Here is a 55,530-nt window from a genome sequence, read left to right as displayed (position 1 = left end):
CAGGACCCGTACCTGTCGCTCGACCCGCGCATCACCGCGGGCAAGGCGATCGAAGACGCCATGCGGCTGCACCGCCGCCTCTCGACGACGGATGCCCGGGAGCGCGTCGTCGAGCTGCTCGAGCAGGTCGGACTCGGTGATGTGCACGCCCAGGCGCGACCGCGCACCCTCTCGGGCGGACAGCGGCAGCGCGTCGCGATCGCCCGGGCGCTCGCGATCGAACCCGATGTGCTCGTCATGGACGAGGCGACGAGCGCGCTCGACGTCTCAGTGCAGGCGCAGGTGCTCTCGCTCGTCGAGGAGATCCGCCGCGAGCGCGGGCTCACCGTGCTCTTCATCAGCCACGACCTCGCGGTGGTGCGCCGACTCTGCGACGAGACCGTGGTCATGAAGACCGGCGAGATCGTCGAGCGCGGCCGCACGGTCGAGCTGCTCGGCAATCCGCAGCATCCCTACACGCGACTGCTCATCGACTCGGTACCGCGACCCGAGTGGAACCTCGAGGCCGTCGCCGCAGAGGCGAGCGAGCTCGAGGACCCCGTCGCGCAGAACTGAGCGCGACGCCGTCGGCCCGAACCATCGAACTGGAGAACCACACCATGAACGTCCTCATCGCGGGCGCCGGCATCGGCGGCCTGACGACGGCGCTCTCGCTGCACGCGGCGGGCATCGACGACGTGACACTGTACGAGTCCGTGCCCGAGATCCGGCCGCTCGGCGTCGGCATCAACCTGCTGCCGCATGCCGTGCGCGAGCTCACCGAGCTCGGGCTCGGCGACGAGCTCGCCGAGCTCGGCGTGGCCACGAGCACCCTCTCGTACTTCAACCGCCACGGTCAGCAGATCTGGTCGGAGCCGCGCGGGCGCGCGGCCGGCTACCACTGGCCGCAGTACTCCGTGCATCGTGGGCGTCTGCAGCTCCTGCTGCGCGACGCCGTGCTCGAGCGTCTCGGCGCCGGCGCCATCCGCCTCGGCAGCCCGGTCGGCGACGCCCGCAGCGAGGGTGCGCGCACGAGCGTCGCCATCGTCGGCGGGCCCGACGCCGGCACCCGGGTGACGGCCGACGCCGTGATCGCCGCCGACGGCATCCACAGTGCGCTGCGCCGCCAGCAGTACCCCGACGAGGGTGCGCCGGTGTGGAACGGCCTGATCCTCTGGCGCGGCACCGCGCGGGTGCGGCCGTACCTCGACGGGCTCACCATGATCATGGCCGGCGACGCGATGCAGAAGTTCGTCGCCTACCCGCTCTCGGCGGTCGGCGACGACGGGCTGCAGACGGTGAACTTCATCGCCGAGTACCGTTCCGATGACCCCGAGCCGGGTGCGAGCGACTGGAACCGAGGCGCAGACCCGAGCGCGGTGCTCGGCCGCTTCGCCGACTGGGACTTCGGATGGCTCGACGTTCCGGCCGTCATCTCCGCCGCCGACGAGATCCTCGAGTACCCGATGGTGGATCGCGACCCGGTCGAACGCTGGACCTTCGGTTCGCAGACGCTGCTCGGCGACGCCGCGCACGCCATGTACCCGATCGGTTCGAACGGTGCATCGCAGGCGATCATCGACGCCCGCACCCTCGCCTTCCAGCTCGGCACGGTCGACCCGATCGAGGATGCGCTCGGCGCCTACGAGGCCGAGCGTCGCCCGCGCACCACGGCGCTCACGCTCAGCAACCGCTCGATGGGGCCGGAGCAGGTCATGCAGCTCGCGTACGAGCGAGCGCCCGGCGGCTTCGGCGACATCGAACTCGTCGTGCCCTACGCCGAGCGCGCCGAGATCGCGAACCGCTACAAGCAGGCGGCGGGCTTCGTGCCCGAGCTGCTGAACGAGCGGGCGAGCCTCACTGTGCCGGTGCCCGCCGACGACTGACGCGAGTTCGGGCCCGCGACCTCAGATCGGGCCGAGTTCGGGGCCGTGCGTGTCCATCAGATGGGTGCGCAGGGCCTCGGCGAAGCCGGCGGGGTCGTCGGCGCGCAGCCGTTCGATGAGGGCGCGATGCTCGTCGATGACCTGGTCGGACCGCTCGAAGAGCGAATCCCGGTGGGCGCTCAGCAGCAGTCGCTGCCGCGCGGTGAGCCGGTCGCCGATCTCGGCGAGGGTGCGATTGCCGCCGGCCTCGACGAACGAGCGGTGGAAGGCGATCGTCAGGGTCACGAAGCCGTCGAGGTCGCGGGCCTCGAGGGCGGCGCGCTGGGCGACGAGTGTCGGCTCGAGCCGGTCGGCGAGTGCCTTCCGGGCTGTCGTGGTCGCGCGCTGCACCCCGGCGGCCTCGAGGATCAGCCGGGCGTCTGCGAGGTCGGCGATCTCGGGGTCGCTGAGCGATCTCACGAGTGCGCCGCGCTTCGGGTAGATCGTGATCCAGCCCTCGTCCTGCAGCCGGGTGAGCGCGGCCCGCACGGGCGTGCGGCTCATGCCGAGCTCTGCGGCGAGCTCGTTCTCGCTGAGCATCGTGTCGGGCCGGTGGGTGCCGTCGAGGATCCCGGCGCGGATCGCGGTGCGGGCGCGCTCTGCGGCGCTGTCGACGGTCGGCATTCCACCATCATGGCCGGGCCGCGGCCCCGGTGCATCCGCTGAGTGAGTCGCGCGGGTCGCGGGGGTCACGAGGGTTCGCCTTCACGGGCGACCCCGGATGCCTCGGGGGAGACGGCGGCTGAGGCATCCGCTCGCCGTGCCGCGCCGCTCCGCCACCGGTGGATGCCCCAGGCGCCCGCCAGCGCGGCGATCGCGACCGCGGCGAAGACGACGTCGGGCACGGCGGCGGTGCGCTCGAGCACCCAGCTCTCGACCGCGAACTGCTGCGAGGCGCCGAGCACGCCGCCGAGCGAGGCGGTGCCCTCCGTGACGATGAGCAGCACGCCGATGCCGATGCCGAGGAGGCCGCCGACGATCTGCGTCCAGGTGTTGGTCCAGCGTCCGATGCGTACCGTGCGGGGGCGCAGCATGCCGCGGAGGCGCGGCGATCGCGACCAGGCGACGGCGAGCACGAAGAGGGGCACGGTCATGCCGAGGGCGAAGACCGCGAGCACGAGGCCGCCGTACAGCGGCTGACCGCCGAGCGCGGCGAGCGCCAGCACCGAGCCGAGCAGGGGGCCGGCGCAGACCCCGGCGAGCCCGTAGACGGTGCCGAGCAGGTAGACGGATGCCACGCCGGTGCCTTCTGCCGCCCCGCTGCGGGTGAATGCGGGGAGCGGGATGCCGACGAGTTGCACGGCGCCGAGCACGATGATCACGATCGCGGCGACCGTCACGAGGGTCGTGCGGTTCGTGCTGACGAACGCACCGACCGTGCCGGCGAGCACCCCGATCGGCACGAGGGTCGTGATAAGGCCGAGGTAGAACACCCCGGTGCGGGCGATCAGCCGGCTCGGGCTCGTGAACGCGTAGGCGAAGAACGCCGGCAGGAGCATCACCGAGCAGGGGCTCAGCAGGGTGAGGACGCCCCCGACGAGAGCGCCCGCGAGCCCGAGGTCGATCACTCGCCTGCCGCGGCCAGCTGCTCGTCGATGAGGGCGCGGAAGTTCTCGATCGGTTGCGCACCGGCGATGGCCTGGTCGCCCGCGACGAAGAACGGCACGCTCGTCACGCCGAGCTTCTGGGCCTCCGCGGTGCTCGCGAGCACCGCGTCGCGGAGGTCGGCGCGATCGAGGTCCTGCTCGAACTTCGCGAGGTCGGGCACGCCCGCCTCGGTCGCGAAGCCGATGAGCTTCTCGCGCGGCATGTCGGGGTGGCCCTTCTCGGGCGCGGCGGCGAACACGGCCTCGAGGTACTCGGGGAACTTGCCCTGTTCGCCCGCGGCGCGGGCGGCGACGGCGGCGTCGATCGACTCCTCGCCGAAGAACGCGACATCGCGGAACTCGTAGCGCACGAGGCCCTTGTCGACGTACTCCTCGAAGATCGTCGGGAGCGTCTCGTTGGTCACGACGGCGCAGAAGGGGCAGCGGAAGTCGGCCCACTCGACGAGCACGACGGGAGCGTCGACGTCGCCGATCGCGAGGGGGTCATCGGGGTCGCGGGTGGCGATCTCCGAGTCGGAGCCGGAGCCGCCGGCGCCCTCGCCGGCGGCATCCGCCGACGGGGTCTGCGGCGCACCGGCCGCGGGAGCCTGACCGGCGCTCGGCACCGACAGCGCGATCACGACGACGAGCAGGAACGCGGCGACCGCGCCGAGTACGACGTTCAGGATGCGGGCGAAGCGGAGCTTGCGCGCGAGCGGGTGGACGGGCTTCGGAGCAGGAGCTTTCGTGGACATCGCGGCCTAGGATACATGTTGAATCCAACACGATCCTGAACACGGGAATCGTCCAGCGAGGGCGCCGGATGAAGCGTCGTGGCCAGCCTCGTCAGTCGCGGACGCGCCCGCTCGACCACGCCGTCAGCGCGCCGGCGAGCGAGCGCAGCTGGTCCGCGGCGAAGTGGTCGGCCTCCCAGGCGGCGTAGATCGGCATCATGACCCGCTGCCGATCGGAGGTGAAGGTGCGTCCGATGAGTCCGAACTGGGGTCCGACGACGTCGATGCAGATGCCGGCCCCCGTCGACGCGAGCGCCATCGCGAGGTCGGACGACGACGGTTCGGCGACGATCGTGATCCGATCCCGCACCGGCCACAGTGCGCGATCGACCACCTGCCGGAGGCCCGAGCCCGAGGCGAGCACGATGATCGATGCGTCGACGAGGTCACTCGCGTCGATCGACTCCAGCTCGGCGAGCGGATGCCCCGGCGTCACGTGCACCTGGACGGGTGCCGAGTCGATGAGCTCGGACTCGAGGCCGAGCGGCGGCGGCAGCGTGTTCACCGCCAGGTCGGCGCTCCGACCGATGACGTGGTCGTAGACGCGCACCGCGAGGTCGATCTCGGTGCCCGTGATCGGGGCGGACGTCTCGGCGACGAACGGCGCGATCACACCGCGCACGGTGGCCTCGGGGCAGGCTGCCCGGAACCGCACGGGGGCGTCGACGGTGAGCTGTTCGACCGCGCGCTGCACGCCTTCCGCGCGATCGATGAGGCCGCGCACGAGCGGCACCAGCGTGAGTCCGGCGGAGCTCGGTCTCACGCCCGTCGTCGTGCGGTCGAACAATCGCGTGCCGAGGCGCTGCTCGAGCTGCTGCATCTGACGTGACAGGGCCGGCTGCGTGATGCGCAGCATCGACGCGGCTCTCGTCACCGAGCCGGCTTCGACGACCGTGAGGAAGTGCGACAGCACGCGGAGGTCGGGAAGGTTATGCGCGTTCAACATGGATATCCAAAGAAAGTATCATTCGACAGCATAGGCCTCGACTGGTGTGATGGTGGGACCCGGGCCGCAGGTGCCCCGTTCCCAGGAGACACCATGTCATCGTCGACACGGTCGACCGAGATCAAGACCGCCGCCGCCACCTTCGTCGGAACGACGATCGAGTGGTACGACTTCTTTCTGTTCGGCACCGCCGCTGCGCTCGTGTTCGGGCCGGTCTTCTTCCCAGAGGCATCCCCGACCGTCGGCCTGCTCGCCGCATTCGCCACCTTCTGGGTCGGCTTCATCGCCCGCCCCATCGGCGGACTCATCTTCGGCCACCTCGGCGATCGCTTCGGCCGACGCGGCACCCTCGTCGCGACCCTGCTGCTGACGGGCATCGCCACGACCCTGATCGGCGTGCTGCCGGGCTACGCGACCATCGGCGTCTGGGCGCCGGTGCTGCTCGTCGTGCTGCGGGCGCTGCAGGGGCTCGGCCTCGGCGGCGAGTGGGGCGGTGCGGTGACCCTCGCGACCGAGAACAGCCCCGAACGCCGGCGCGGTCTGGCCGGCATGTGGGTCCAGCAGGGCTCGCCTGCGGGGTCGATCCTCGCCACGCTCGCCTTCCTCCTCGTGAGCCGGCTGCCCGACGAGCAGTTCATGGCATGGGGATGGCGCGTGCCGTTCCTCTTCTCGGCAGTGCTCGTGCTCGTCGCGCTCCTCGTGCGCTTGAACCTCGAGGAGACCGCCGCGTTCACCGAGCTCAAGAAGTCCCACACCGTGGCGAGGGCCCCGATCGTCGAGGTCTTCAAGGTCGCCCCGGCCTCGATTTTCCTCGGAATGGGTGCGAGCGCCATCGGCATCGCCATCGCGTACTTCAACAACACCTTCACGCTGTCGTGGACGACCGGGATCCTCGAAGTGCCGCGGCCCACCGTGCTCAACATCCTGCTCGTGATCGCGATCCTGCAGTTCTTCGTGCAGCCGGTGGCCGCGATCGTCGCGCACCGCATCGGCATCAGCAGGCTCATGCTCATCACCCTGACCGGCAGTCTCCTGGTCACGATCCCGACCTACCTGCTGATCAACACCGGCGACCCGGCCGCGATCACGTTCGGCCTCGCGCTGACCACCGTGATGACCGCCTCGTACTTCGCGGTGCTCGCGGGATTCCTCGCGGGCGCGTTCCCGCCCGCCGTCCGCTACACCGGTCTCTCGATCGCCTACCAGCTGTGCGCCACCATCGTCGGCGGAGCGACACCGCTCGTCGCCCAGTCGCTCCTGACCGGCTTCGGCAACGAGATCTGGGGCGTCGCCGGCTACCAGATCCTGCTCATCGCCATCAGCCTCGTCTGCACTGCGGCCCTGGCCAAGCGCCTGCGCAGGAAGCCCCAGGCGACGGCGCCTTCGGTGCCGGCCACTGCGGATGACGCGGTCGCGCCGGCCGTGACGGCACCCGCCTGAATGGCGGGAAGTGAATCGATGGAGGTCGACATGCGACAGAGCCCGGTGCTGTACCGAGCCGGAACGATCATCAGCCAGGACGGCACCCGGCCCGAGGCGTTCGCCGTGGCCGGGGACCGCATCAGCGCGAGCGGTTCGTTCCGCGAGCTGAGCGACCGCCACCCGGACGCCGAGGTCGTCGACCTCGGGGATGCGGTCGTCGTGCCGGGATTCAACGATGCCCACGCCCACCTCGCCGACACCGTCCAATCCCGTCTCGACCTGGATGTCTCGCCCGCGAGCGTCGTCGGCGTCGAAGGCCTGCTCGACGCGGTCCGCAACCGCACGGCAACACGTCGGGGATGGGTGCTCGCCGGCAACTACGACGACTCGGTGACGGGGCGCATCGATCGGGCCATGCTCGATGCCGCGGCCCCGACGACGCCCGTGATCGTGCGGCACGTGTCCGCCCACTGGGCCGTGCTCAACAGTCGTGCGCTCGAGGAGCTCGGGGTCGGCGAAGACGCCCCAGACATCGCGGGGGGAAGCTATGGGCGCGACCCGCACGGGCGACTCGACGGGCGCGTCTACGAGCGCGCGCTCCTCGGCCGGTACGTCAGCCGGCCCGGTGACGCGCTCGCGCCGTTGCCGGCGCCGGAGCCGGCCGACGTCATCGCCGAGTATGCGCGGGTCACAGCCGAATGGAACGCAGTCGGCATCACCTCGACGTGCGACGCGTTCGTCGGGCCCCAGCAGCTCGAGATCCACTCGATGGCCAAGGCGCAGGGCGGCCGCGGCATCCGCGTCGCCATGCTCCTCGCCGCCGAGCGGTACGAGGAGTACCGAGCACTCGGGCTCGGCACCGACTTCGGCGACGAGTGGCTGCGCGTCGCGGGCGTCAAGGCGTTCGTCGACGGTGCGATCGGCGGGCGGACGTGCCGCGTCTCCGAGCCGTTCGTCGGCACGCACGACCACGGCATGCTGATCACCACGCAGGAGGAACTCGACGCACTGGTCGGGCGCGTGCACGCCGACGGCAACCGGCTCGCGATCCATGCCAACGGCGATGTCGCGATCCGGATGCTGCTGCAGGCCTACGAGACCGCAGCGGCCACCGTGCAGACCGGCGTGCGCCACCGCATCGAGCACTGCAGCATCGTCGACGCCGAGATCATCACGAGGATCGCCGCGCTCGGACTGACGGTCGTGCCGTTCTCGGCCTACGCGCGCTTCTACGGCGGGCGACTGGAGCAGTGGTACGGCGCCGACCGGGTCGAGCGGCTGTTCGCGCACCGGGCGTTCCTCGATGCCGGAGTCGCGGTCGCGGCCTCGACCGATCATCCCGCGAGTCCGATCCCGCCGCTCGGCGCGATCCAGTCGATGGTGACGCGCAGGGGAGTCGACGGGATGCGGGTCGGGGAGACCCAGGCGATCAGCGTCGAGGAGGCGATCGGGGTCTACACGATCGGTTCGGCGACGGCGACGGGTGAAGAGGGGCGCAAGGGGCGCCTGGCACCCGGATACCTCGCGGACTTCGTCGCACTCGGCGCCGACCCGCGTCGTGCCGACCCCGAAGGGATCTCCGAGATCCCGGTGCGGGCGACGTTCACCGGCGGGAAGCTCGTGCACGGCGGGGCGTGACACGGGCGCCGCTCCGGGGCGGCGTCGGGGGACGCCCGCCCCGGAGCATCCGTGCTCAGGCCGAGCGCACCGCAGCGAGGCTCTCGCGCACGATCGCGAGACCGCGACGCAGCTCGTCGTCGGTGATCGTGAGCGCGGGCAGGAACTTCAGCACCTCGTCGAAGGCGCCCGAGGTCTCGATGACGAGGCCTCGCGTGAACGCCTCCTTCGAGACGCAGCCGGCGAGCGCGCGGTCGGCGTCGCACGCCAGGCCGTACATCAGCCCGCGACCGCGCACCACGAAGCCGAGCTCGGGGTACTCGGCGGCGATCGCCTCGAGCTCGCCGCGCAGCAGTGCCGACTTCGCGGCCACGGCGTCGGTGAACTCGGCGTCGGCCCAGTAGGTCTCGAGCGCGACGCGAGCCGAGATGAAGGCGAGGTTGTTGCCGCGGAACGTGCCGGTGTGGGCGCCGGGCTTCCACACGTCGACCTCGGGGCGCAGCAGCACGAGCGACATCGGCAGGCCCGAGCCCGAGATCGACTTCGACACGGTGACGATGTCGGGCACGATGCCGGCGGCCTCGAACGCGAAGAACGAACCGGTGCGGCCGACGCCCGACTGGATCTCGTCGAGGATGAGCAGGATGCCGCGCTCCGCGGTCAGCGCGCGCAGGCGCTGCAGCCATGGCACGCTCGCCACGTTGATGCCGCCCTCGCCCTGCACCGCTTCGACGATGACGGCGGCGGGCAGGTCGAGGCCGGATCCCGGGTCGCCGAGCATCTTCTCGAACAGGTCGAGCGTGTCGACGTCGGCGCCGAGGTAGCCGTCGTAGGGCAGGCGCGTGACGTTGCCGAGCGGCATGCCCGCCGCCTCGCGGTAGGTGGCGTTGCCGGTCGCGGCGAGGGCGCCGACGCTGAGGCCGTGGAACGCGTTCGTGAACGCGACGACGTTGGAGCGGCCAGTCGCCTGTCGGGCGACCTTCAAGGCCGCCTCGACGGCGTTCGCGCCGGTCGGGCCGGTGAACTGCAGCTTGTGGTCGAGGCCGCGCGGCGCGAGCACGTACTGCTCGAACGCCTCGATGAACGCGCGCTTGGCCGAGGTCGCCATGTCGAGGCCGTGGATGATGCCGTCTCGCTCGAGGTACTCGATGAGCGCGCGGGTGAACACGGGGTTGTTGTGCCCGTAGTTCAGCACGCCGGCTCCGGCGAAGAAGTCGAGGTACTCGCGGCCGTCGACGTCGACGAGGGTCGAGCCGCTCGCACGGTCGAAGACCGTGGGGAACGCGCGGACGTACCCGCGCACCTCCGACTCGCGGCGGTCGAAGACGTCGAGGTTCGCGGCGTCGCTCATGGCGGCATGCTCCTTCTGCAGTTCGGTGACGGTGCTTCGAGCCTAGATCGTGCGGCTGGGTGGCCGGTGCATCGGCAGGGAACGGCAGAAGGGCGGGCCGACCGGAGACCGGTCGGCCCGCCCTCATGCGGGGTCGGTGGCGTGTCAGCCGATCGCGACCGAGAACACCCGCATCGAACCGTTCGCCGGCAGGGTGATCGTGTAGACCTCCTTGGCCGGGTCGAGCTCGACCGAGTCGTAGAACACGCGGTAGAAGTACCCGTGGTTCGCCGGGCCCGATGGCGTGTTGCGGTAGCGCGACGACACCACCGCGTCTTCGGCCTCCTCGCCCGCCCAGTTGTTGAACGCGATCTCGAACGGCTGGGTGGAGCCGTCGCGGTACGTGATCGTGCCGCTGCCCACCTGCGGGCCGACCGCGCTGCCGAGCAGGCCGAGCTTGGTGCCGTCGCCGCTCACCTCGAATGTCGCGGAGCCCGCCACGCTGTTCGGCGCGCCGACGGCCGACGGCCAGGTGAACGACAGGCCATCGTGCTCGAACTCCGCACCGGCGACGAGGCCGGCGGCCGCGAGGGCCTGCGCCGAGTAGCTGTTGCCCGAGCCGTCGAAGTTGGCCGTGCGGGGCGCCGCGTCGTCCGAGATCGACACGCGGTTGTACGCCGCGGCGATGTCCGCGAGCGGGAGCTCGAGCGTCGCCTCGCGGGTCAGCTCGTTGTCCTTCGACCCCGGGGCGTCGAAGAGCACTCGGGTCTTCACGGAGACCGTGCGCGACGCGTCATCCTGCTCGGTGAGCTGCAGCTCGACCGTGACGGCCTCGCCCGCATCGAGCTTCTTGACGGTCTCGAGCTCGGGCGAGATCGCCCAGCCGTTGCCGGCCGAGGCCTCGATGCGCACGTTCTTCATCGCGTGCGTTCCCGCGTTCGTCACCGTCACCGTGGCCGGGGCGCTCGGCTCGAGCGGCATCTCGAGCTCGACGTCGGCCCGCGGTGTGAACGGACGCACCTGCAGCGTGAACTCCTTCGAGGAGTCCGCGATGCCGGCGCTGCCGCGTGCCGTGACGGTGAAGCGGCTCGAGCCGGGCTTCTCGGCGATGCCGATGATGCCGCCGGTGTCGGCGTTCAGCTCGAGGCCCTTCGGGAGCGATCCCGCGGTGACCTCGTAGCGGATGGTCGCCGGCGAGTTCGATGCGACGACCTGGCCGTAGAGCGTGCCCGCTTCGGCGTCGGTCAGCGACTCGGTGATGATCGCCGGCTCGGGGACCGAGACCGTCTGCGGATCGCCGATCGGTGCGCCCGAGGCATCCAGCTGCTGCAGCGACCACTCGCGCTCGGCCGACACCATGGTGAGGTGCCAGTTCGTCGACCGGTCGCGGAGCGCCTCGCGCTGCTCGGCCGTGAAGGCGCCGAGGTTGCGCGCGGTCTCCCACTGCTTGATCGCGTCGAGCACCAGCGTCGTCTGCGCGCCGCCGCCGTTCAGGCTCCCGACCGAGGTCTGGAGGCCGGTGCCGGCGTCGAGGCCCGCGGCGCGGGCGAGCTTGCTCTCGATGCTCAGCAGGCTCTCGTTTCCGGCGAGGTGGATCCAGCCCATCATCGGCGGGAGGTAGTTCGCGTGGTAGAAGGCGTTGTTCAGGAAGACCTGGTCCATGCTCGTCGAGGCGACCTCTCCCCAGCTCGCTCGCGACAGGCCGTCCCAGGCGTTCGAGGTCATACGGCTCGTCTCGGAGATGAAGCCGTCGTGGTCGTCGATCTGCGCGAAGGTGCCGTTGACCATGCGAGCGATGCCGTACCCGCCGTAGCCGGCCTGCGAGGCCGACTCGAGGCCGTCGAACGACATGGCGCGGATGCCCGTGTCGTTCCACATGTCGGCGAACCGGGTCGAGATCTCGTCGATGATGCCGAGGTCGCCGAGCGCGCCGCCGTACTGGTTCTGCAGCAGACGGGCGGCGGATGCACCGGAGTCGTGCGAGGCGGGGGTCGATCCCCAGCGGCCGCGCGAGAGGCCGGTCACCTCCCACTCCTCGCCGACCTGACGGAACGAGCCGTAGTCGATGAACTCGTCGCCGATGCGGAGCTTCTTGCCCTGCGCACCCGCGGCGAGCAGCGTGTCGTCGTCGAGGTAGAGCACGTTGGCGCTCGCTGAGAGCGGACGGGTGAGCTCGGCACGGCCGCCGAGGGCGAGACGCTCGTCGGCAGGAGCCGGCTGCACGTATGCGTCGTTGGAGGCGACGAAGTCGGAGAGCGTATGCACTCCCACCTTGACGCCGAGCTCGTCGGCGCGGTCGACGAAGTCGGCGACGGCCGCGTCGCTGCCGCCGAGCGAGGAGTCGAACTCGTAGTGGCCGGTGGCCTTCCACGGACCGGCGGCGTTCGGCAGCGAGTAGAGGTACTCGAGGCCTGCTGCCTTGGCGTACTTCGCGGCGGCGTCGAGGTTCGAGGTGCGCAGGTCGCCGAGCACGAGGAAGGACTGCGACGTCGCCTGGGCGACCTTCTGCCACTGACCGTCGATCGTCGGGTAGGGCAGCGACTCGCCCTTCGAGATGGTCGACAGCACGGTCGGCACCATCGACGGCGTGCTGCCGAAGACGGCGAGCTTCGAGCCGACGACGGTCGAGTCGGACAGCGGGCCGACGGGGACCTGATAGCCGTTCGGCTGCGAACGCAGGCGCTCGGACGAGTAGTCGAACGAGAACGCGCGCAGCACGGTGCCCCACGGGGTGACGCCGGCGACGCTCCACTCCTCGAGCGGCTCGGAGACCGGAGCGACTTCGAGGCTCGAGGGGTTCGCCTCCACCTCGCTCTGCCAGCCGGTGTCCTGGTACTCCTGAGGCCACCCGCCCTCGGTGTGGTCGTTCAGCGGCCGCACGCCGATCGCGAAGTCACCGTCACGGACGACGCCGACGGTCTCGCCGACGGTCTCGGTGATCGAGGTGGGCAGCGGGCCCCACAGGAGCGACTCGACGTCGGCGCCCTCGGGCGCGCGCACGTCGACGACCTCGAGGGTGGTGTAGCTCGCCGAGGCGTCGATCGCGACGTCGATCTCGTAGCCGGCGGAGTCGTCGGAGAAGACGAGCGTGTCGCCGTCCTGCGTCACCTCGGTCGGCACCTCCTGCTCCCCGTCGATGACGAGGCTCACGAGGGGGGCCTGCTTGTCGGCGGCGAGGTGGTTCTCGCCGAGGCGCTGGTCGACGAGGCTCGTGACCGTGCCGGCGGCGTCGAGGCCGATCGACAGGGTGCCGGCGGTCACCGTGATGCCGTCGGTGGCGGCCGGTGCCGCCGTCTCGGCGGCGGAGGCCGAGTTCACGGCTCCTGCGGTCGCCACCGCGACGACCGATGCGATGGTCAGCGCTTGGAGCGCTGGATGTCTCTTCATTGAAACTCCCGAGGAAGATACTTGGACAAGTGAACTGCCGGCGTGCCGCGACTGCGTCCGCCGTCTCCCAGATTAATTATTCAGTTAGTATTAATAATTACGGTGGGAGTCAAGCAGCTCAGTAGATGCCTGTCAATCCCCGACGGACGAGGAAGACCGATGATTGCTGGGAGCAGCCCGCTCGTGAAGCGCCAGAACGGTGTGGCGGTGCTCCGCCGACTTCGCGGAGCGGAATCGATGAGCTTCACGGAGCTCAGTGAGTCGACGCGCCTGTCACGGCCGACGATCGAAGACGCCGTCGCCGAGCTGATCGCCGACGGTCTCGTGGTCGCGATCGCGCCCGAGGCGGTCTCCAATCGGCCCGTCGGTCGACCGGCCAAGCGATTCGCGTTCCGGGCGGATGCCGGACTCGTCGTCGCCTGCGAACTCGGCGTGCACGAGCTGCGGTTGATGCTCGCCGACCTCGACGGGGTGGTGCTCGCTCGCAGCGGGCAGGCCATCGACGCCGACCTGTCCGCCGCCGACCGGCTCGCGGCGATGACGAACGCGGTCTCGGCGCTGCTCGCGGAGCACGGGCGCACGCCGGCCGAGGTCTGGGCGATCGCCGTCTCGACGACGGGCATCGTCGACGCGAACGGCACCGTCGTGCGGAGTTCCCGCCTGGCCGACTGGGCGGGCACCGACATCGCCGGCGCATTCGAGCGGATGTCTCCGCACGCTGCTGTCGCAGTCGGCAACGACGCCCGATGCGCGGCCCTCGCCGAGCACTGGCTCGGGGCGGGCACCGACCTCGACGCGTCGGTCACGGTGCTCGCGGGCACGACGATGGCCGCGGCGATCACGATCGACGGCAAGCCCTACCTCGGACGCCACGGCGCCTCCGGCGAGATCGGCGGACTCCCGGAGCTCGGCTGGCCGCGAGCCGCGGCAGCGCTGACCGAGTTCACGAGCGCCGGGGGCGTGCTCGACGGGGGAGACGACGAGCGCGGCAGCGCCGCGCTCGCCGAGTTCATCGAGCACTTCGCGCTCGGCCTCATCACCCTCGTGACGGTGCTCGACACCCCGCGACTCATCATCGCGGGCGAGCTCGCGGGGGTCGGCGATCGTCTCATCGAACCGCTCCAGGCGCGTCTCGACGCCGCGTGCCTCTTCCCGGTCGAGATCGTGGCCTCGACGCTCGGCGCCGACGTCAGCGTGCTCGGTGCGCTGCGGCTCGCGCTCAACGACGTCGACGCATGGCTCTTCGACACCGAGCGCGAGCGACGGCCGCTCGCCTCCTGACGAGCTCGGTGGTCAGCCCAGTCGAATGGGCGAGATCTCGACGTCGACGGCGCCGAACGTGAACGGGAGCGGGAAGTACGACCCGCCGTCCCACTGGTCGATCGGGATCATCCAGAACGAGACGTGGGTGATCACGAGCCAGATCGCTGTGACGGCGACGAGCAGGATCGCGGCACGGTCCAGCATCCGGAATGCGGCGGCCTCGCTGTCGGCCCTCCGCAGCACTCGAGTGATCGCGACGAGCACGATGATGGCGATCGCGAGGTAGACGATGGTGCTCGGCCGCATCGTCACGTCGACGCAATACGGAGCGACCTCGGTGGGTCGGCCGTCGGCGTCGATGAATCCGCCGTCGCCGGTCACGCCGCCGGAGCATCCGCCCTTCGACGCGACGCTGAGCACGCTGTAGACGAAGCCGGTTCCGAGCGCGCAGTACAGCAGGCTGCGGGTGCGTCGGAGGATCGCAGCGCCGGGAAGGGTGGACAGCTCGGCTCCAGGCTGTCGATCGAGGGTCTCGGACATCGGGCTCCAGTCGTCGGGTGCCTGCCATGCTGGCAGCGGCACGGCCGTCGTCGCAAGGCCGGACTCTGGATGCGGAGCCATGGGATTGGGCGGATGCTGGAGTCATGGCTGATTCCCGTCGAGCCCAGGGGCCGCCACGGTGGGCGGTGCGCGCGAGCGAACCGCTCGCGCGAGCGCTGGCCGGGCGCCGGTGGGTGCCGCTCTGGGGCATGATCCACCACCGGGGCCGTCGCAGCGAAAACGCCTACGCGACGCCGATCGCCCTCGTGCCGACGACGTCGCGCGACGTGTTCCTCATCGGCCTGCCGTGGGGGTCGAAGACGAACTGGGCTCGCAACGTGCTCGCCGCGGGCGAAGCGACGATCACGTGGAAAGGTCGCGACCATCGGGCGACCGCTCCTCGACTGATCGAGCCCGCGGAGGCAGCGGCGTTGTCGAAGCCGGCGTTCCGCGCCGTCGTCGGGCGGTTTCCCGCGGCGATCGTGCTGACGCGGTCGGCCGAGGCCGACGGGTCGAGCGACGTCACCGGGTCTGGCGAGGGTGCGCCCGACCGATGACCGAGAGCCGAGGCATCCGTCGTCTCAGGCGTTCTCGAGTTCGGCGATCACGACCTTCTTCTGGCCCATCATCACCCTGATCTGCTCCGGCCGCCGGGTCAGCTCACCCATGTTCGCCGGGATGATCTGCCAGCTGACGCCGAAGCGGTCCTTGCACCAGCCGCACTGCTCCGATTCGGGCACGTGCGAGAGCTTCGACCAGTACTCGTCGATCTCCGTCTGGTCGGCGCACTCGACGACGAAGGAGATCGACTCGTTGAAGGTGAAGAGCGGCCCGCCGTCGAGGCAGACGAAGTCCACGCCGTTCAGGGTGAACTGGCCGTTCAGCACCTTGCCCGACATGCCCGTGAAGTGCTCGTCGAGCGACTCGTCGGGGTACTCGTCGATGTGCCGGATGCGCGAGTTCGGGAAGACGTCGACGTAGTACGTCATCGCCTCGCGCGCCTGGTCGTCGAACCACAGGCACGGCTGGATCGGTGAGAGCTCGGCCATCGGGAACCTCCTCGTTCGGGCTGTCGCTTCGACGGCCACGGTACGCCGGCCGGCCGACGGCGTCGAGGGTCAGCGGCAGCGGCAGCCCCTCAGATCGGCAGCGGCCGATCGTCGACGATCGTCTTCATGACGATGGTGGACGCGACTCGGCGAACGCCGGGCAGCGCCGAGAGCCGCTCGTCCCACAGCCGTTGATACGCGGGCAGGTCGCGTACGGCGACGCGCAGCAGGTAGTCGGGGTCGCCGAAGAGGCGTAGCGCCTGGATCACCTCGGGGATCTCGGCGACGGCCGCGTCGAAGGCGGGGATGGTCGTGCGGTTCGCCTGGTCCATCGTCACGAAGACGAGCGCGCCGAAGCCGAGCCCGACCACCTCTGGGTCGATGACGGCGCGATAGCCCGAGATGGCTCCGGATGCCTCGAGCGCATGGAGTCGGCGGTGGGTCGGCGACATGCTCAGCTGCACGCGAGCCGCGAGGTCGGTGAGGCTCAGTCGGCCGTCCTGCTGCAGTTCGGCAAGTATCTTCCGGTCGATGGCGTCCATGAGGTGAATTCTTCCACGGAGCGGCGGGTTCCGGGGTGAATACGCCAGCGGCTGCTCGCGCACCCCGCCTACATTCGTCGTATCCGCCGAGGGGGGAGGCCACCGTGAACACCCAACTGCTGCTCGCCTGCTGGGCGATGATGACCTTCATGGTGCTCGTGCCGGGCCCCGACTGGGCGTACATCATCGCCTCCGGGCTACGCGACCGCAGCATCCTGCCCGCCCTCTCCGGAATCCTCATCGGCTACCTCGCCGCCGTGGCCGCGGTCGCGGTGGGCGTCGGCGCCGCCGTGGCGGCGATGCCGTGGGTGCTGAGCGGACTCACGTTCGCCGCTGCGGCGTACCTGGTGTACCTCGGCATGCGCGTGCTCATCGAGCCGCCCGGGCTGGTCGCGGGCGCAGGGCCCGGCGGGGGAGCCGAGACGCGGCCGTGGCTGCGCCTCGTGCAGGGCGCCGGCGTCAGCGGCCTGAACCCGAAGGGCCTGCTCGTGCTCGTCGTGCTGCTGCCGCAGTTCACGGATGCCGCGGGCGCCTGGCCGATCCCGGTGCAGCTGGCCGTGCTCGGCCTCATCTTCGTCGGCAGTTGCGCACTCGTCTACTTCGTCGTCGGCATGGGCGCCCGCACGGTGCTGCGTGCTCGGCCGTCGGCCATGCGTCTCGTCTCCCGCATCTCGGGCGCCGCGATGGTCGTGCTCGCCGTGGTGCTCGTCGTCGAGCAGCTGTCGCACCTGCTCGGCTGAGCGTCGCTCGCCCGGGGAGGGATCAGGCGAGGTCGGGGTCGACGTCGATGAGCACCTTGCCGACGGTGCCCGCCTCGACGGCGTCGTGCGCCGCGGCCGTGCGCTCGAGCGGGAAGCGGGTGATCGGCAGGCCCGCGTCCTCGCCGACGGGCAGGGCTCCGTCGGCGAGTGCACGGCCGATGTCCTCGGCGGCAGCCGAGAGGGCGTCCTGGCCGACGGTGTAGAGCAGCAGGAACTGGTAGCGCACGTTGAGCGCGAAGTGCCGGCGCACGTCGAGGATCATCTCGGCGCCGCCGTCCGTCGCGTACACGGCGATCGACCCGTGATTCGCGACGACGCTCGCGTTGAGCCCGGCATTGCGGGCGGGCGAGACCTCGACGACCTGGTCGACGCCGTGCGGGGCGATGGCGCGGATCGCGGCCGCGGCGTCGTCGGCGCGATAGTTCACGACGTGGTGGGCTCCGGCCGCGGTCGCGAGCGCGGCCTTCTCGGGCGAGCTCACCGTCGTGATGACCGTGGCTCCCGACCAGCGGGCGAGCTGGATGGCCGCGTGCCCGACGGCGCCGGCGCCACCGGCGACGAGCACCGTGCGGCCGTCGAGCGCGCCGGGGCCGAGTCGGGACGGACCCGCCTCGGAGACGGTGAGCGCGCGGTGCGCGGTCATGGCGGGCACGCCGAGGGAGGCGCCGAGGTCGAAGCTCGCGGCATCCGGCAGGGGCACCACGTGCTCGGCAGAGAGCACCGCGAACTCCTGCGCGGTGCCGGACGGTCGTTCGTGCGCGGCGAGGTAGGCCCAGACCCGGTCGCCGACCGCGAACCCGGTCACGCCGGGGCCGACGGCGTCGACCACGCCGGCGCCGTCCTGGTTCGGCACGACCTCCGCGAACGGCGCCGCCCCGCCCGGACGTGAACCGGCCCTCGCCTTCCAGTCGGTCGGGTTGACGCCCGACACGGCGATGCGCACGCGCACCTCTCCGGCGCCCGGTTCGGGCGTCTCCCGCTCGACGAGGTGCAGCCCTGACGAGTCCCCGGTCTTGGCGTACGCGATCGCTCTCATGCAGTGACCAACGCGGCGGGCGCCGAGAACCTTCCGACCCTGGGCTCGGCGGCTGTTCGACGCCGGCTACACGAGTTGTTCGGCGTAGCGGTGCTGCCTGCGGACCGTGCCCGCGAGGTCGTACTGCAGCCACTTGCCGACCTCGGTGAAGAACGTGTGCGAGAACCACGCATCCGCGTTGGCCCAGTGCAGCACGACCGGGTGGTGCGGCAGCAGGTTCTGGTCGAATCGCTGCGAACTCCCGTTGACGAGTCCGTCGGCGAGCACGACGTGGTCGAGCCGGGTGCGCATCACGACGGTGCGCCCCACGCGCGCCCGGATCGCAGCCCACTGCTCATCCGACCGCGGGAGGGCAGGGGTGTGCATGAGCACGAGCATGCGGATGCGCTCGCCGTCGGCCGCCGCAGTCAGTGCGACGTTGCCGCCGTGGCTGTGGGCGAAGACGGTGTCGAACGGGGGCAGGGCGAGCGCGTCCCTCCAGATCGGCAGCTCGGCCGAGCCGGCATCTCGGGCGGCCTGCGTGTACTCGCCGCTCCACGTGTAGTAGGTGTCCTCGTCGTAGAGGTTCGGGGTCGAGGCGACCTGGATGTGGCTGTGCAGTGGCTCGCCCGGCGCGTACCAGGGGTCTGCGGTGACCTGGGCCCACGTGCCGTGGATGGCGAGGCTGACCTCTGCGTGGGCGAAGGTCGTGGGGGCGCCGCCGCCCGTCGGAGAGCGCGTCGGCCTCGCCGGTTCCGAACCGCCGCCGTCGCTTCGGCGCAACGCGGTGTTCGCGATCGCGGCCACGTGCTCGTCGGTCGAGGCGGTCGCGGCGGCGAGCACCTCGTCGGCCGCAGCCAGCGCACCGCTGCTGAAGGTGCGGAGCGCGGTCGCGGCGGCGACGCGCTGGAGTTCGTGCTCGCTGCCCCGCGAGTGGTTCAGCAGGGCCAGCAGCGACGGCACCGAGTGCGTGAGCTCGACGTTCTGCCAGAGCGCGAGTTCGTCGTCGGGGCGAGGCGGCGACCCGCCGCTCCAGTCGCGGGCGTCGGATGCCCCGTGGTCCTGCAGTGCGAGGCGAGTGAGCGTGTCGAGGTTCGACTGCTCGCTCCAGAGCAGATCGTCTTCGGTCGCGGGTGCGACGAACGGTACGCCGAGCGCCTCGGCGTCATCGCGCACATCGGCGGTCTGCTCCCGCGACCCGAAGGCCGCGGTGCCCATCGCGAGGAAGTGGCCGGCCCGGCTGCTGATGGCGCCCGGGGATTCGCTCTCGAACGCCGCGGCGCCGAAGACGGGCGCGAATCGTTCGTCGGGTGCAGGTGGCGGTGGTTGCACGTCGCCCATGGTTCCTCCCGGCGGTCTCGCCTGCGAGTCTGCTCCTCGTGCGGACGGCGCACCAGCCCTCGGAATGATCCCGGTCGCTCCGGTGGCATCGGTGGAGCCGGTCTCGGCGGTGAGCGCCTCGCCGTCACGCGCAGCTGCGGGCCCGGCCTCAGCCCTCCCGGCGGCGGGCGAGTTCGATCGGCTCGGCGTCGGGGCGGGCCTCGCGGCAGACCTCGAGCGGCGCGTCGACGAGCAGGGCCATGTGGTCGCCGAGGTGTTCGATCGCCTCCTCCCACCCGTCGGCCCGGTCCGAGATCTCGAAGAACTCGCCCGAGACGTGGTCGAACACGACGGCGCGGTGCACCTCGCCCATGATCTCCGTCACGTCCACTGCGACCGAGTCGATCTCGTCCCACGGCACCAGCACCTCGGGCGAGCCGCTCGTGGTGACGGCGAGGCCCTCGTCCGAGAGGGCGATGCTGCCGAGGTCGTTGGGTTCCCGATACGCCATGCACCGATCGTCGCATGCGGCTGGGTTGCCGCGCAGGCGGCGTCGGTAGAGTGGGCGCGCGGCTCGAGGCATCCGTCTCGCCGAACTCTCCACTCTTCACCGCAAGGACACCCGTGAGCCTGATCCGCCTGAACGACGTCAGCATCGAGTTCGACGGACGCCCGGTGCTGAAGGAGGCGTTCCTGAAGCTGAAGCAGGGCGACCGGGTCGGCCTCATCGGCAAGAACGGCACCGGCAAGACGAGCCTGCTCGAGGTCGTGCTCGGGCGGCGCGAGCCGAGCGGCGGCACCCGTGACGTCACGCTCGGCACCACGATCGGGTACTTCTCGCAGTTCTCTGAGCTCGACGGCGAGCAGAGCATCCAGCAGATCCTGAGCGGCCACTTCGCGCAGGTGCACGAGACGCAGGCGCGCCTCGACGAGATCGGCATGGCCCTCGCCGAGCCGATGGCGGATGACGCGATGACGCGCCTCCTGACCGAGCAGGGCGAGCTCTTCGAGCGCATGGACCACATCGGCGGCTGGACCTACGAGACCACGATCGACACGGTGCTCACCCGCCTCGGCTTCGACGAGGAGCGGCGGAGCCTTGCGGTCGGGCGCCTGTCGGGCGGATGGCGCAACCGCGCTGCGCTCGCGCAGATCCTCGTGCAGTCGCCCGACGTGCTGCTGCTCGACGAGCCGACGAACTTCCTCGACCTCGACGGCGTGAAGTGGATCGAGAACTGGCTCTCGGGCTTCGCGGGCGCGGTGCTCGTCGTCTCGCACGACCGGCAGTTCCTCGACGGGGTGGTCACGCGCATCATCGAGCTCGAGAACTACCGCCTGCAGGAGTACGAGGGCGACTACTCGGCGTACGTGCACGCGAAGCAGTCGCGACTCAAGATGCTCGAGAAGCAGTTCGCGCACGAAGAGGAACTGCTCGCCTACGAGCAGGCCGCGTCGGCTGCGCGCCGCGAGGCCGCCCGCAACCCGTCGAACGCGGTCGCGCGCCGTCTCGCCGACATCAAGAAGCGGCAGGCGCCGCGCCCGATCGACCAGATCATCACGGGAATCTACGAGGGGCTGCGGGTCTCGAACGACCTGCTCACCGTGACGGGGCTGACGAAGAGCTTCGGCGGAGCGCCGCTGTTCGAGGGCCTCTCGTTCGACCTGCGCCGTGGCGACCGCGTCGCGGTGCTCGGCTCGAACGGCTCGGGCAAGTCGACGCTGCTCGACGTGCTGACCGGCGAGACCGAGGCCGACTTCGGCACGGTGCGCTGGGCCAAGGGCGCCAGGTACGTCTCGTACAACCGGGTCTACGCCGAGCTCGACCTCGAAGACACCGTCGGCCATGCAGTGAACGCCTACCCCGACTCGCTCGCGTTCACCGCGACGAAGAAGAGCGTCGGCCGGTTCCTCGCGATGCTGCAGTTCTCGGAGGCCGACCTCAAGCAGAAGATCGGCACGCTCTCGGGCGGTCAGCGTGCCCGTGTCGCGATCGCGCAGTGCCTGCTCTCGGGGGCGGCGGTGATCGTGCTCGACGAGCCGACGAACCACCTCGACATCACCTCGACGCAGGTCATGGAGCGGGCGCTGACGCACTTCCCGGGCGCCGTGATCGTGGTCAGCCACGACCGGTTCTTCGTCGACAAGCTCGCCGACCGGCTGCTCGTCTTCGACGGCACGGCTCGCGTGCGTGAGACGGCGGCCACCGGGGCGCTCTGAGCGACTGGTGTACTACACCCCTCGGTGAGCCGGCGCGTCAGCCGAGCGGTCGACGGATGCCGCGGCTGCACGCCTGAGGCGTCGGGCGCCCACCCGGCCCCACGGCTTGAACACCGAGAGGGTCATGGCCACGATCACGGCCGTCGACGAGACGATCGGCGGGAACACCATGGTCGACGTCACCTCGAGCGAGGCGCCGGTCGCGAGCGTGTCGAGCGCCGCGCCGGCGAGTTCCTCGGTGCCCGGCGCGAGCACCAGCACCACGAGGGTGACGAGCACGAGGTTCAGCGCGAGCTTCGCGAGCACCCACCAGTACCGCACGAGTCCGAACTTCGAGCCGAGGCCGAGCACAGTGCCGGTCGCGAGGGTGAGCAGCCCGATCGTGATGAGCGGCCAGGTCGCGAAGGTGGCGATGCTCGCGGCCGCGGCGGCCGCCGGCTGCGCCTCGGCGGTGAACGCGGTGACGACCAGGATGCCGAGTACGAGGTCGAGCCCGAGCCACGATCCCGCGGAGGCGATGTGGGTGACGAGCACGAGCTTTCTCGTGCGCGGCGACAGCCGGAATCGACTCCGAGTCGGCGGCGCGTCCGAACGGAGGGTGATCGTCGACATGGTCGTTCCTCTCATGATGAGCGTGATGTCGTCGTCGTGCTCGCACCAGCATCACCGCGGCGCGCCCCATCGGCATCCGCCCGGGGGAGGCATCCGCTGTACACCCGCTGCAGTACTGGCGCCAGATGCGGTCAGGGTCGAGCCGTGACGGTGGACGAATCTGCGGGGCGCCGGGGGTCAGGCAGCCGCCCCGCCGGTCGAGGAGCGACGACGGAGCGTATCGAGACCCCCGGGCTCAGGTGGGCTGCGCCGCCCGGCGCAGCTCGAGGCCCTCGAGCAGCAGGTCGAGCCCGAACTCGAACTCGGTCTGGTCGTCGCACCAGCCGAGGGTGGACTCGGGGTCGTCGTGCACGACCTCGGCGAGCATCGCGGCCAGGTGCGGGGCGAGTGCGGCGAGCTGCTCGAGCTCTCGCGGTGCCGGAGCCGGGCCGTCGTCGCTGAGCTCCTGCACGTAGCCGTACATGCGGCTGCCGACGGCATGCAGCGAGTGGTGGATGAGGTCGTGCGACATGCCGCCGGCCCGCATGATGCCGACGACGCCGTCGACGTGGCGCATCGCGTTCGGCCCCGAGGCACCGCGCGCATTCATGACGTTCGGCAGCCACGGATGCCGCAGCAGCACGCGCCTTGCACCGAGGATGCGCGCGCGGAGGGCGGGCGCCCAGCTCGAGGCATCCGTTGCGGGGGGAGGTGCGAAGCCGCCGACCTCGTGCTCGATCTCGGCGAAGACGACCTCGACGAGACCGTCGAGGATCGCGTCCTTGTTGGGCAGGTGGTAGTAGATCGACATCGCCTCGACGCCGAGCTGCTCGGCGAGGGCGCGCATCGTGAGCGCCTCGATGCCGTCACGGTCGGCCAGTTGCAGGGCGGCCTGCAGCACGCTCTCGCGAGTGAGCTGGGGGCGCACGACGGACCGTTGCGGCATGACCTCACCTTACAACGTCAGGCAATCGTCCCCGAGTACTGGACGCGGCGTGGTCGACGGCGTATCTTACGCCGTAAGTCTTACAACGTAAGGGAGCTGTCATGTCCACCGAATCACGTCTGCCGGCGACATCCGCCATCACCCGAACCACGATGCGCGCCGCCGTCGCAACGCGCTTCGGCGGGCCCGAGGTCGTGCACGTCGCCGAGGTGTCGAGGCCCGAGCCGGGGCCCGGCGAACTCCTCGTGCGGGTGCGCGCCTCGACGGTGAGCATCGCCGACCACCGCCTGCGGAGCCGCAGCGTGCCGCGGGGCCTGGGGGCGGTCGTCGGGCCGGTCATCGGGTTCTTCCGGCCGAAGAAGCCGGTGCTCGGCATGGAAGCGTCGGGCGTCGTCGAATCCGCAGGGCCGGGCGTCACGACGTTCGCACCCGGTGACGAGGTCATCGTGATGCGCGGCGCGCGCATGGGCTGCCACGCGGAGTTCGTCATCGTCGACGCCGACGGCGAGGTCGCGCCGAAGCCCGCGAACCTCTCGTTCGAGGAGGCCGCCGCGATCGTGTTCGGCGGCCACACCGCCCTGCGCTACCTCGACGGGGTGACGATCGGGCCCGGCAGTCGGGTGCTCGTGAACGGCGCCTCGGGTGCGGTCGGGTCCGCGGTCGTGCAGCTCGCAGCGGCCAGGGGTGCGCACGTGACCGCCGTGACGAGCGGGCGCAACGCCGAGCTCGTGCGCTCCCTCGGTGCGAACGAGGTCGTCGACTACACCCGCGAGGACTTCGCGGCTCGCGATCGGTCGGACGAGGCTCCCGCCGAAGGTGACCCCTCCGGTGATCCCCGCTATGACGTGATCGTGGAATGCGTGGGCAACGCGCCGTTCGGCCGGGTCGCCCATCTGCTCCGGCCGGGCGGCGCGCTGCTGCTCGTCATCGCCGACCTGCCCGGCATGCTGGCCGCCGGTATGCAGTCCCGCCGGAGCGGCCTCGTGGTCGACCATCGCGGTGGTCGCATGGGGCGCGAAGGCATGGAGCGGCTCACGGCGCTCGCCGAATCAAGGGAGCTGCGGCCCGTCATCGATCGCACCTTCGACCTCGACGAGATCGTCGAGGCGCACCGCTACGTCGACACCGGCCGGAAGCGGGGGAGCGTGGTGCTCCGCGTCGGGTGAAACGTCGGCAGCGGCAGCGGCAGAGGCCGCGACCACTGCTCGCAGCATTCGGCCGCGCACGACGGCGGATCAGTGGTCGCAGCACCCCGCCGCGCACGACGGCGGTGTCATGCGGCCCGGTCACGCGGCGGTGCCGGGTCTTCGTTCGAGTCGGTCGGCCAGTCTCGTCGGTGACTTCGTCGCGGGATGCCAGTGGCCGTCGGGGTCGAGCCATGCGGGTGGACGGATCTGCGGTGCGCCGCGGATCATGCGGATGCCCCACCCCGAGCTCTCGATCGTGCGGTGGTGGAACCAGCAGAGCAGCACCCCGTTGTCAGGATGAGTGGGGCCGCCATCGACGTCGGGGATCACGTGGTGGATCTCGCACCACGACGCCGGCACGCTGCAGCCCGGGATGACGCAGCCGCCGTCGCGGAGGATGATCGCACGGCGCTGGTGCGGGGTGAAGCAGCGCTCGGCTGAGCCGAGTCGTATGATGCGGCCGTGGTCGTCGAAGGCGACCCGCTGCATGCCGCCGGTGCAGATCAGCTGCCGTGCCGCACGGAGCGAAACGGGGATCTCGATGCCGTCGGCGTGTGCGACGCCGCGTCCGGTCTCGAGGTCAGTGGCGCGAACACTGACGAGCACCGTGGGCGGGGTGCCGCCGATGCTCGGGTGTTCGCCCGAGCGGGCGGCGGCCTGGATGATCGCCGCGACCACGTCGTGGCGCTGCTGCTCGGCGGTTCGCTGCTCACCGTTGCGATCGAGGTCAGCACGGGCTTCGGCGGTCATGAAGCCGCCGCCCGATCGAGGTGCGAGGTGCGCGTCGAACAGGCGCCGCAGCCCGCCCGCGACTTCGGGCAGGAGCTCGCCGCTGACGGGGATGAGTCCGTCGCGTGCCCGGCCGAGCCGGAAGCCCCGTCGTCGCATCGTACGTTCGTCGTCGGGCTCCGCGCCGTCTTGATCGAGGAACGCCGCCCACACCTGCGCCTGGACTCGGAGTTCGTCTGCGCTGCAGCGCACCGGGCCGGCGGCACCTGATGCGATGGCCGCCGCGACCAGTTCGTGCTCGGCGCTCGCGAGGTCGGATGGGTCGGCGACCCGCCGGGTGGCGTCGAGTTCGCGGACGATCGTGCCCGCGGCATCCGCCCCGAGCGCGCCGTCGGCCAGCGCCGCCGCGACCTGGGGAAAGCGTGCCGGCAGCGGGTCGCCGGTCAGGCTGCGGCGCGACCGTGTGGCGGCGCCGAGCGCGATGCGCCGCCGCGCCTCGACGCCGGCGACCTGCGTCACTCGCTCGACCAGCTCGGCGACGGTGCGGCAGCCGCGCCGGGTCGACAACCGTTCGCCGCCGAGCTCGACCCGCGAGCGTTCGCCGATCTCGGCGGCGCACGCCGCACGATGGGCGTCGACCACCCGGCCGACCGCCTCGATCGCAGTGGTCGCGGCGAGCAGCTCGTCATCGGACCAGCCGGCGGGGTCGCCGACGTGCACGACGTCGAGGAGCGAGGATCGCACCTCTTCGAGTGCATCGGCGAGTGGGTTCATGGCTCAATCCTGCCGCCACCCACCGACATTCGCGTCGGCATGAAACCGCTGGTCAGGCTGTGAATAACTCGGCAGCTCGGCCGCTTGTGGAGGAGGAGTCGTTACGCGAGCGTCCGCCCGAACACGAGCGTGCGCAGCAGCACCTCGAGGGAGGCCTGCACGCGCGCATCGGTCCACGCGGTCGGGTCCTCGACGGCCTTGACCTCGTAGCCGCGGCAGTAGAGGTAGAGGATGTCGGCGAGGTGCGCGGCCGTCTCGAGATCGACGGATGCCCCGTCGCGTTCGACGTGCTCGGCGCCCGCGAGGAACTTGTCGTACGTGGCATCCGTCACCCGCCGCACGACCCGGTAGGCCTGCTCGTTCGCTCCGCGCACGTCGGCGATGACCTCGATCCAGAGGCTGCGCAGCACGTTCTCCTCAGGGTCGGAGGTGCACATCCACCGGGCGAGCGCGGCGAGGCGCTCGACGCCGACGAGATCACCGAGGTGCTCGCGACGCTCGACGTCCCATTGCGTGCGGGCGTGATCGAGGGCGTTCGCCATGAGGTGGGCCCGCGAGGGCACGAAGTTCGTGATGTAGGCGGTCGAGCGACCGAGGCGCTCGGCGACGGCGCGAAGGGTCACGGCGCGGGTGCCGCGCTCGCGGGCCACCTCGACGGTCGCCCTGGCGATGTCGGCGAGGCGTTCGTCGGTGTCGACGTCGATCGGCACGGGCCCTCCCTCTCTCCTGATGACGCGCTGTCGGCTGTTGACAGCCTGCCAGCTTCGGCGCTACGTTTCAAAACATTGTTGTAAAACACGTCGATATTTCGGCATCGCACCCGAACTTCACCGGAGAGGATCACGCATGACCGCGAACGGCGGAGTCTCGTTCTGGCTGCAACAGGTCGGCCTGCCGGCACCCCGCCCCGCCCTGCCCGGCGACCTCGACGTCGACGTCGCGATCGTCGGCGCCGGCTACACCGGCCTCTGGACGGCGTACTACCTGAAGCGCGACCAGCCCGACCTGCGCGTCGCCGTGCTCGAACGCCGCTTCGCCGGGTACGGCGCCTCGGGCCGCAACGGCGGATGGCTCACCAACTCGGTCACCGGCGGTCGCGAGCAGTACGTGAAGACGCACGGCCGCGACGCCGCGATCGCGCAGCAGGTCGCCCTCAACGCGACGGTCGACGAGGTCATCGCCGTCACGGCCGCCGAGGGCATCGACGCCGACCTGCACAAGGGCGGCGAACTCGAGGTCGCCTACACGCCGGCGCAGCTCGCCCGGCTGAAGTCCTACGCCGCGGCCGAGCAGTCGTGGCCGGCCACGGATGTCGAACTCCTCGACGCGAAGCAGGCGGCCGCCCGGGTGAACGTCGCGGGCCTCCTCGGCGCGGCCTGGCACCCGCACTGCGCGCGAGTGCACCCCGCGAAGCTCGCGCTCGGCCTCGCCGCCGCAGTCGAACGCCTCGGCGTGACGATCTACGAGAACACCACGGTCACCGAGATCCGCCCGGGCGAGGCGCGCACCGACCACGGCACCGTGCGCGCGGCCCACGTGCTGCGCGCCACCGAGGGCTTCACGCCCGACCTCCGCGGCGAGCACCGAACGTGGCTGCCGATGAACTCGTCGCTCATCGTGACCGAGCCGCTCGCGGCATCCGTGTGGAACGAGATCGGCTGGAACGGCCGCGAGGTGCTCGGCGACCTGGCGCACGTCTACATGTACGCGCAGCGCACCGCCGACGACCGCATCGCGTTCGGCGGCCGCGGCGTGCCCTACCGCTACGGTTCGCGCGTCGACCAGGACGGCCGCACCCAGCAGGCCACGATCGACAGCCTCGGCGCACTGCTCGCACGCTTCTTCCCTGCAGCAGCGGATGCCGCGATCGACCACGCCTGGTCGGGGGTGCTCGGCGTGCCGCGCGACTGGGCGGCCACCGTCGGTCACGATCCAACGACCGGGCTCGGCTGGGCCGGCGGCTACGTCGGCACCGGTGTGACCGCCACGAACCTCGCCGGGCGCACCCTGCGCGACCTCGTGCTCGGCCGCGACACCGAGCTCACCCGCCTGCCGTGGGTGGGTCACCGCGCACGCAAGTGGGAGATCGAGCCGCTGCGCTGGCTCGCGGTGCAGGCCATCTACGGCGCGTACCACGCCGCCGATCGCGCCGAGCTGCGCGGCCGCGCGACCACGTCGCCGATCGCCCACGTCGCCGACCTCGTCGCCGGTCGCTGACTCGCAGACGCAGACGCAGACGCAGACGCAGACGCGGACGCAGGCGCACGCGCAGGCGCTGACGAACGACGACGATGACCGGAGGAACCATGGACCAGCACCACGCCGCCCCGACCGTCGCCGGGCTCCGCCCGCTCGGGCGCGACCTCGGCGAGCGCTCGCCGAAGCCGACCGCCGCGACCGACGGCATGCTCGAGGCATCGGACTCGCTCTGGGGTCGCGCGGGCCTCGACGTCGGCTACTGGGAGTGCACGCCCGGCCGCTTCACCGCCACCCGCGACGGCTACGCCGAGATCTGCCAGATCCTCGCGGGGCGCGTCACCATCGAGGTCGAGGGGGAGGAACCCGTCACCCTCGAGCCCGGCGACACCCTCGTCATGCCGAGCGGATGGCGCGGGGTGTGGGCGGTGCACGAGACGGTGCGCAAGCTCTACGTGATCGTCGACGACGCCTGATCCCGCGCAGGGCCCTCGAGTTCGTCGAGCAGTGCGCTGCCCGCGACATCCCTCGCAATCGCCTCACCGAGCTTCGCCGCAGCCTGCCGGTAGCGGTCGTCGCCGAGCACCTCGCCGACCGCCCGAGCGATGCGCTGCGTCGAGGAGCGGCGCGAGATCGCGACCCCGGCCCCTCGCTCCGTGACGCGTACGGCATTGTCGGCCTGGTCGCGGCCGTGATGCAGGATCACGAGCGGAAGCCCAGCGGCGAGCGTCTTGATCACGGTGCCGTGGCCGCCATGCGTCACGACGAGGCTCGCCTCGCGCAGCACGAGACGATGCGGGGCGGATGCCACCACGCTCACGTTCGCCGGAGCGCGGATCGCACCGGGCAGCACGGCCGGCCCCGTGGTGACGACGCCGCGCACGGGCAGCTCGCCGAGCGCGTCGGTGATGCGCTGCAGGCACTCGACGTGGTTCTGGAAGGTCGACGACATGGCCACGAGCACGAGCGGGTCGTCGCCGTCGGGCGGTGTCCACGTCTCGTCGGCGGCCCACTCCGGGTCGTCGAGGATCGGCCCGACGTAGCGTGCGTTCGCGGGCAGCTCGGCGGGGAAGTCGAACGCCGCCGAGGTGAGCACGAGCTGCCGATGCGCGTGCTGCATCTGGTTCCACATCGTCGCGACCGCGTCGAGGTCGTGGTCGGTGCGCACGGCGTTGAGCGGTGCCAGCGCGTAGTGGTCGAAGAGCCGCCTGCCCGCCGCTCCGAACGCCCGGTCGCGCAATGCCCCCAACGCGCCGTGCCCCGGGGCGAGCCCGACACCGAACGGCGGCATGCCCTTCGCCGGCAGCGCGTAGGTGTTCGGCATCAGCAGGTCGAACGGCACACCGCGCGACTCGGCCGCGATCATCGCGCCGACCGCGAATGACGAGACCACGACGAGATCGGGCCGGAGCTCGTCGATCGCCGCCGCCGTGTCGGCGGCCTGCACGGGGGCGGGGCCGACGATCATCTCCTCGGCCATTCCGCGCGCGATGCCGGGCGGGGTGCGGATCGCCCAGTCGTGGAACGGCTCCATCACCCGCCCCGTCGTCGGCCGGAACCTCGCGCCGGCCAGCAGCGCCGGCCGCTCCAACGCGTCGTCGGCGAGCACGGTGACGTGGTGGCCGCGTTCGGCGAGTCGGCGTGCGACCCCGATCTCGGGAGGCACCGTGCCGCCGGCGTCGCTGAGCACGAACAGGTAGGTGCGTGCAGCCGGTCGATCCGCCTCGTCGTCGCTCATGCGCGGCACGCTACTCCCCGGGCTGGGTGGCGGCATCCGTGGTGGCGCTGAACGCCGGTCGCGGCACGGTGACCGTCACTCCGGGCGGTTGCCCGCGTCGCCGTTGATGGTGAACGGCGTCGTGACGCCCTCGTACATGACGTGGGCGACGAGGCCGTCGACCGCGTGGGGGAGGGTGTGGCAGTGGTCGCTCCAGATGCCGGGGTTGTCGGCGACGAATGCGATGTCGTAGGACTCGCCCGGGTGCACGTCGAGCGAGTCGACGACCCACGGGCTGCCGGAGGCCGCGACGCCGTCGCGGGAGAGCACCACGACGTGGTGGCCGTGCAAGTGCATGGGGTGCACGTCGCCCGAGTCGTTGCGCAGGTGCATCACGACGACATCGCCCTCGGCGACGTCGAACATGGGCACGTCGGGGAACATGCGGCCGTTGATGGTCCAGAAGTTGCCGGGGCGGCCGTCGATGATGCCGAAGCGGCGGGCGATCACGTAGTCGTACGAGCGGTCGGGCGCCGAGGGGTCGAACGACAGCGGCGCCGGACTGCCGTAGGCGAGCAGGTCGAGCGTCTGCGAGGGCTGCCGCACGGGCGGGGCGGATGCCTCGGGCGCCGCAGGGTCCCCGATCAGCATGCTCCGGGCGCCGCCCACGTGCAGGCGCACGGCTTCACCGGCCGCGGGCGCCTGCACCGCGACATCCGCTCGCCCGCCGGCGGGGATGAGCACCCGTTGCTCCTCGACGTCCGTCGGCCGGTTCACCTCTTGCCCGTCGATCGCGACGACGCGGAACGGCTCGGCCGACCACACCGAGGCGGTGCCCTGGTCGGTGTTGATGACGCGCACCCGCACGATCGCGCCGGGCTCGGCCTCGACGCGCTCGTCGCCGACCCGGCCGTTCAGGGTGTGCTGGCCGCCGTAGACGTGCAGCAGTGCGGTGACGTCGCGCGATGCGGCATTGCTCGACGCCGCAGCGCTCGACGGGTCGGATGCCGCGGCGGGCTCGATCACGATCGCGCCGAGCAGCCCGCGTTCGACCTGCACGTGCGACACCTGGTGCGAGTGGTACCAGTACGTGCCGGCATCCGTCGCCTCGAAGCGGTAGACGTGACGGCCGCCGACCGGCACGGCGTCCTGCGTGATGCCGGCGACGCCGTCGGCCGCGTTCGGCACGTCGATGCCGTGCCAGTGCAGCGTCGCGCCGTCGGTCACCGACTCGTTGACGAGCTCGACCTCGACGAGGTCGCCCTGCCGGGCGCGGATCTCGGGCCCGGGCGACGTGCCATTGACCGTGTACCCCTCGATCGACCGCCCGCCCGGCACGTCGACGGTGCCCTCGCGGGCGACGAGTTCGACCTGCACGTCGGCGGGGCGGTCGGGGTCGGCGACGAGCGAGGTCACGCTCACCGCGTCGGCGGCTCCGCCGGTTCCGGATGCCTCGGCCGCACCCTGCCCGCCGGCCGCGTGCCCGCCGTGGCCGTCGGCTCCTGCCCCGACGTCGCCGTTGCCGCCGTGCCCGCCGCCCATCGTCATGACCGAGTACTCGCCGAGCAGCGTCGAACTCCAAGCCAGTGCTCCGGCGCCGAGCGCGGTCGTGACCGCGACGCCGACGACGGCGCACCGGAAGAGCTCACGCCGAGACGGCATTCGAGGTCGCCTCCTCAGAGGCGGCACCTGCGTCGGCACCGGGGCCGGAGTCGGCGGCCGCCCGGGGCATCCGTCGCACCCGCATCGCCGCGATGACCGCTGCGGCCACCACGGCGAGCGCGTTCGCGCCGTGGATCAGCCCGAGGTAGGGCAGGTCGGTCAGCGAGAACCCGAGCACGACCTGCAGCACGATGAGCGCGAGGGTGAGCGTCGCCCAGAGGCGCGCGCCCTTCACCCGCACGAAGAACGAGACGACGAGCAGCACGACCGCGAGCAGCGGCAGCAACCCGGCGCCGCCGATCGCGTGGATCCAGAAGCCGAGTTCGCCGACGCCGCCGGCTCCGCCGCTCTCGAGCAGCGCCTTGTCGATGACGTCGCCCTCGGACACGCGGTTGAGCACGCCGCCGAACGCGAACGCGATCGCCGCCGCCTGCACGACGACGCCCGCGGCGATGGCCCAGGCCAGTCCGGAGTAGAACCTGCGCATGATGTGCCTCCCTGTTCGTGCGGGCCGTCGGACGCGGCATCCGCTCGTCTCCCACCGTCGCGGCCGGGCAGCGCCGCCGGAACGCGGGTGACCCGACACCGCATGGCGGCCTGCTGCACAGCGGGTGGGGGCCGGCTGCTAAGGGGTGGTCGTGGCAGACCCCCTCCCGCGAAGCGCCCGACAGGAGGACGATGGAATCGTGGTCCGCAGGTGGGTGTGCCTTGCGACGCTCGGCCCGATCGGGGTCGCGTCACTGGTCTACATCGTCGTCATGCGCGGCTTCCTCGACCCCGACGTCAACTCGGACCACGGGCTCGCCTGGCCGCTGCTCGGGGCGCTGCCGCTGTTCGTGTTCGGCATGTGGCTGCTCACGGTGTCGGCCTCGCGCATCGCCCTGCTCATCGGGCTCGGGGCGACCGCGATGCTCGTGGGCTCGGCGTACGAGACGTACGTGCATCTCAACCTGGACATCCTCGCGGAACCGTGGTTCCCGCTCGTCAACATGCTCGGCCTCACCGCTGATGCGGTCGCGACGTCGACGCTGCTGGTGGTGTTCGCGACCTTCCCCGACGGTGTTCCCGAGCATCGCTGGCAGCGGATCGCGGCGCTCTTCCTCTGGACCCCGGTGCTCGTGGGCCCGCTCACCCTGCTCACGACCCCGCACGTCGTGATGTCGCAGTTCATCGGCATCAGCGGCGAGTCGATCCCCAACCCCTACGTGGTGCCGTGGCTCGAGTGGGCCGCCCCCGCCGTGCACTACCTCGTCGAACAGTCGTGGGCGGCCGTTGCACTCGGCGTCACGGTGCTCGGCTCCCGAGCGCTCTTCGGCGAACCCGAGGTGCGTGCTCGCACCCGGGTGATGGGCCTGGCGGTCGTCTCGGCGATGGTGGCGTTCGTGCTGTGGACGTTCGTGCCGGGCGTCTGGGGCATCGAATTCCTCGTCTACGCGTCGATGATCGCCATTCCGGTCGCGGCGATCCACGGCATCCTCCGTTACGGGGCGTTCGACATCGGGCCGGGCGATCGCGGTGTACTCGTCGAACGCTCGTCGAACCTGCTCATCACGGTCGTCTACGCGGCCGGGGTCGCGACGCCCGCCCTGCTGCTGACGCCCCCGCTCAGGACTGTGCCCGCGATCCTGATCACGACGCTGCTCGCGGTCGTGCTGCTGCCCGTCCGCAGCTGGATGCAACGGCGACTCCACCGCGCCCTGTTCGGCGACCGCGAGCGGCAGTTCACCATGCTGAGTGAGCTCGGCGCGCAACTCGAACGGGCCGGCGACCCGCGAGAGCTGCTCACGAGACTGGCTGAAGCGGTCCGCGTCGGGCTCGACGCCTCGTGGGTGCGGATCCGCCTGGTGTCGACGGACGGCACCCTCGCCGCAGTGCCCCTGGGCGTCGCCGGCGACGAGGTCGGCGAGTCGGTCGAGTCGTGCGACCTCGTGCACGGCGACGAGACGCTCGGCCGCATCGAGCTCGGGCCCCGGCACCGGGGCGAGTACTCCGACGACGAGCGCACGATGCTGCGCACGGTCGCGGGTCAGGCCGCGGCATCCGTCGCCAATGTGCTGCTGACCGCGCAGCTCGCCGCGCAGCTCGACGAACTGACCGCCTCGCGCGAGCGCCTCGTCGCGGTGCAGGACGACGAGCGCCGGCGCCTCGAGCGCGACCTGCACGACGGCATCCAGCAGGACGTCGTGGCCCAGATCGCCGGGCTGCGTCTGGCCCGCAACCGGCTGCAGCGGGGCGAGCTCACGGCGGCGGAACTCGAGGAGCTGCAGGACCAGGCCCGGATGACCCTCACCGACCTGCGCGAGCTCGCCCGGGGCATCCACCCGCCCGTGCTGAGCGACAACGGGCTCGTGGCCGCCGTCGAGTCGGGGGTGGCGCGGTTCCCCATCCCGCTCACGGTCGAGGCGGGGGAGCAGGTGCGGGCCGAGCGATTCCCCGACGAGGTCGAGACGACCGCCTACTACGTCGTGCGCGAGGCGCTCGCGAACACCGCGAAGCACGCGAACGCGACGCACGCGTCGGTGGGACTCGCGCGCAGCGACGGGCACCTCCGCATCGCGATCAGCGACGACGGATGCGGCATCGGCCCTGCCGCCTCGGCCTCGCACGGCGGCCTCGCGAACATCCGCGACCGGGTCGCCGCACTGCGGGGCACGGTGCGCGTGTCGCCGAACGAGCCGTCGGGCACGGTCGTGCTCGTCGAGTTGCCACTCGACGGCGTCGCGCCCGCGGCATCCGCTCGGGAGGAGGCTCCGGTTGGATGACCCGGGCGTGCTGCGCGTCGTGATCGCCGAGGACAACTACCTCGTGCGGGAGGGCGTGCGGCGCCTCCTCGAGGACTCCGGCGAGGTCGACGTGGTCGCCGCGGTCGGCAACGGCACCGAGTTGCTCGACGCCGTTCGCCGCCTCGCGCCGCACGCGGTGCTCACCGACATCCGCATGCCGCCGGGCCATCACATGGAGGGCATCGAGGCCGCGCACGCCATCCGCGCCTCGTCGCCGTCGACCGGGGTGGTCGTGCTCTCGCAGCACGCCGACGAAAGCTATGCGCTCGCCCTCTTCGCCGACGGGTCGGCGGGTCTCGGCTACCTGCTGAAGGACCGCATCGGCGACCTCGAGGACCTCGTGCACGCGCTGCACGAGGTGCACGCCGGTGGCTCGGTGATCGATCCGCAGATCGTCGACACCCTCGTGCGACGCCGCAGCGCCTCGGGGGCGTCGAGCCCGCTCTCCACCCTGTCGCCGCGCGAGCTCGAGGTGCTCCGCGAGATGGCCGCGGGCAAGACCAACGCGGGCATCGAGCAGGCGCTCTTCCTGTCGACATCGACGGTCGAGAAGCACGTGAACGCGATCTTCACGAAGCTGCGGCTGCCCGAGACGGGGGTGCACCGTCGGGTGGCTGCGGTGCTGGCCTTCCTGCAGAACGACGGAACGGAGGCGATGTCATGAGCTTCGATACGCGGAACGGCACTCGAGGCGCCCGCCAGCCGGGTCGTGGCCGGCTCGAGCGCTGGGGCAACCAGCGCATGGCGGAGCGCATCCGCAGAAGGGGCGCACGGAGCGGCGACAAGCTCGTGCTGATCACGATCGGCAAGAAGACCGGCGTCGAGCGGATGACTCCGGTGCGATGGTTCCCCGCCGATGGCGGCACGAGGTTCATCGTGGCGTCGGCGAACGGTGCCGCCCGCAACCCGTCCTGGTACTACAACCTCGCCGCCCATCCCGATCGGGTGCGCATCGAGTACGCCGGGCGGCGCGTCGAGGTGACGGCCGAGCAGCTCCACGGCGCCGAGCGCGACGCCGCGTGGCGGCGGATCACCGCGCAGGCGTCGGGATTCGCCAGGTACGAGCGCCTCACCGACCGGCAGATCCCGGTGATCCGCCTCACGCCCGTCGCCCGCTGACGCTGCGGGAGGTCTGCGACGTGCAGTCGACCCCGATCCCGGCGAGAATGGGAGGCGACGCAAAAGGGGTACGGCATGGGTGAGCAGACAGCAGATTCGACGACGGATGCATCGGCGGCGACCTCGACGGCCACCGCTGCGCAGGCACCGCACGGTCCGGGCCATCACGCCCTCGGCTGCCCCGAGTGCTTCGAGGAGCTGCAGCGCAACCAGGACTGGTGGAAGGCGCGCCCCGAGGGTGCGCGTCTCGTCGGTCTCGTCGTCGCGCGCGATGACATGCCCTCGGTCGTCGAGCAGCGCAACGACCTCGCAGACTTCGGCGTCGCCATCCTCGACTTCAAGCATCCCGCGGCCGAGGCGCCCGAGACCTGGGAGCAGCGGCTCGGCCGCCTGTTCGGCACCCTGCGGGCGGGCGACGTGCTCGTCGTGGCGAACGAACGCGCGCTCGGCCAGAACCGCGACGAGGTCACGCGCACGATCCGCACGCTTGCCCGTCACAACCTCGTGGTCAAGGTGCTGAGCCACGGCGCCCCGCACCTCGAAGACGCGCGCGGCTGACGCCCCACCGACGCCCCGGCGCGACCGACCCGACCGACCTGCCCGCGTGACCGCCCCCTGCGTCCGTCGCCCGATCGCCGATAGTCTCCCGACATGAGCGCGACGGACGTCGAGACGGTGGGCCTCACGAACGCCGAGGTGGCCGAGCGCGTCGCCGACGGTCGATCGAACGCGTTCTCGCAGCAGTCGAGCCGCAGCGTCTCGAGCATCATCCGCGCGAACGTGCTCACGTTGTTCAACGGCATCATCGCCACCTGCTTCCTCGTGCTGCTGCTGCTCGGCCGCTGGCAGGACGCCCTGTTCGGCATCAGCGCCATCGCGAACACCGTCATCGGCTCGGTGCAGGAGTTCCGTGCGAAGGCTGCGCTCGACAAGCTGGCGCTGCTGCACGCCCCCCACGCGCGGGTGCGGCGCGACGGCGCGGTGACCGAGGTCGCCGTCGGCGACGTCGTGCTCGACGACCGGCTCGTGCTGCGGGCGGGCGACCAGGTTCCGGCCGACGCGCGCGTCGCGGCATCCGCTCGACTGCAGCTCGACGAGTCGATGCTCACGGGGGAGTCCGATGCCGTCGACAAGGCGCCGGGCGACGACGTGCTCTCGGGCTCGGTGGTGATCGCCGGCGAGGGTGAGGCCATCGTGGTGCGCGCGGGCGCCGACTCGTTCGCGAACAAGCTCGCCTCCGAGGCGAAGAAGTTCTCGCTCGTCTCGAGCGAGCTGCGATCGTCGATCGACAAGGTGCTGCGCGTCGTCGCGTGGATCGTCGGCCCGATCGCGCTGCTCGTCTTCAACGCGCAGATGTACGTGTTCGGCGGGTGGGAGCAGGCGATCGAGTCGGGCGACTGGCGCCAGGCGGCCGTCAACACGATCGCGGCGATCGTCGCGATGATCCCGCTCGGCCTGGTGCTCATGACGAGCATCACCTTCGCGGTCGGTGCGGTGAAGCTCGCACGGCAGCAGGTGCTCGTACAGGAGCTCGCCGCGGTCGAGGGCCTCGCCCGGGTCGACCTGATCTGCCTCGACAAGACCGGCACCCTCACCGAGGGCAGCATCGTCTTCGACGCCGAGCACCCGCTCGGTACGGCCGCCGATGACGTCGCCGGCGACCCCGCAGGATGGCGGCGCGTGCTCGCCTGGTACGGCGGGGAGCCCGACGCGAACGCCACGGCCCGCTGCCTCGCCGAGCCCTACGACGACGTGCCGGCGGTCGCCCCCGTCGCGCGCATCCCGTTCTCGTCGGCGCGCAAATGGAGCGCGGTCGCCTTCGCACCGGGCGCAGCGGGTGCAGCGGGCACGGATGTCGCGGGCAGCTGGGTGCTCGGCGGCCCCGAGATGGTCTTCCCCGACAACCGGCTCGCCGGCGAGTCGCGTGAGCTCGCGTCATCCGGTCTGCGCACGCTCGTGCTCGCCCGCAGCGCCGAGCCGCTCGACGAATCGGCGGAGTCGCTGCCTGCCGGGCTCGAACCGGTCGCCCTGCTGACCTTCCGCGAGCGCATCCGGCCGGATGCCGCGGAGACCCTCGCGTACTTCGCCGAACAGGGCGTGGACGTGCGCATCATCTCGGGCGACAACCCCGCCACGGTCGCGGCGATCGCCCGCAGCGTCGGGCTCGATGCGGAGGGCGGCTTCGACGCCCGGCAGCTGCCCGAAGACCCGGCCGAGCTCGCGGCCGTGCTCGCGCAGCACCTCGTGTTCGGGCGCGTCACGCCCGACCAGAAGAAGGCGATCGTGATCGCGCTGAAGCAGGCCGGGCACACCGTGGCGATGACGGGCGACGGCGTCAACGACGCGCTCGCGATCAAGGAGGCCGACATCGGCATCGCGATGGAGTCGGGGTCGGCGGCGACCAAGGCGGTCGCGCGGATCGTGCTGCTCGACGGCAGGTTCTCGCACCTGCCGCGCGTGGTCGCCGAAGGGCGTCAGGTGATCGCGAACATCGAGCGCGTCTCGATGCTGTTCCTCACCAAGACGGTCTGGGCCACCGGGCTCGCCCTGCTCTTCGGGGTGTTCGTGCTCGCGTTCCCGTTCCTGCCGCGCCAGCTCTCGGTGGTCGACGGCCTCACGATCGGCATTCCCGCGTTCTTCCTCGCCCTCATGCCGAATGCGCGGCGCTACGTGCCCGGGTTCCTGCGGCGGTCGCTGAGCTTCGCGATCCCGGCCGGCATCGTGGTGGCGCTCGCCGTGTTCTTCTACAGCTGGGCCGCGACGCAGGCGGGCATCGGCGAGGACGAGCTGCGCACGGGCTCGACCCTGCTGCTCACGATCATCGGGCTCTGGGTGCTCATCGTGCTCTCACGGCCGATCGACGGGTGGAAGATCCTCATCATCGGCTCGATGATGGTGGGCCTCATCCTCGTCTACTCCGTGCCGCTCGCCACGGAGTTCCTGGTGTTCGTCGACCCGTCGCTGGTGACGGCGACGCTCGTGCTCCTCGTGTCGGCCGTGAGCATCGGTGCGATCGAGGTCATCCGGTTCGTGCATCGCCGGTACGTGCGAAGAACCGCGCAGTTCGACCCGTCCACAACACCGTGATCGAGGCCGCTGCGAGCACGAGGTCGACGATCACGAACCAGCGACCCGGCGAGGCGATCAGGATCACCACGTCGAGCGCGATGGTGATGTCGAGCAGCACGGTGACGAGCACCCGGGCGTCGTTGCGGGCACGTGTGAGGCCCGAGGCGATCGCGATCACGAAGAGGCCGAGCAGCACGATGCAGGCGCCGACGATCGTGACGACCGCGCGCTCGCCTTCAGTCAGTTCGGGAATGTAGCGGGCGAAGATGAGCGCGATGCCCACGAGCACCGCGACGAACCCGTTGAGGTAGCCGAGCACGACGGCGACGACGAGCTCGGGCGGTGGCCGGTGGATCATATCGGCGACCCTAGTCGAGCGGCCGTCGTCACGCCGTGCCGTCGCGCGGCCGGGTGCGGTCGACGAGCAGGCGGATGCCGGCACGCGCGAGCATGAGCACGACGATGAGCAGCGTGACGGAGAAGAACCCGCCGAGCTGCACGGCGTCGCCGAACACGAGATCGGTGAGCCACAGGATGACGAACTTGCTGCCGGCGCCGAGCAGCATCAGGAGCGCCGCATTCAGCGTCTTGCCCGCGGGCGTGCGCGCGGCGCGCACCCGATCGAGGATCCGCGTCTTCAGCACCGCGATGACCTCGAGCGCCAGCTTGAACAGTACGGCGGTCAGGAGCGACACGAGGAACGACTCGGTGATGACGTTCGGCAGGAACTGCGTGAACAGCCCGAGCACTACGAGGTAGACGAACACGTCGACCAGGTCGACGGCGCGGATCCGCACGCTGGCTCCCTCGGTCGTCACGGTCGTTCGTGCCGGGGCGACGGCCGCGACAGCGTTCGCAGGCTACACCCGCACACGGATGCGGCCGGCAAGGAACGGCAGTGCCGGTGCCCGGTACACGAGCGCGGGCGCGTGGTGCGGTTCGAGCGCGATGTCGGCGCGTCCGAAGCGCCACAGGCGGTTGAACAGGTACACGCCGATCACCGCGGTCTCGTCGGCCGGCAGTTGCCAGGTGCCGACTCCCCACTGCGCGGGTTGGCCGAGGCCCCCGATCACGAGCGTGGGCCTGACCCGGCCGTAGAGCGCGAACCACGGCTTGTGCAGGGTCAGTTCGATGCGCCGGGTCGGCGATGCGGGCTGAGCGGATGTCACGCGCCCACCCAGCTCGCATCGCCCATGAGCGCTTCGAGGTCGCCCAGCAGCTGTGCCGTGTGGAACCCGTCGGCGGCGGCATGGTGGATCTGCACGGCGACCGGCAGCAGCGTGCGGCCGTCGCGCTCGACGTACCGTCCGAGCGTGAAGATCGGCAGCAGGTGGCCCGTGCCGCCGTCGATCTGCAGCGTGAATCCGGTGAAGCTCGTCCACGGCAGGCTCGACACGTCGAACGCGTTCGGCGGCAGCCCGCCCTGCGGGAACATGGTGGTCGCGCTCGACGCGGTGGCGAGCAGCTCGGCGGCCTGCTCGTGGAAGCGGCCGAAGTCGGGGTCGTACGGCGCCCAGACCGCGGCGAACGTCTCGCGCTCGGCGTTGAACACCGTGAATGCGGGGTGCACGACGGGCCAGCTCGCCGGCTCGCCGGCGTCGGTCAGCGCCATGCGGAACTCCCGGTACCGGTTCACGACGGTCGCGATCGCCCAGATCTGCGCGACGTACGTCTTGCGTGACGAGGCGCGCAGCGCCGCCGCGAACGCCGTCGCATCGATCTCGACGGTCATGGCGTAGGTGCACGGCACACGGTCGCGGTAGTGCTCGAACGCCTCACGCCGGGTCCAGGTGGTGAGATCGATCAGGTCAGGGCTGGTCATCCCTCGATCGTCGCAGGTCGCGCTCGTTCGCACTGCATGAGCCGCGACATCCGTCAGCGTTCATCAGCGCTCGTCGCATTCGTGGCGGGCATCGTCGAGAGGATGTCCCGTGCCTGCTCCGCGGCCCGGCTGATGCTCTCGGCGACGAAGTCCACGAAGCGGGCCATGTTCTGGAGTCGGTTGCCGGCGGGCGTGTCGCGTCCGAAGACGTTGACGCCGCGCCTGGCGGCCTCGGCGAGCTCGGCGTTGGAGCGTGCCGCGGCGATCATCGACTGGTACCAGGCGTCGTTGTCGGCCGAGTAGCGTTCGCGTCGGCCGGCCTCGACCTCCCGGCGCACGAGTCCCACGTTCTCGAGCAGCGCGACCGCCTTGGAGACCGATGCCGGGCTGACCCGGAGGCGCTGCACCAGCTCGGCCGAGGTCAGGCTGCCGGCGTCGGAGGTGTAGAGGCAGGTCAGCACCGAGGCCGCCATGCGGGGGAGTCCCGACTGCATGAGGATCGTGATGAACGCCTCCTCGTACTCGTGCACCGCGTCGGCATCGCGGCCATGGGCCGGTGCGGGCGCGTGCTGCCCGCGCGGTGCCACCGGCTTGCGCTGATGGGTGCGGCGCTCCGTGGCCCGTTGCGCGAGATCGGCACGGTAGGCCGCCGGGCCGCCGTTGCGCATCACCTCGCGGGTGATCGTCGAGGTCGGGCGATCGAGGCGCCTGGCGATCTCGGCGTAGGCGAGGTCGTCGGCCAGGCCCATCGCGATCTGCTGGCGTTCGTGCTGGGTGAGTCTGCCTCCCGGCATGTCGGCCTCCTTCGTCGACGGATGCCTCCAGTATGACCTTCGTTCCCTATCCATTGCAACGCGCGCTCGGTCGCTTCATTGCGTTAGCTTCAGCCCGCTGCAACGATTATGCCGCTCTCATCAGGAGTTTTCGAGAGGTGGTGCAATTCTCTTGTTGTGCAATGTGTGAACGCAACGTAGCGTTACCAACATAAGAAACATCAACTGAATGCAACACCGACTGAGAAGGAATCATCATGCTGCAGAAGTTCGACACCACCGCCCCCATCGCCGCCGTGCTCGACATCTCGGCGGGCCGCGTGCAGGTCATCGCCGCCGACCGGGCCGACACCGTGGTCGAGGTTCGCCCCGCCAACGCGGCGAAGAGCCGCGACGTGAAGATGGCCGAAGAGACGACGGTCGAGTACCGCGACGGCGTGCTGCGCGTCGCGACGCCCGCCGGCAACCAGATCCTCGGCCCGTCGGGATCGGTCGAGGTCACGGTGCAGCTGCCCGCCGGATCGCGCGTCGAGGCGAAGGCCGCCGCCGCGGAGTTCCGCGGCGTCGGGCGCCTCGGCGACGTCGCCTTCGACGGAGCCAACGGCACGATCAAGATCGACGAGGCAGCGAGCCTGCGGCTCTCGGCCCTCGCCGGCGACGTCGTGGTCGGCCGACTCAACGGCCCGGCGGAGATCAGCACCCAGAAGGGCGACATCCGCATCGTCGAGGCCGTGCGCGGCTCGGTCGTGCTGAGCGCGCAGGCCGGCAACCTGTCGGTCGGCGTCGTGCCCGGGGCATCCGCCACGCTCGACGCCGGCACCACCTACGGCCGCGTGCAGAACTCGCTCAACAACACCAAGGGCGCCGACGCCGAACTCGCCATCACGGCGACCACCGCGTACGGCGACATCGAGGCCCGGAGCCTCTGACTCTCGAGATCACCCCGTCGCGCCGAGCCGCCGACGCCCGCACCGGGCGCCGGCGGCTTCGGCTGTGAACGGTGCCGCCCGCCGACGCTTCTCGTCGTCGATGCGGGTGCGTCAGTCGCCGGGTTCGAAGAAGAGCGCCTGGAGTTCGTCGGGCCAGTCCGTGGCGCGCCGCGTGCGGCCGTCGACGTGGGCCACGACCATGAGGCACGTCGAGACCGTCGTGCCCGCGGCATCCGTCATCGTGCACTCGATCATCGCGTCGGGGCCTCGGAACTCGCGCACGAAGGAGGTGATCGAGACCTCCTGGTCCGCGGTCACCGGCCTGATGAAGTCGATCTCCATGCGCCGCACCCACGTCATGAAACCCAGTGAGCCGAGGGTGGGCAGATCCCAGCCGGCGTACGTCGCCAGCCCCTCCATGCGGTGGTCGGCGAAGTACCTGGCGTAGTTGCCGGTGCTCACGTGCTGGAACGGATCGAGCTCCGAGAAGGCGATGCGGTGCACGGTCTCGTAGACGATCGGCGTCGTCGTCATCGAACCCTCCTCGGAGCTCGCGGGCACGTCGCGGCACAGGCTACGCCGATGCGGCGGATCCGGCCACCACGGCCGATTCCGCGGCGTGCGCTCTGGTACTCGGTGCCTGGCGCAAATACCCTGCAGGGGTGATCACCGATCGAGACCTCGCCCGCTGGCGACTGCACTCGCAACTGCTCGCCGCACCCGTCGCGACCGCCGAAGACGTGGTGCGTACCCTGACTGCGGTGCAGGCCGAGAACGCCGCGCAGTCGGCGTGGGCGGTCGCCACGCGGACGGCCTCGCCCGACCAGGCTGATCTGGCCGGCGCGCTCGCCGACGGGCGAGTGCTGCGCATCCACGTGCTGCGCTCGACCTGGCACTACGTGCACGCCGACGACGCGCTCTGGCTGCAGGAGCTCACCGCGCCGCGGGTGATGCCGATCTTCGAGCAGCAGCTGCAGCCGATCGCGAGCCGATTGGAGGCGCTCGGCGCTGCGATCGAGGAGATGCTCGCGGAGTCGCCCGACCGCACCCGAGGCGACCTCGCCGAGGGCCTCGCCGAACGGGGCGAGCAGCTCACCGGCCAGCAGCTCATGCTGCTGCTCGGTCGACTCGAGGTGCAGAGCCTCGTCTGCAGCGGTGCGCCGCGCGACGGCGAGCACACCTATGCCCGCTTCACCGACCGCGTGCCCGACCCGCGCCGACTCGAACGCGACGAGGCGCTCGCCGAACTCGCCCTGCGCTATTTCACGTCGCACGGGCCGGCGACCGATCGCGACCTCGCCTACTGGGCGACCCTCACGGTGACCGACGTGCGGCGGGGCATCGCTGCGGCCGGCGATCGACTCGACTCCTTCGAGCACGACGGCCGAACGTTCTGGCACCTGCCCGGCGAAGCCCCGGCATCCGCTGCGCCAGCCGGCCACCTGCTGCAGGTGCTCGACGAGATGTACCGCGGCTATCAGGACTCGCGCTGGGTCATCGACGCCGACGGCGTGGTGCCGCGGGCGCGCGAGGCCGCCATCGGCATGGCGCTCGTCGACGCGCAGCTCGTGGCCGGCATGAAGCGCACCGTGTCGGCGAAGGCGGTCACGTTCGCGATGCATCCGCACCGCACGCTGTCGACGCGCGAAGTCGAGGCGATTCAGGATGCCGCGGCGCGCTACGGCGACTTCCTCGGGCTCGAGGCGAGGGTGCAGCTCGACGCCGGCTGAAGCACCCGCCGTCTGCGGCACACGTCAAGCCCCGTGACATCCGGAGCCCGAAGGCGCAGTCTGGAATGCATGGGAACAGTGACGATCTCTTTCGAAATGACACTCGACGGGGCGTTCGACCAGATGGAGCAGTGGTTCGACGACAACGAACCCGACCTGGTGCGCCACTCCGACGAACTCGTCTTCGGCGCCGACGCGGTGCTGCTCGGCCGTGAGAGCTACGAGTTCTTCCGCGAGTACTGGCCGGCCCAGACCGATGAGCGCGGCTTCGCGGCGCACTACAACGCGCTGCCGAAGTTCGTGGCCTCGACGACGCTGACGGGCCCGCTCGACTGGAACTCGACGCTCATCGAGGGCGACGTGGCCGAGGCGGTGCGGAGCCTTCGCGACCAGTACGGCTCGATCATCTCGCACGGCTACGGGCAGCTGGCGGCGACCCTCATGGATGCCGGGCTGGTCGATGAGGTGCACGCGGGCATCCACCCGTTCATCGTCGGCAATGCCGAGGATCGACTGCGCACGCCGCACCCGGTCGGCCTGCGGCTGCTCGAGGTGCAGGGCTCCGAGTCGGGCACCATCTTCGCGAGGTACGCGCCGGCCTAGCGAAAACGGCGGCGAAAGCGGCATCCGCTCGCGACTGCGCCTCTAACATGAGCGGGTGGACTTCTCCTTCGCATTCACGCCGGATCTCATCGCCGTCTTCGTGACGCTGTTCGTGCTCGAGGTCGTGCTCGGCGTCGACAACGTCATCTTCATCTCGATCCTCGCGTCGAAGCTCCCGAAGGAGCAGCAGGCCCGCGCCCGCAACCTCGGCCTGACGCTCGCCATGGTCATTCGCGTGGTGCTCGTGTTCTTCGCCGGATGGATCATCACGCTGAAGGAAGACGTCGTCGTGTGGTTCGGCATGGGCTTCTCGATCAAGGACTTCATCCTGATCGCGGGTGGCCTGTTCCTCGTCTACAAGGCGGTCACCGAGATCCACCACAAGCTCGAGGGCGCCGAAGAGGAGCACGGCGGCGCGGCGCCGAAGCGCATCACCTTCAGTTCGGTGCTGCTGCAGATCCTCGCGCTCGACATCGTCTTCTCGCTCGACTCGGTCATCACGGCCGTCGGCATGACCGAGAACCTCGTGGTCATCGTCACCGTCGTCGTGCTCTCGTTCGGCATCATGCTCTTCGCGTCGCGCTTCATCTTCTCGTTCGTCAACCAGCACCCGACGGTGAAGATGCTCGCGCTGTCGTTCCTGCTGCTGATCGGCGTGTTCCTCATCGCCGAGGGCTTCGGCGTGCACATCGACAAGGCACTCATCTACGCGCCGATGGCGTTCGCCATCCTCGTCGAGGCGTTGAACCTCGTCGCCTCCGCGCGCAAGGCCAAGCGCGAGAAGCGCCGCCAAGAGGCCGTGCAGCTGCGGCCGCAGTACCCCGACGTCGACGAGTCGGTCGCGGTCGCCGCGGCGCTGTCGACGAGCGAGGGGCGCGGATCGGTGGGCCTGTCGAACCGCCCGGTCGAGGGCGAGTCGGATGCCGCGGAGGAGCGCGCCGGGCTCGGTTGAGCGCTGCCCGCGGCCGGGCGGGCGTCAGCCGACCCGTGCGAGGAACTCGAGCACGCGCTGTGTGAGCAGTGCGGCCGCGGCCGCGTCGTAGCTCGGCAGGCTGGAGTCGGCGAAGTAGTGCTGGTCGCCGGGGTAGAGGAAGAGGTCGGCGTCGTCGGCCGCCTCGACCAGCTCGCGGGCGGCGTCGACGTCGCCCTCGTCCATGAAGATCGGGTCGGCGTCGGCGCCGTGGATCTGCACGGGCACGCCGGCCGGCCAGGTGCCGAACTCCGAGACGGGCATGCACGAGTAGAAGAACAGCGCACCGCGCGCGCCGGCGCGGGTCTGGGCGAGCTTCTGGGCGGGCACGACCCCGAGTGAGAAGCCGCCGTAGACCAGCTCGTTCGGCAGGGCGGCTGCGGCGCGCTCGCCGCGCGCCATGATCTCGTCCCACCCGACCTCGCGGGCGTAGCCGACGCCCTCCTCGATCGTCGCGAACGTGCGCCCCTCGAAGAGGTCGGGCGTGTGCACCGTGTGACCGGCGGCGCGCAGTTCGTCGGCGAAGGCGTGCAGGCCCGCGGTGGGGCCGAGCGCGTGGTGGAAGAGCAGTACGTCTGACATCGTGATTCCCCGTTCGTCGAGCGATGTGGCGATTCCGAACGCGAAGTTACTCGCCCGGTACGACATTGTCGACGGGGCGCGAACGCGGGTGCCCTCCCGCTCGGTGCGAGCGGGAGGGCACCCGGTTCATGCAGTCGACGATCGAGGTCAGCTCGCCGCGTAGATGCCGAGCTCCCAGATCGAGTAGCCCCAGGTCGTCTTGCGGTCGACGCCCTGCATGCGCACGTACTGCACCGGCTCGCTCTCGTCGAAGGTGTAGACGTCGAGCGCGCAGGTCGAGTCGTCGACCGTGCGGATCGTCGTCCACGTCGTGCCGTCGTTCGACGTCTGCAGCTCGTAGGCGTTGGCGCAGGCCGACTCCCAGTTGACCGTGATGCCGCGCACGACCGTCGGTTCGCTGAGCTTCACCTGCACCCACGAGTCGTCGCTGTAGCCCGATGCCCAGCGCGTCGACGCCTTGTCGTCGTTGACGTTCTTGGCGCCGAACTGGGCGACCTCGGTGCTCGAGGCGGTCGCGGTGCCGCTCGGCGCGACGTTGACGACATCGCCCGCCTCCCACATGGCGAGGGTGAACCCGATGCGGCCGTGGAAGACGTCGAGCACGCCGTCGGCGATGCGCACCTTGGCCTTGCCCCACGCGTTGTCGGGCGGGTCGACGACGACCGCGGTGGCCTGCGCCGCCGTGGCCTTCGCCGAGGCGGCGAGGGCATCGGATGCCGCCTGGTCGCCGTCGATCCGTGCCTGCACGGCGTCGAGCAGCTCGACGGTCGACTGACCCCACAGCGCCGCCGCGTCGAGCCACGGGCCCGAGTCGGAGACGAACGCCGGGTCGGTGGTGCCGGTGCGGATCGCCTCGGGGGCGTCGGCGATGGACTGCGCGTAGGTGCGCAGCTCGGCGACGGCGCCGGTCTTGTCGCCGGCGCTCCAGCTCTCCCAGAACTCCGCGATGCGTGCGGTGAGCTCGGGAGCCTGCGGCTGCCACGGCGCACCGAAGCTCGGGGCGAGGTGGTTGAGGTCGGCGAAGACGCGGAGCGCAGCGGTCGTCGCGGCATCCCCGCTCGCAAGGTAGTCGAGCGCCCGCGACCAGTTGTGGCCGGCGTCGTACGCCTCGTCGTTCCAGGTGAAGTCGGCGACGCCGAAGATCGCGATCTTGCTGGCGGCGGCCTGGTTCATCGGGTTGGAGACGATGCCCGCGAGGTACTCGCCGAGGCCGGCCTCGCGCTTGTCGTACGGCGCCATGAGCAGTCGGCCGGCGGTGTTGCCGTAGTCGTTCACCGGGTAGTTGTCCCAGAGGAACGTCGGGCCGCCGAACACCGTCGCGGCCTTCTTGGCCTGGTCGACGGTCACCGACTGCGGGACGACTCCTTCGCCGGTCCACATGACGACGACGTCCTCGTCCATGGTGCGGAGTGCCGTCTTGTAGCCGGAGTCGGCCGTGTTCGAGTACTCGGTCGGCACCATCTGCAGCGGGTGCACGCCGTCGTGCGTCTCGACGAACTCCTTCTGCACGCGGTCGAGGAAGGTGGCCTGTGCGACGCCCGCGGTGCGCGCGCTCGGTGCACCGAACTTCGCGCGGTCGCCGTCGCAGTGCCAGCGACCGTAGTCGATGTCGTCGAGCGGGATGTTGAACGCGCGCACCCCGAGGTCGTACATCTGCTGCAGCTTGGTCGCGAGCGCCTGGTAGTCGGCGTCGCTCGAGTAGCAGACGCTGTTGCCGGGCGAGAGCGCGAAGGTGAACCGCACGTGGTTGGCGGTCGCCGTGTTCACGAGTTCGCCGAGCTCGGCGAGCTTGTCGGCGGGGTAGGGCTCGCGCCAGCGATCACGGTGGTAGGGGTCGTCCTTCGGCGCGTAGATGTAGGTGTTCGCCTTGACGTCGCCGTAGAACGCGAGCTGGTCGAGTCGCTCCTGGTGCGACCAGGGCTCACCGTAGAAGCCCTCGATCGTGCCGCGGAGCGGCATCGACGGGAAGTCGCTGATCGACGCGCCCGCGATGCGGTAGCCGCCGTCGTCCTTCGGCACGAACAGCTGGTCGAGGGTCTTGACGGCGTAGTACTGCCCGGCGGCGTCGACGCCGCCGAGTGCGACGGTGCCGAGCGGGCCGGCGGATGCATCGGCCAGGAGCGCGTAGCCCTCGGCGTGCGTCGGCGCCTCGGTGTCGCCGAGTGCGGCTTCGATGTCGGCGCGCGAGGTCGCACCGATCTTGATCGTGAGCGGGGCCCGGCCGGTGGCCTCGGCGCGTTCGTCGATGCGGTCGACGCCGTGCTCGCTCAGCGTCTCTCGCAGCTCGGCGAGCGCCGCGGCATCCGTGCCGTCGTCGACGACGATCTCGACTCGGGAGGGCACGTTGACGTCGGAGCCGGCGCGAGTCATCGACTGGGGCGTCGGGCTCACGGGCGGCAGCGGACCCGATGGCGGCGCTGCCGACGCCGAGAGCGGCGTGAGCATCCCCGCTATGGCGACGGCGGAGATTCCCACCGTGGCGAACGTCTTGCGAATTGTCTGCATTATTGCCTCCAACTGTCTCGACGACTCCGCGCCAACGTGCTGCCGTGATCCGGTCGGCATCACTTTGTTGACTGAGTAAACTAAGTAGTCCTGAACATATGTGATCCCAAGTCCGAGCGTCAAGGGGCAAGATGTCTTCGTGCAGGCACAGGCATCCGAGACCGCCGGCACACCCGAGGAGACGATGACCGTGAGCACCGCCGGCCTGCAGCGCAAGTCCGACCTGTTGCGCCGTTTCGCGCGCAGTGGCCAGTTCGAGGCGCAGACGGGCATCCGGCGCGAGCACCTGCTTCGCGCACTCGGCCTGATCGCTCGCGAGCCCGCACCGGTCACGCGGGCGGTCATCGCACGGCGCACCGGCCTCACCTCGGCGACGGCGTCGTCGCTCGTTGCCGAGCTCATCGCGCTGGGACTCGTCGTCGAGACCGGCCGAGCCGAGAGCACCGGCGGCAAGCGGGCGACCCGTCTCGAGATCGAGCGCGACGCCTATCTGGTCGTGGTCGCGGTGGTGCGCACGCGCGCCATCGACACCGCGCTCGTCGACCTCGCGGGCCGCACCGTCGCGAGCCGCCGACACGACGTCACCGGCGGCATGGAGGTCTCGACCGTCGTCGATGCGATTCGCGAGCTCACCGAGGGGTTCGAAGCGCGAGTGCTCGCCGCCTGCGTGCAGGTGCCGGGTGTCACCGCCGGGGGAGTCGTGGTCGACAGCGTGCAGCTCGGCTGGCGCGACGTGCCCCTCGCACGCATCCTCGAGGAAGTGATCGGCGCACCGGCATCCGTCGTGAACGACGTCGACGCAGAAGCGCTCACCGAGGCGGTCGATGCCGACGACGGGGCGATCCGGCTGGTCGTGCACCTCGGCGAGGGCGTCGGCGCCGCCATCACGAACGGCGGCTCGCTCATGTCGGGCGCCACCGGCCGGGCCGGCGAGATCGGGCACGTTCGCGTGATCTACGAGGGCGAACGCACCAAGTGCCGGTGCGGTCTCTCCGGATGCCTCGAGTCGGCGACCTCGATGAGCGCGATGCTCGGCGACTCGTACACCGACGAGCTCGACGACCACGACACGAGCCTGCTGGCGTCGACGGCAGAGGCGCGCGAGCGCATGGGCTTTGGTGCTCGGGCGCTCGCCCGGGCCCTGCGCATCAGCTCCGCGCTGCTCGATCCAGAGGAGATCGTCATCGCCGGCGCGGCGCCGGCGCTCGGCCCGCACTTCCTCGGCACGCTGCGCGACGAGTACGAGATGTACCCGGCCAAGGGCACGACCCCGGTGCCGATCCGCTACGGCCGCCCCGAACTCAGCGAGTACCTCGGGCCGGCGAGGTTCGCGCTCGCGCCGGTGCTGGGCGACGCGCTGCCGCTGACTCAGGCGCGCTGACTCAGGCGCGCTGACGTCGAGACGGAGCGCTCACCGCACGCCTACCCGCCAGGCTGCTCCTCGTCGAGCAGTTGCAGCAGCCGAGTGGCGGTTCGCCAGCTTCGCACCGTCATCTGCTGGAAGACGGGCATGGCCATCAGGCGGGTGATGCGCGTCTTGCCGGCAAGCGCCTTCACGCGTGAGAAGTAGATCGCGCCGGGCCCCGGTGCGATCGAGTCGACTCCGGCGCGAAGCTCGGGCATCTGGTCGAGCACCGCATCCACTGTGAGCGGCGACTTGACGAAGAACACCTCGCTGCGGAGCCGGTCGGACCCATGGTCGTCGGGCGCTGCGGCGATCGTCACGGCGAACTCGTCTCGTGAGCGCACCAGCGTCGGGATCGCGAAGCCGAAGCGCTGCTGCAGGGCGTGCTCGAGGTCGGCTTCGAGCTTCGCGTCGGTGCCGCGCGCGGCCGTGAACAGCACGTTGCCGCTCTGCAGGTGCGTGCGCGCCTCGCCGTAGCCGGCATCGCGGAAGCATTCGACGAGCGCCTGCATGTCGACCGGGTTCCTGCCGCCGACGTTGATGCCGCGCAGCAGTGCGACGTGGGTCGGTCTCTCCATACCGTGAGCATGCCACCTGCGGGCGACACCCACGCGGTTCGCTCGTGGCGCAGCGGGGGAATGCGTCAGGGGGCCCTGCCCGCCCGGCGAGCGAGCACAATGGGCACATGGTCGAGATCTCCGACGAGGACTTCGAACGCATGGTCGGCGACGTCTTCGACGCGCTGCCCGAAGAGATGGTGCGCGGGGTCGAGAACGTCGCGATCCTGATCGAGAATCAGCCCCTCGGCCAGCGGCCGCGACTGTTCGGCCTCTACAGCGGGCGACCGCTGAAGACGCGCGGGGTCTACGGCTTCGGCGAGCTGCCCGACCGCATCACGCTGTTCCAGAACAACATGCAGGCGCACAGCGCCGACCTCGAGTCGCTGCGGGCGCGCGTGCGCATCACGCTCGTGCACGAGATCGGCCACTACTTCGGGCTCGACGACGCGAAGCTCCAGGAGCTGGGCTGGGCGTAGGCGGCCGCCGACGCCCAGCCGAGCCCGTCGCGACGGCGGGCAGGCTGGGCGCGCTCAGCGCATGGGCGCCTCCCACGCGAGGTTGATGATGCGTTCGAAGGTGGCGTAGCCCGCCCGCGCGAAGGCCGCCGCCATCGGCACGTTGCCGACATCGGTCGAGGCGCGGATGTATGGCGCCCCGGCCTCGGCGAGCACGCGGGTGCCCTCGGCGAGGATGCCGTCGATGAGGCCCGCGCCGCGGTACTCGGGCAGCACGCCGACGTAGGCGATGATGTGGTGGTAGCTGTTGCGGGCCGGAATCACGAAGCCCACCGGCTCACCCGACTCGTCGGTCGCGACGCGCCACCACTCGCGGGGCGTCGTGTAGCGGGCGAACTCCTCGTCGAACTGGCGCTCGGCGACCTCGCGCGGCGTTGCGCCCTCGAGGTCGCCGCGGCTGTGGGCGTCGAGCGTGCCTGCGAGCACCCGCGTCGTGATCGTGATCATCTCCTCGTCGGAGGCGAAGTCGCGGAACGACAGGCGCGGGTCGGGCGACGGGATGCCGGAGGCCGGCGTCCACTCGAGTCGCAGGCGTTCGACGACGAACCGGGCGCCGGCCGCTTCGAGCAGCGCGATGCGCAGTTCGGTGGCCTGCAGCGAGTCAGTGTGCTCGCGCCAGTCGGCGGGAAGATAGCGGGCGATCTCGGGCGGGGTCGCGAGACCGTCGATCACCTCAGCCCGAGCGGCGAGGAGCAACGCCGCACCGACGGCGCGCTGCTCGTCGTCGGCGAGGGAGTCATCGATGTCGAAGATGTCGAACTGCATCGGCTCCGCGGCATCCGCTGTGCTCCAGAGGGCGAGTCGCCCGAGCAGGCGGCCGTCGCGCACCGCGAGCCACATCCATTCCGGTCGGCGCCGCCGCTGCTCGAGGTCGGCGGCGACCTCGTGGTTCAGCGCGTAGGGGAGCGTGTTGAAGAAGTCGACCTCGTCGGCGCCCGTGAGGTGCCGCAGTTCGAACGTGCTGGTGATCGGGTGCATGTGTCCTTCGGGGTTGGCGTCGTTGACCCCACCACGATAGCCATCGCCGCCGACCCGCCGCCGACCCCGACCGACCTGTCACAGATCGGGGCCCTGCCGTGTCGTATGTGTAGGAGGCACGAGAGGAGACGACGTGTCGGTTGCACGGAGACCACGCACGGATTTCACGGGGCGGATGTCGGAACGCCTGTCACGCACGGCCATCGGCAGGCGCGGCGCCGCCGAGATGCAGGAGCTGCGCCGCCGGGTCGTGCCCCTGCACTGGTCGAACCTGTTCGGGGCGGTCGCGCTCGCCTGCCTCGCGGTCATCACCGTCACCGGCGTGGTGCTGATGTTCCACTACACGCCGTCGGGCGACACGGTCGTGTACGAAGGGCCGTATCCGACGCTGCACGGCGCGCAGGTCTCCGAAGCGTTCGCGTCGACCATGCACGTCTCGTTCGAGGTGCCCGGTGGCCTGGCCCTCCGGCAGGCGCACCATTGGGCCGCGCTCCTGCTGCCGGCGGCGGTGCTCGCGCAACTCGTGGTCACGTTCTTCACCGGGGCGTTCCGCCGGCCGCGACGCGCGGGTTGGGTGCTCCTGTTCCTGACCTTCATCGCGGCGCTGGCGGGCGGATGGAGCGGCTACGCGCTGCCCGACGACATGCTCTCGGGCACGGGGCTGCGCATCGTCGAGGGCATCACGCTCGGCATTCCCGTGATCGGCACGTGGGCGAAGGACCTGCTGTTCGGCGGCCAGTTCCCGGGCGAGATCATCGAGCGGCTGTACCCGCTGCACCTCGTGGTCGTGCCCGCGATGCTCGCGCTCATCGTGGTGCGCGTCGCGCTGCTCTCACGGCACCAGCCGCCGCAGTTCGCCGGCCCGGGGCGCACCGACGCCAACGTCGTGGGTGTCCCGCTCCTGCCGATTGCCGCGGCCCGCGCGGGCGGCCTCTTCCTGATCGTCTCGGGCATGCTGATGCTGGTCGCCGCGACGGTCACGATCAACCCGATCTGGCTGTACGGCCCGGCCTCACCCGGCGACGCCGGCGCCGGCAGCCAGCCGGACTGGTACACGGGGTTCCTCGACGGCGCGCTCCGGCTCGTGCCTCCGGGCTGGGAGATCGTCGCGTTCGATCGCACCTGGACGCTCGCGTTGCTCGCACCGCTGGCGATGATCTCGGTCCTCCTCCTCGTCGTGGCGGTGTACCCGTTCATCGAGGAGCGGATCACGGGTGACCACCGCGACCACCACATCCTCGATCGTCCGCGCAACACCCCGACGAGAACCGGTGTCGGCGTCGCGGGCCTCGTGTTCTATGCCACGCTCTGGGCCGCAGGCAGCGCGGACGTCATGGCGGACGCCTTCAGCCTCACGATCGAGGGCGTGGTGCTCGCCCTGCAGATCACGCTGCTCATCGGACCCGCCATCGGCTTCACCGTCGCCCGCCGAGTGTGCCTCGGCCTGCAGCGCAAGGACCGCGACCTCGTGCTCCACGGGTTCGAGACCGGGCGCATCGTGCGCCTGCCCGGTGGCGAGTACATCGAGGTGCACGAGCCGCTGAACCCCTACGAACGCTGGCGGGTCTCGCTCACCGGGGTAGCCTCAGAGCAGGACGCCGGTTCGACAGACGGCGGCTCACCCGTTGGTTCGCATCTGCCATGAACGGATGCCGGTGAGCGAGCGCAGAGCCGACACCGGCCACAGCCCGCACAACTGGAGGCCCACCATGAGCACGCCCACCCCATCACTCCTCAAGCTCGGTGTGATGGTCACCTCGCGCAAGGTCGACGAGAGACGACTGCCGATACATCCCGCGCACTTCGAGCGGATCGACGCCGACCTGCGGTCGAACATGATGGTCGAGCGCGGCTACGGCGAGCGGTTCGGCATCTCCGACGAGCAGCTCGCTCCGCTGGTCGGCGCGATCGCATCCCGCGAGGCGATCATCGCGGAGGCCGACGTCATCACGCTGCCGAAACCCCTGGCATCCGACCTCGCCGAATTCCGTGACGGCCAGGTGCTCTGGGGCTGGCCGCACTGCGTGCAGGACCGGGACCTGACGCAGTACGCCATCGACAAGGGACTCACGCTCATCGCATGGGAGGCGATGAACCACTGGAAGGCCGACGGGGGGTTCGGGCTGCACGTCTTCCACAAGAACAACGAGATGGCGGGCTACTGCTCGGTGCTCCACGCGCTGCAACTGTGCGGCTCCACGGGCGACTACGGGCGGCGGCTCAGCGCGGTGGTGATCGGGTTCGGGGCGACTGCTCGCGGGGCGGTGACCGCGTTGAACGCCCACGGCATCCACGATGTGCGCGTGCTCACCAACCGCGACACCGCCGCCGTCGGGTCGCCGATCCCGTCGACCGACATCATCCACTTCGACCATGACCCCGACGCTCCGTATGCGAGCACGGTCCACATCGAACAGGGTCCGATCAGCGACCAGGGCCCGACCGCGCTCGCCCCCTTCCTCGCTGCGCACGACATCGTCGTCAACTGCACCCTGCAGGATCCGAACGCACCGCTCACCTACCTCCGAACTGAAGACGTCGGGGCCTTCCGTCCCGGCAGCCTCATCATCGACGTCTCGATCGACGCCGGCATGGGATTCGAGTGGGCGCGGCCGACGACGTTCGCCGAGCCGATGTTCACGGTCGGCGAATCGACCAACTACTACGCCGTCGACCACAGCCCGTCGTTCCTGTGGAACTCCGCCACCTGGGAGATCAGCGAAGCCCTGATGCCGTTCATCCGCACCGTGATGGAGGGCCCGGAGGCGTGGGCGTCGTCGGACGCCATCAGCCGCGCGATCGAGATCGAGGGCGGGCGCATCCGCAACGAGGCGATCCTGCAGTTCCAGGGGCGCTCGCCCGAGTACCCGTACCCGCCGCTCGCCTGAGCTCGTCGCTACATCATCGTCTGCAGCAGCTTCGTGGCCCGCTGGTTGTCGTCGGTCGCGAGCACGACGCGGTTCCTGGAGGCCACGTAGGCGAGCGAGATGTTGATGCCGGCATCGGCCAGTGCGCGCGCCATCCCGCCGAAGATGCCCGGTGTATCGATGTCGGGGTCGGGCAGTGCGGGGCTCACGATGACGTCGGTCTCGGCGTCGACCCTGATGCTGGCGCCCTCGAGCGCGACCCTGGCGCCGGCGACGTCTTCGACGAGGATGTGGACGGTGCCCCGACCGCCCTCCATGATCGCGCAGAGGCCCTCGATGTTGACACCCGCTCGCCCGAGCGCCTCGCCGAGGCGGGCCCCCTCGCCGGGCTGGTCCTCGAGGGTGATCAGCAGATCCTTCACCATGACGGCACCTCTTTCTCGGATGCCTCAGGTCTACGCCCGCGTCGGCGGCGCGTCAACGCCGATTCAGGCCGTCGCCGCGAGTGCGCGCACGGCGCGGCCAGGCCACCCCCGCACTGGAGACTGACGGAAACTCAGGTTTGGGTCTACGGTGTGCCCATGACGGCAGATCTCGCTCGCAAGCGCCGCGTTCGTGCGACCATCGTCGCGGCACTCATCGCCCTCGTGGCCATCCCCGTCGGGATCGCCGGTCCGGTCGCCGCGGCACCGGGCTCCTCATCTCCCGTCGACAAGTACGTGGCGCTCGGCGATTCCGTTGCAGCAGGTCAGGGTGGTGGCAGCTACCTCGACGCCTGCCTTCGCAGTCCGGCCGGATACCCGGCCCTGCTCGACGCCCAGCCCA

55 protein-coding genes (2 of these 55 cut by a window edge) are annotated in these 55,530 nt (G+C 70.7%); 25 read left to right on the top strand and 30 right to left on the bottom strand.

Translation table 11 applies throughout. The annotated features are described in order from the left end of the window. Positions 1-555, top strand: partial view of a dipeptide ABC transporter ATP-binding protein gene (locus JOE59_RS12200; RefSeq protein WP_204460816.1) — the 3' portion only. The gene continues 1,182 nt to the left of window position 1, outside the view; 555 of the gene's 1,737 nt are visible here — the last part of the coding sequence; the start codon falls outside the window, past its left edge; the stop codon is at positions 553-555. A 44-nt stretch (positions 556-599) separates the two neighbouring features. Next, a complete protein-coding gene (locus tag JOE59_RS12195; RefSeq protein ID WP_204460814.1) occupies positions 600-1,865 on the top strand; it encodes a flavin-dependent oxidoreductase in 1,266 nt (421 codons plus the stop codon). A gap of 21 nt (positions 1,866-1,886) precedes the next feature. On the opposite strand, the gene JOE59_RS12190 is transcribed toward JOE59_RS12195, so the two are convergent. The 4 genes from JOE59_RS12190 to JOE59_RS12175 form a co-directional block, all read right to left on the bottom strand. Beyond that, the gene (locus JOE59_RS12190; protein ID WP_204460812.1) at positions 1,887-2,528 is read right to left on the bottom strand and encodes a GntR family transcriptional regulator; all 642 of its coding nucleotides are present in this window, start codon (positions 2,526-2,528) and stop codon (positions 1,887-1,889) included. 65 nt (positions 2,529-2,593) lie between these two features. Further along, positions 2,594-3,472: a cytochrome c biogenesis CcdA family protein gene (locus JOE59_RS12185; protein ID WP_307837048.1), complete on the bottom strand. Its 879-nt coding sequence runs from the start codon at positions 3,470-3,472 to the stop codon at positions 2,594-2,596. After that, complete coding sequence (locus tag JOE59_RS12180; protein ID WP_204460810.1) at positions 3,469-4,245, bottom strand: DsbA family protein; 777 nt, start codon at positions 4,243-4,245, stop codon at positions 3,469-3,471. The genes JOE59_RS12185 and JOE59_RS12180 overlap by 4 nt, the downstream gene beginning before the upstream one ends. Before the next feature lie 91 nt (positions 4,246-4,336). Then, the gene (locus JOE59_RS12175; RefSeq protein WP_204460808.1) at positions 4,337-5,230 is read right to left on the bottom strand and encodes a LysR family transcriptional regulator; all 894 of its coding nucleotides are present in this window, start codon (positions 5,228-5,230) and stop codon (positions 4,337-4,339) included. Positions 5,231-5,323: 93 nt separating this feature from the next. On the opposite strand from JOE59_RS12175, the gene JOE59_RS12170 reads away from it, so the two are divergent. Continuing rightward, positions 5,324-6,670, top strand: coding sequence for an MFS transporter (locus JOE59_RS12170; RefSeq protein WP_204460806.1), 1,347 nt, complete (start codon positions 5,324-5,326; stop codon positions 6,668-6,670). 30 nt (positions 6,671-6,700) lie between these two features. Next, a complete protein-coding gene (locus JOE59_RS12165) occupies positions 6,701-8,290 on the top strand; it encodes an amidohydrolase (protein WP_204460804.1) in 1,590 nt (529 codons plus the stop codon). Between the two features lie 55 nt (positions 8,291-8,345). On the opposite strand, the gene ectB is transcribed toward JOE59_RS12165, so the two are convergent. Continuing rightward, positions 8,346-9,620, bottom strand: coding sequence for a diaminobutyrate--2-oxoglutarate transaminase (ectB, locus tag JOE59_RS12160; protein WP_204460803.1), 1,275 nt, complete (start codon positions 9,618-9,620; stop codon positions 8,346-8,348). A 144-nt stretch (positions 9,621-9,764) separates the two neighbouring features. Then, the gene (locus JOE59_RS12155; protein ID WP_204460802.1) at positions 9,765-12,986 is read right to left on the bottom strand and encodes an Ig domain-containing protein; all 3,222 of its coding nucleotides are present in this window, start codon (positions 12,984-12,986) and stop codon (positions 9,765-9,767) included. A 159-nt stretch (positions 12,987-13,145) separates the two neighbouring features. On the opposite strand from JOE59_RS12155, the gene JOE59_RS12150 reads away from it, so the two are divergent. Then, entirely contained in the window at positions 13,146-14,267 is a 1,122-nt protein-coding gene (locus JOE59_RS12150; protein WP_204460801.1) for an ROK family transcriptional regulator, read from the top strand. Between the two features lie 12 nt (positions 14,268-14,279). On the opposite strand, the gene JOE59_RS12145 is transcribed toward JOE59_RS12150, so the two are convergent. Continuing rightward, positions 14,280-14,870 (bottom strand): hypothetical protein, encoded by a 591-nt coding sequence (locus tag JOE59_RS12145; RefSeq protein ID WP_204460800.1) that lies wholly within the window; start codon positions 14,868-14,870, stop codon positions 14,280-14,282. 23 nt (positions 14,871-14,893) lie between these two features. On the opposite strand from JOE59_RS12145, the gene JOE59_RS12140 reads away from it, so the two are divergent. Beyond that, positions 14,894-15,346, top strand: coding sequence for a nitroreductase family deazaflavin-dependent oxidoreductase (locus tag JOE59_RS12140; RefSeq protein WP_204460798.1), 453 nt, complete (start codon positions 14,894-14,896; stop codon positions 15,344-15,346). A gap of 24 nt (positions 15,347-15,370) precedes the next feature. On the opposite strand, the gene JOE59_RS12135 is transcribed toward JOE59_RS12140, so the two are convergent. Together JOE59_RS12135 and JOE59_RS12130 are read right to left on the bottom strand one after the other, a co-directional pair. Then, a complete protein-coding gene (locus tag JOE59_RS12135; protein ID WP_204460791.1) occupies positions 15,371-15,838 on the bottom strand; it encodes a VOC family protein in 468 nt (155 codons plus the stop codon). 89 nt (positions 15,839-15,927) lie between these two features. Next, entirely contained in the window at positions 15,928-16,380 is a 453-nt protein-coding gene (locus JOE59_RS12130) for an Lrp/AsnC family transcriptional regulator (protein WP_204460790.1), read from the bottom strand. Positions 16,381-16,484: 104 nt separating this feature from the next. Here JOE59_RS12130 and JOE59_RS12125 point away from each other — a divergent pair, with 104 nt between their 5' ends. Then, positions 16,485-17,120: a LysE family translocator gene (locus JOE59_RS12125; protein WP_307837047.1), complete on the top strand. Its 636-nt coding sequence runs from the start codon at positions 16,485-16,487 to the stop codon at positions 17,118-17,120. A 22-nt stretch (positions 17,121-17,142) separates the two neighbouring features. Here the strand turns inward: JOE59_RS12125 and JOE59_RS12120 are convergent, their stop codons facing one another. The 3 genes from JOE59_RS12120 to JOE59_RS12110 all read right to left on the bottom strand — a co-directional run bounded on the left by JOE59_RS12120 (position 17,143) and on the right by JOE59_RS12110 (position 19,987). Continuing rightward, positions 17,143-18,177, bottom strand: a complete 1,035-nt coding sequence (locus JOE59_RS12120; RefSeq protein WP_204460789.1) for an NADPH:quinone reductase — start codon at positions 18,175-18,177, stop codon at positions 17,143-17,145. 66 nt (positions 18,178-18,243) lie between these two features. After that, positions 18,244-19,497: a hypothetical protein gene (locus JOE59_RS12115; protein ID WP_204460788.1), complete on the bottom strand. Its 1,254-nt coding sequence runs from the start codon at positions 19,495-19,497 to the stop codon at positions 18,244-18,246. Between the two features lie 148 nt (positions 19,498-19,645). Further along, positions 19,646-19,987 (bottom strand): hypothetical protein, encoded by a 342-nt coding sequence (locus JOE59_RS12110; protein WP_204460786.1) that lies wholly within the window; start codon positions 19,985-19,987, stop codon positions 19,646-19,648. Between the two features lie 113 nt (positions 19,988-20,100). Between JOE59_RS12110 and JOE59_RS12105 the strand changes: the two genes are divergently transcribed. After that, positions 20,101-21,693, top strand: coding sequence for an ABC-F family ATP-binding cassette domain-containing protein (locus JOE59_RS12105; protein WP_204460784.1), 1,593 nt, complete (start codon positions 20,101-20,103; stop codon positions 21,691-21,693). 12 nt (positions 21,694-21,705) lie between these two features. Here JOE59_RS12105 and JOE59_RS12100 read toward each other — a convergent pair whose 3' ends face one another. Beyond that, the gene (locus JOE59_RS12100; protein WP_204460781.1) at positions 21,706-22,305 is read right to left on the bottom strand and encodes a hypothetical protein; all 600 of its coding nucleotides are present in this window, start codon (positions 22,303-22,305) and stop codon (positions 21,706-21,708) included. Positions 22,306-22,540: 235 nt separating this feature from the next. Then, complete coding sequence (locus JOE59_RS12095) at positions 22,541-23,230, bottom strand: TetR/AcrR family transcriptional regulator (protein WP_204460779.1); 690 nt, start codon at positions 23,228-23,230, stop codon at positions 22,541-22,543. 101 nt (positions 23,231-23,331) lie between these two features. Here JOE59_RS12095 and JOE59_RS12090 point away from each other — a divergent pair, with 101 nt between their 5' ends. Beyond that, positions 23,332-24,396, top strand: a complete 1,065-nt coding sequence (locus tag JOE59_RS12090; protein ID WP_204460778.1) for an NAD(P)-dependent alcohol dehydrogenase — start codon at positions 23,332-23,334, stop codon at positions 24,394-24,396. A gap of 120 nt (positions 24,397-24,516) precedes the next feature. On the opposite strand, the gene JOE59_RS12085 is transcribed toward JOE59_RS12090, so the two are convergent. Both JOE59_RS12085 and JOE59_RS12080 read right to left on the bottom strand, forming a co-directional pair. Further along, positions 24,517-25,920 (bottom strand): HNH endonuclease signature motif containing protein, encoded by a 1,404-nt coding sequence (locus JOE59_RS12085; protein WP_204460777.1) that lies wholly within the window; start codon positions 25,918-25,920, stop codon positions 24,517-24,519. 101 nt (positions 25,921-26,021) lie between these two features. Further along, positions 26,022-26,630 carry a TetR/AcrR family transcriptional regulator gene (locus tag JOE59_RS12080; protein WP_204460776.1) on the bottom strand — a complete coding sequence of 203 codons (609 nt, stop codon included), beginning with the start codon at positions 26,628-26,630 and terminating at the stop codon, positions 26,022-26,024. Positions 26,631-26,766: 136 nt separating this feature from the next. On the opposite strand from JOE59_RS12080, the gene JOE59_RS12075 reads away from it, so the two are divergent. Together JOE59_RS12075 and JOE59_RS12070 are read left to right on the top strand one after the other, a co-directional pair. Then, positions 26,767-28,137, top strand: a complete 1,371-nt coding sequence (locus tag JOE59_RS12075; RefSeq protein ID WP_204460775.1) for an NAD(P)/FAD-dependent oxidoreductase — start codon at positions 26,767-26,769, stop codon at positions 28,135-28,137. A 74-nt stretch (positions 28,138-28,211) separates the two neighbouring features. Continuing rightward, a complete protein-coding gene (locus tag JOE59_RS12070) occupies positions 28,212-28,592 on the top strand; it encodes a cupin domain-containing protein (RefSeq protein ID WP_239560232.1) in 381 nt (126 codons plus the stop codon). Here the strand turns inward: JOE59_RS12070 and JOE59_RS12065 are convergent. The 3 genes from JOE59_RS12065 to JOE59_RS12055 form a co-directional block, all read right to left on the bottom strand. Beyond that, positions 28,568-29,854, bottom strand: a complete 1,287-nt coding sequence (locus tag JOE59_RS12065) for a glycosyltransferase (protein WP_204460774.1) — start codon at positions 29,852-29,854, stop codon at positions 28,568-28,570. The genes JOE59_RS12070 and JOE59_RS12065 overlap by 25 nt on opposite strands. Before the next feature lie 75 nt (positions 29,855-29,929). After that, on the bottom strand, positions 29,930-31,495 hold the full coding sequence (locus JOE59_RS12060) for a multicopper oxidase family protein (RefSeq protein ID WP_204460773.1): 1,566 nt from the start codon (positions 31,493-31,495) through the stop codon (positions 29,930-29,932). Further along, positions 31,479-31,982, bottom strand: a complete 504-nt coding sequence (locus JOE59_RS12055) for a hypothetical protein (protein ID WP_204460772.1) — start codon at positions 31,980-31,982, stop codon at positions 31,479-31,481. Before JOE59_RS12055 ends, JOE59_RS12060 begins: the two co-directional genes overlap by 17 nt. A gap of 199 nt (positions 31,983-32,181) precedes the next feature. On the opposite strand from JOE59_RS12055, the gene JOE59_RS19115 reads away from it, so the two are divergent. The 5 genes from JOE59_RS19115 to JOE59_RS12030 all read left to right on the top strand — a co-directional run bounded on the left by JOE59_RS19115 (position 32,182) and on the right by JOE59_RS12030 (position 38,484). Beyond that, on the top strand, positions 32,182-34,257 hold the full coding sequence (locus JOE59_RS19115) for a sensor histidine kinase (protein WP_204460770.1): 2,076 nt from the start codon (positions 32,182-32,184) through the stop codon (positions 34,255-34,257). Beyond that, entirely contained in the window at positions 34,250-34,942 is a 693-nt protein-coding gene (locus tag JOE59_RS12045; RefSeq protein WP_239560231.1) for a response regulator transcription factor, read from the top strand. The genes JOE59_RS19115 and JOE59_RS12045 overlap by 8 nt, the downstream gene beginning before the upstream one ends. Beyond that, complete coding sequence (locus JOE59_RS12040; protein WP_204460767.1) at positions 34,939-35,397, top strand: nitroreductase/quinone reductase family protein; 459 nt, start codon at positions 34,939-34,941, stop codon at positions 35,395-35,397. The genes JOE59_RS12045 and JOE59_RS12040 overlap by 4 nt, the downstream gene beginning before the upstream one ends. A 75-nt stretch (positions 35,398-35,472) precedes the next feature. Continuing rightward, positions 35,473-35,955 (top strand): dehydrogenase, encoded by a 483-nt coding sequence (locus tag JOE59_RS12035; protein WP_204460765.1) that lies wholly within the window; start codon positions 35,473-35,475, stop codon positions 35,953-35,955. 93 nt (positions 35,956-36,048) lie between these two features. Continuing rightward, a complete protein-coding gene (locus tag JOE59_RS12030; protein WP_204460763.1) occupies positions 36,049-38,484 on the top strand; it encodes an HAD-IC family P-type ATPase in 2,436 nt (811 codons plus the stop codon). Here the strand turns inward: JOE59_RS12030 and JOE59_RS12025 are convergent. The 5 genes from JOE59_RS12025 to JOE59_RS12005 are packed head-to-tail and all read right to left on the bottom strand — an operon-like array spanning position 38,417 to position 41,082. Then, a complete protein-coding gene (locus JOE59_RS12025) occupies positions 38,417-38,824 on the bottom strand; it encodes a hypothetical protein (RefSeq protein ID WP_204460760.1) in 408 nt (135 codons plus the stop codon). The two genes, JOE59_RS12030 and JOE59_RS12025, sit on opposite strands and share 68 nt — an antisense overlap. 28 nt (positions 38,825-38,852) lie before the next feature. Next, the gene (locus JOE59_RS12020; RefSeq protein WP_307837045.1) at positions 38,853-39,284 is read right to left on the bottom strand and encodes a hypothetical protein; all 432 of its coding nucleotides are present in this window, start codon (positions 39,282-39,284) and stop codon (positions 38,853-38,855) included. A 42-nt stretch (positions 39,285-39,326) separates the two neighbouring features. Next, positions 39,327-39,635 carry a hypothetical protein gene (locus JOE59_RS12015; protein ID WP_204460758.1) on the bottom strand — a complete coding sequence of 103 codons (309 nt, stop codon included), beginning with the start codon at positions 39,633-39,635 and terminating at the stop codon, positions 39,327-39,329. Next, a complete protein-coding gene (locus JOE59_RS12010; RefSeq protein WP_204460757.1) occupies positions 39,632-40,288 on the bottom strand; it encodes a CatA-like O-acetyltransferase in 657 nt (218 codons plus the stop codon). Before JOE59_RS12010 ends, JOE59_RS12015 begins: the two co-directional genes overlap by 4 nt. Before the next feature lie 53 nt (positions 40,289-40,341). Then, complete coding sequence (locus JOE59_RS12005) at positions 40,342-41,082, bottom strand: GbsR/MarR family transcriptional regulator (RefSeq protein ID WP_204460756.1); 741 nt, start codon at positions 41,080-41,082, stop codon at positions 40,342-40,344. 236 nt (positions 41,083-41,318) lie between these two features. Here JOE59_RS12005 and JOE59_RS12000 point away from each other — a divergent pair, with 236 nt between their 5' ends. Then, positions 41,319-41,990 (top strand): DUF4097 family beta strand repeat-containing protein, encoded by a 672-nt coding sequence (locus JOE59_RS12000; protein ID WP_239560229.1) that lies wholly within the window; start codon positions 41,319-41,321, stop codon positions 41,988-41,990. Positions 41,991-42,101: 111 nt separating this feature from the next. On the opposite strand, the gene JOE59_RS11995 is transcribed toward JOE59_RS12000, so the two are convergent. Further along, positions 42,102-42,524, bottom strand: coding sequence for an acyl-CoA thioesterase (locus JOE59_RS11995; protein ID WP_204460755.1), 423 nt, complete (start codon positions 42,522-42,524; stop codon positions 42,102-42,104). 128 nt (positions 42,525-42,652) lie between these two features. Here JOE59_RS11995 and JOE59_RS11990 point away from each other — a divergent pair, with 128 nt between their 5' ends. From JOE59_RS11990 to JOE59_RS11980, 3 genes are all read left to right on the top strand, one after another. Then, positions 42,653-43,720: a winged helix DNA-binding domain-containing protein gene (locus tag JOE59_RS11990; RefSeq protein WP_204460754.1), complete on the top strand. Its 1,068-nt coding sequence runs from the start codon at positions 42,653-42,655 to the stop codon at positions 43,718-43,720. Between the two features lie 69 nt (positions 43,721-43,789). After that, entirely contained in the window at positions 43,790-44,323 is a 534-nt protein-coding gene (locus JOE59_RS11985; RefSeq protein WP_275581164.1) for a dihydrofolate reductase family protein, read from the top strand. Between the two features lie 55 nt (positions 44,324-44,378). Then, on the top strand, positions 44,379-45,275 hold the full coding sequence (locus tag JOE59_RS11980) for a TerC family protein (protein WP_204460752.1): 897 nt from the start codon (positions 44,379-44,381) through the stop codon (positions 45,273-45,275). A gap of 24 nt (positions 45,276-45,299) precedes the next feature. On the opposite strand, the gene JOE59_RS11975 is transcribed toward JOE59_RS11980, so the two are convergent. Together JOE59_RS11975 and JOE59_RS11970 are read right to left on the bottom strand one after the other, a co-directional pair. Continuing rightward, entirely contained in the window at positions 45,300-45,875 is a 576-nt protein-coding gene (locus JOE59_RS11975; protein WP_204460749.1) for a dienelactone hydrolase family protein, read from the bottom strand. A gap of 147 nt (positions 45,876-46,022) precedes the next feature. After that, entirely contained in the window at positions 46,023-48,266 is a 2,244-nt protein-coding gene (locus JOE59_RS11970) for a glycoside hydrolase family 84 protein (RefSeq protein WP_307837043.1), read from the bottom strand. 253 nt (positions 48,267-48,519) lie between these two features. Here JOE59_RS11970 and JOE59_RS11965 point away from each other — a divergent pair, with 253 nt between their 5' ends. After that, positions 48,520-49,761: an ROK family transcriptional regulator gene (locus JOE59_RS11965; RefSeq protein WP_307837042.1), complete on the top strand. Its 1,242-nt coding sequence runs from the start codon at positions 48,520-48,522 to the stop codon at positions 49,759-49,761. 41 nt (positions 49,762-49,802) lie between these two features. Here JOE59_RS11965 and JOE59_RS11960 read toward each other — a convergent pair whose 3' ends face one another. Continuing rightward, a complete protein-coding gene (locus JOE59_RS11960) occupies positions 49,803-50,363 on the bottom strand; it encodes a DUF1697 domain-containing protein (RefSeq protein WP_204460744.1) in 561 nt (186 codons plus the stop codon). 107 nt (positions 50,364-50,470) lie between these two features. On the opposite strand from JOE59_RS11960, the gene JOE59_RS11955 reads away from it, so the two are divergent. Next, positions 50,471-50,821 carry a metallopeptidase family protein gene (locus JOE59_RS11955; RefSeq protein ID WP_179552290.1) on the top strand — a complete coding sequence of 117 codons (351 nt, stop codon included), beginning with the start codon at positions 50,471-50,473 and terminating at the stop codon, positions 50,819-50,821. Positions 50,822-50,875: 54 nt separating this feature from the next. Here JOE59_RS11955 and JOE59_RS11950 read toward each other — a convergent pair whose 3' ends face one another. Beyond that, the gene (locus tag JOE59_RS11950) at positions 50,876-51,838 is read right to left on the bottom strand and encodes a GNAT family N-acetyltransferase (RefSeq protein WP_204460742.1); all 963 of its coding nucleotides are present in this window, start codon (positions 51,836-51,838) and stop codon (positions 50,876-50,878) included. Between the two features lie 175 nt (positions 51,839-52,013). On the opposite strand from JOE59_RS11950, the gene qcrB reads away from it, so the two are divergent. Together qcrB and JOE59_RS11940 are read left to right on the top strand one after the other, a co-directional pair. Beyond that, positions 52,014-53,483, top strand: a complete 1,470-nt coding sequence (qcrB, locus tag JOE59_RS11945; RefSeq protein ID WP_204460741.1) for a cytochrome bc1 complex cytochrome b subunit — start codon at positions 52,014-52,016, stop codon at positions 53,481-53,483. Positions 53,484-53,547: 64 nt separating this feature from the next. Further along, the gene (locus JOE59_RS11940) at positions 53,548-54,726 is read left to right on the top strand and encodes a N(5)-(carboxyethyl)ornithine synthase (protein WP_204460740.1); all 1,179 of its coding nucleotides are present in this window, start codon (positions 53,548-53,550) and stop codon (positions 54,724-54,726) included. A gap of 8 nt (positions 54,727-54,734) precedes the next feature. Here JOE59_RS11940 and JOE59_RS11935 read toward each other — a convergent pair whose 3' ends face one another. Continuing rightward, positions 54,735-55,130, bottom strand: coding sequence for a hypothetical protein (locus tag JOE59_RS11935; protein ID WP_204460739.1), 396 nt, complete (start codon positions 55,128-55,130; stop codon positions 54,735-54,737). Positions 55,131-55,286: 156 nt separating this feature from the next. Between JOE59_RS11935 and JOE59_RS11930 the strand changes: the two genes are divergently transcribed. Then, a protein-coding gene (locus JOE59_RS11930; protein ID WP_204460738.1) for an SGNH/GDSL hydrolase family protein crosses the window boundary here: on the top strand, positions 55,287-55,530 show its beginning. Its footprint extends 575 nt past the window's final position; 244 of the gene's 819 nt are visible here — the first part of the coding sequence; the start codon lies at positions 55,287-55,289; its stop codon lies beyond the right edge, outside the window.

This window comes from Agromyces cerinus (genome assembly GCF_016907835.1).
In the GTDB taxonomy this organism is placed as follows: Bacteria; Actinomycetota; Actinomycetes; order Actinomycetales; family Microbacteriaceae; genus Agromyces; species Agromyces nitratus.
This window is presented reverse-complemented; position numbering and strand designations above follow the sequence as displayed.

Coding starts and splice junctions, on each gene's coding strand:
- JOE59_RS12195 (WP_204460814.1), top strand. CDS start 600: ATGAACGTCCTCATCGCGGGCGCCGGCATCGGCGGCCTGACGACGGCG.
- JOE59_RS12190 (WP_204460812.1), bottom strand. CDS start 2,528: ATGCCGACCGTCGACAGCGCCGCAGAGCGCGCCCGCACCGCGATCCGC.
- JOE59_RS12180 (WP_204460810.1), bottom strand. CDS start 4,245: ATGTCCACGAAAGCTCCTGCTCCGAAGCCCGTCCACCCGCTCGCGCGC.
- JOE59_RS12175 (WP_204460808.1), bottom strand. CDS start 5,230: ATGTTGAACGCGCATAACCTTCCCGACCTCCGCGTGCTGTCGCACTTC.
- JOE59_RS12170 (WP_204460806.1), top strand. CDS start 5,324: ATGTCATCGTCGACACGGTCGACCGAGATCAAGACCGCCGCCGCCACC.
- JOE59_RS12165 (WP_204460804.1), top strand. CDS start 6,701: ATGCGACAGAGCCCGGTGCTGTACCGAGCCGGAACGATCATCAGCCAG.
- ectB (WP_204460803.1), bottom strand. CDS start 9,620: ATGAGCGACGCCGCGAACCTCGACGTCTTCGACCGCCGCGAGTCGGAG.
- JOE59_RS12155 (WP_204460802.1), bottom strand. CDS start 12,986: ATGAAGAGACATCCAGCGCTCCAAGCGCTGACCATCGCATCGGTCGTC.
- JOE59_RS12150 (WP_204460801.1), top strand. CDS start 13,146: ATGATTGCTGGGAGCAGCCCGCTCGTGAAGCGCCAGAACGGTGTGGCG.
- JOE59_RS12145 (WP_204460800.1), bottom strand. CDS start 14,870: ATGGCTCCGCATCCAGAGTCCGGCCTTGCGACGACGGCCGTGCCGCTG.
- JOE59_RS12140 (WP_204460798.1), top strand. CDS start 14,894: ATGGCTGATTCCCGTCGAGCCCAGGGGCCGCCACGGTGGGCGGTGCGC.
- JOE59_RS12135 (WP_204460791.1), bottom strand. CDS start 15,838: ATGGCCGAGCTCTCACCGATCCAGCCGTGCCTGTGGTTCGACGACCAG.
- JOE59_RS12130 (WP_204460790.1), bottom strand. CDS start 16,380: ATGGACGCCATCGACCGGAAGATACTTGCCGAACTGCAGCAGGACGGC.
- JOE59_RS12120 (WP_204460789.1), bottom strand. CDS start 18,177: ATGAGAGCGATCGCGTACGCCAAGACCGGGGACTCGTCAGGGCTGCAC.
- JOE59_RS12115 (WP_204460788.1), bottom strand. CDS start 19,497: ATGGGCGACGTGCAACCACCGCCACCTGCACCCGACGAACGATTCGCG.
- JOE59_RS12110 (WP_204460786.1), bottom strand. CDS start 19,987: ATGGCGTATCGGGAACCCAACGACCTCGGCAGCATCGCCCTCTCGGAC.
- JOE59_RS12100 (WP_204460781.1), bottom strand. CDS start 22,305: ATGTCGACGATCACCCTCCGTTCGGACGCGCCGCCGACTCGGAGTCGA.
- JOE59_RS12095 (WP_204460779.1), bottom strand. CDS start 23,230: ATGCCGCAACGGTCCGTCGTGCGCCCCCAGCTCACTCGCGAGAGCGTG.
- JOE59_RS12090 (WP_204460778.1), top strand. CDS start 23,332: ATGTCCACCGAATCACGTCTGCCGGCGACATCCGCCATCACCCGAACC.
- JOE59_RS12085 (WP_204460777.1), bottom strand. CDS start 25,920: ATGAACCCACTCGCCGATGCACTCGAAGAGGTGCGATCCTCGCTCCTC.
- JOE59_RS12075 (WP_204460775.1), top strand. CDS start 26,767: ATGACCGCGAACGGCGGAGTCTCGTTCTGGCTGCAACAGGTCGGCCTG.
- JOE59_RS12070 (WP_239560232.1), top strand. CDS start 28,212: ATGACCGGAGGAACCATGGACCAGCACCACGCCGCCCCGACCGTCGCC.
- JOE59_RS12065 (WP_204460774.1), bottom strand. CDS start 29,854: ATGAGCGACGACGAGGCGGATCGACCGGCTGCACGCACCTACCTGTTC.
- JOE59_RS12060 (WP_204460773.1), bottom strand. CDS start 31,495: ATGCCGTCTCGGCGTGAGCTCTTCCGGTGCGCCGTCGTCGGCGTCGCG.
- JOE59_RS12055 (WP_204460772.1), bottom strand. CDS start 31,982: ATGCGCAGGTTCTACTCCGGACTGGCCTGGGCCATCGCCGCGGGCGTC.
- JOE59_RS12040 (WP_204460767.1), top strand. CDS start 34,939: ATGAGCTTCGATACGCGGAACGGCACTCGAGGCGCCCGCCAGCCGGGT.
- JOE59_RS12035 (WP_204460765.1), top strand. CDS start 35,473: ATGGGTGAGCAGACAGCAGATTCGACGACGGATGCATCGGCGGCGACC.
- JOE59_RS12030 (WP_204460763.1), top strand. CDS start 36,049: ATGAGCGCGACGGACGTCGAGACGGTGGGCCTCACGAACGCCGAGGTG.
- JOE59_RS12025 (WP_204460760.1), bottom strand. CDS start 38,824: ATGATCCACCGGCCACCGCCCGAGCTCGTCGTCGCCGTCGTGCTCGGC.
- JOE59_RS12010 (WP_204460757.1), bottom strand. CDS start 40,288: ATGACCAGCCCTGACCTGATCGATCTCACCACCTGGACCCGGCGTGAG.
- JOE59_RS12005 (WP_204460756.1), bottom strand. CDS start 41,082: ATGCCGGGAGGCAGACTCACCCAGCACGAACGCCAGCAGATCGCGATG.
- JOE59_RS12000 (WP_239560229.1), top strand. CDS start 41,319: ATGCTGCAGAAGTTCGACACCACCGCCCCCATCGCCGCCGTGCTCGAC.
- JOE59_RS11995 (WP_204460755.1), bottom strand. CDS start 42,524: ATGACGACGACGCCGATCGTCTACGAGACCGTGCACCGCATCGCCTTC.
- JOE59_RS11985 (WP_275581164.1), top strand. CDS start 43,790: ATGGGAACAGTGACGATCTCTTTCGAAATGACACTCGACGGGGCGTTC.
- JOE59_RS11975 (WP_204460749.1), bottom strand. CDS start 45,875: ATGTCAGACGTACTGCTCTTCCACCACGCGCTCGGCCCCACCGCGGGC.
- JOE59_RS11960 (WP_204460744.1), bottom strand. CDS start 50,363: ATGGAGAGACCGACCCACGTCGCACTGCTGCGCGGCATCAACGTCGGC.
- JOE59_RS11955 (WP_179552290.1), top strand. CDS start 50,471: ATGGTCGAGATCTCCGACGAGGACTTCGAACGCATGGTCGGCGACGTC.
- JOE59_RS11950 (WP_204460742.1), bottom strand. CDS start 51,838: ATGCACCCGATCACCAGCACGTTCGAACTGCGGCACCTCACGGGCGCC.
- qcrB (WP_204460741.1), top strand. CDS start 52,014: ATGTCGGAACGCCTGTCACGCACGGCCATCGGCAGGCGCGGCGCCGCC.
- JOE59_RS11940 (WP_204460740.1), top strand. CDS start 53,548: ATGAGCACGCCCACCCCATCACTCCTCAAGCTCGGTGTGATGGTCACC.
- JOE59_RS11935 (WP_204460739.1), bottom strand. CDS start 55,130: ATGGTGAAGGATCTGCTGATCACCCTCGAGGACCAGCCCGGCGAGGGG.